General features: G+C 42.6%; 35 protein-coding genes (2 of these 35 cut by a window edge). 20 read left to right on the top strand and 15 right to left on the bottom strand.

Going from position 1 to position 57,671, the window contains the following annotated elements; all coding sequences use genetic code 11:
• From FPZ42_RS14515 to FPZ42_RS14475, 9 genes are all read right to left on the bottom strand, one after another.
• A protein-coding gene (locus tag FPZ42_RS14515) for a hypothetical protein (RefSeq protein WP_146272376.1) crosses the window boundary here: on the bottom strand, positions 1–989 show its 5' portion. Its footprint begins 1,192 nt before the window's first position; the window shows 989 of its 2,181 coding nt (coding positions 1–989); the start codon lies at positions 987–989; its stop codon lies beyond the left edge, outside the window.
• A gap of 62 nt (positions 990–1,051) precedes the next feature.
• A complete protein-coding gene (locus tag FPZ42_RS14510; protein ID WP_146272375.1) occupies positions 1,052–1,807 on the bottom strand; it encodes a DUF3823 domain-containing protein in 756 nt (251 codons plus the stop codon).
• 10 nt (positions 1,808–1,817) lie between these two features.
• Positions 1,818–3,725 carry a RagB/SusD family nutrient uptake outer membrane protein gene (locus tag FPZ42_RS14505; RefSeq protein ID WP_146272374.1) on the bottom strand — a complete coding sequence of 636 codons (1,908 nt, stop codon included), beginning with the start codon at positions 3,723–3,725 and terminating at the stop codon, positions 1,818–1,820.
• Positions 3,726–3,736: 11 nt separating this feature from the next.
• Positions 3,737–6,880 (bottom strand): SusC/RagA family TonB-linked outer membrane protein, encoded by a 3,144-nt coding sequence (locus FPZ42_RS14500; protein WP_146272373.1) that lies wholly within the window; start codon positions 6,878–6,880, stop codon positions 3,737–3,739.
• Positions 6,881–7,072: 192 nt separating this feature from the next.
• The gene (locus tag FPZ42_RS14495) at positions 7,073–9,505 is read right to left on the bottom strand and encodes a bacterial transcriptional activator domain-containing protein (protein ID WP_186458783.1); all 2,433 of its coding nucleotides are present in this window, start codon (positions 9,503–9,505) and stop codon (positions 7,073–7,075) included.
• Positions 9,506–10,087: 582 nt separating this feature from the next.
• Positions 10,088–11,383, bottom strand: coding sequence for an HlyD family secretion protein (locus FPZ42_RS14490; RefSeq protein ID WP_146272371.1), 1,296 nt, complete (start codon positions 11,381–11,383; stop codon positions 10,088–10,090).
• Positions 11,384–11,393: 10 nt separating this feature from the next.
• On the bottom strand, positions 11,394–13,571 hold the full coding sequence (locus tag FPZ42_RS14485; RefSeq protein WP_146272370.1) for a peptidase domain-containing ABC transporter: 2,178 nt from the start codon (positions 13,569–13,571) through the stop codon (positions 11,394–11,396).
• A 16-nt stretch (positions 13,572–13,587) separates the two neighbouring features.
• Positions 13,588–15,021, bottom strand: coding sequence for a TlpA family protein disulfide reductase (locus FPZ42_RS14480; RefSeq protein WP_146272369.1), 1,434 nt, complete (start codon positions 15,019–15,021; stop codon positions 13,588–13,590).
• Between the two features lie 390 nt (positions 15,022–15,411).
• Positions 15,412–17,004 carry a vitamin K epoxide reductase family protein gene (locus FPZ42_RS14475; protein WP_146272368.1) on the bottom strand — a complete coding sequence of 531 codons (1,593 nt, stop codon included), beginning with the start codon at positions 17,002–17,004 and terminating at the stop codon, positions 15,412–15,414.
• A 511-nt stretch (positions 17,005–17,515) separates the two neighbouring features.
• Here FPZ42_RS14475 and FPZ42_RS14470 point away from each other — a divergent pair.
• Positions 17,516–19,348 (top strand): glycoside hydrolase family 2 protein, encoded by a 1,833-nt coding sequence (locus FPZ42_RS14470; RefSeq protein ID WP_261382301.1) that lies wholly within the window; start codon positions 17,516–17,518, stop codon positions 19,346–19,348.
• 20 nt (positions 19,349–19,368) lie between these two features.
• On the opposite strand, the gene FPZ42_RS14465 is transcribed toward FPZ42_RS14470, so the two are convergent.
• A complete protein-coding gene (locus FPZ42_RS14465) occupies positions 19,369–23,373 on the bottom strand; it encodes a hybrid sensor histidine kinase/response regulator transcription factor (protein WP_186458782.1) in 4,005 nt (1,334 codons plus the stop codon).
• Between the two features lie 190 nt (positions 23,374–23,563).
• Between FPZ42_RS14465 and FPZ42_RS14460 the strand changes: the two genes are divergently transcribed.
• The 10 genes from FPZ42_RS14460 (at position 23,564) to FPZ42_RS14415 (ending at position 37,840) form a co-directional block, all read left to right on the top strand.
• Positions 23,564–26,833, top strand: coding sequence for a SusC/RagA family TonB-linked outer membrane protein (locus FPZ42_RS14460; RefSeq protein WP_261382300.1), 3,270 nt, complete (start codon positions 23,564–23,566; stop codon positions 26,831–26,833).
• Positions 26,834–26,856: 23 nt separating this feature from the next.
• Positions 26,857–28,746 (top strand): RagB/SusD family nutrient uptake outer membrane protein, encoded by a 1,890-nt coding sequence (locus tag FPZ42_RS14455; RefSeq protein WP_146272366.1) that lies wholly within the window; start codon positions 26,857–26,859, stop codon positions 28,744–28,746.
• 12 nt (positions 28,747–28,758) lie between these two features.
• Positions 28,759–29,463, top strand: a complete 705-nt coding sequence (locus FPZ42_RS14450; RefSeq protein ID WP_146272365.1) for a DUF3823 domain-containing protein — start codon at positions 28,759–28,761, stop codon at positions 29,461–29,463.
• 57 nt (positions 29,464–29,520) lie between these two features.
• The gene (locus FPZ42_RS14445) at positions 29,521–31,359 is read left to right on the top strand and encodes a glycoside hydrolase family 2 protein (RefSeq protein WP_146272364.1); all 1,839 of its coding nucleotides are present in this window, start codon (positions 29,521–29,523) and stop codon (positions 31,357–31,359) included.
• Positions 31,360–31,502: 143 nt separating this feature from the next.
• Positions 31,503–34,082, top strand: a complete 2,580-nt coding sequence (locus FPZ42_RS14440) for a M1 family metallopeptidase (protein ID WP_146272363.1) — start codon at positions 31,503–31,505, stop codon at positions 34,080–34,082.
• A gap of 211 nt (positions 34,083–34,293) precedes the next feature.
• Positions 34,294–34,731: a thioredoxin family protein gene (locus tag FPZ42_RS14435; protein WP_146272362.1), complete on the top strand. Its 438-nt coding sequence runs from the start codon at positions 34,294–34,296 to the stop codon at positions 34,729–34,731.
• Positions 34,721–35,668 carry an FAD:protein FMN transferase gene (locus FPZ42_RS14430; RefSeq protein WP_261382299.1) on the top strand — a complete coding sequence of 316 codons (948 nt, stop codon included), beginning with the start codon at positions 34,721–34,723 and terminating at the stop codon, positions 35,666–35,668. The genes FPZ42_RS14435 and FPZ42_RS14430 overlap by 11 nt, the downstream gene beginning before the upstream one ends.
• Positions 35,669–35,670: 2 nt before the next feature.
• Positions 35,671–35,898, top strand: coding sequence for a DUF4266 domain-containing protein (locus FPZ42_RS14425; RefSeq protein ID WP_146272361.1), 228 nt, complete (start codon positions 35,671–35,673; stop codon positions 35,896–35,898).
• A 14-nt stretch (positions 35,899–35,912) separates the two neighbouring features.
• Entirely contained in the window at positions 35,913–37,145 is a 1,233-nt protein-coding gene (locus FPZ42_RS14420; protein ID WP_146272360.1) for a DUF3570 domain-containing protein, read from the top strand.
• Between the two features lie 5 nt (positions 37,146–37,150).
• Positions 37,151–37,840 (top strand): VIT1/CCC1 transporter family protein, encoded by a 690-nt coding sequence (locus tag FPZ42_RS14415; RefSeq protein ID WP_146272359.1) that lies wholly within the window; start codon positions 37,151–37,153, stop codon positions 37,838–37,840.
• Here the strand turns inward: FPZ42_RS14415 and FPZ42_RS14410 are convergent.
• Positions 37,837–38,514 (bottom strand): cytochrome b/b6 domain-containing protein, encoded by a 678-nt coding sequence (locus FPZ42_RS14410; protein WP_146272358.1) that lies wholly within the window; start codon positions 38,512–38,514, stop codon positions 37,837–37,839. The genes FPZ42_RS14415 and FPZ42_RS14410 overlap by 4 nt on opposite strands.
• A gap of 104 nt (positions 38,515–38,618) precedes the next feature.
• Here FPZ42_RS14410 and FPZ42_RS14405 point away from each other — a divergent pair, with 104 nt between their 5' ends.
• The 4 genes from FPZ42_RS14405 (at position 38,619) to FPZ42_RS14390 (ending at position 42,085) form a co-directional block, all read left to right on the top strand.
• Positions 38,619–39,299 (top strand): response regulator transcription factor, encoded by a 681-nt coding sequence (locus FPZ42_RS14405; RefSeq protein WP_146272357.1) that lies wholly within the window; start codon positions 38,619–38,621, stop codon positions 39,297–39,299.
• Positions 39,296–40,543 carry a sensor histidine kinase gene (locus tag FPZ42_RS14400; protein WP_146272356.1) on the top strand — a complete coding sequence of 416 codons (1,248 nt, stop codon included), beginning with the start codon at positions 39,296–39,298 and terminating at the stop codon, positions 40,541–40,543. Before FPZ42_RS14405 ends, FPZ42_RS14400 begins: the two co-directional genes overlap by 4 nt.
• A gap of 71 nt (positions 40,544–40,614) precedes the next feature.
• Positions 40,615–41,376, top strand: coding sequence for a hypothetical protein (locus FPZ42_RS14395; RefSeq protein WP_146272355.1), 762 nt, complete (start codon positions 40,615–40,617; stop codon positions 41,374–41,376).
• A 199-nt stretch (positions 41,377–41,575) separates the two neighbouring features.
• Positions 41,576–42,085 (top strand): VIT family protein, encoded by a 510-nt coding sequence (locus tag FPZ42_RS14390; RefSeq protein WP_146272354.1) that lies wholly within the window; start codon positions 41,576–41,578, stop codon positions 42,083–42,085.
• A gap of 74 nt (positions 42,086–42,159) precedes the next feature.
• On the opposite strand, the gene FPZ42_RS14385 is transcribed toward FPZ42_RS14390, so the two are convergent.
• Complete coding sequence (locus tag FPZ42_RS14385) at positions 42,160–43,362, bottom strand: sialidase family protein (RefSeq protein ID WP_222431590.1); 1,203 nt, start codon at positions 43,360–43,362, stop codon at positions 42,160–42,162.
• 254 nt (positions 43,363–43,616) lie between these two features.
• Here FPZ42_RS14385 and FPZ42_RS14380 point away from each other — a divergent pair, with 254 nt between their 5' ends.
• Genes FPZ42_RS14380 through FPZ42_RS14365 form a run of 4 tightly spaced genes read left to right on the top strand, consistent with a single transcriptional unit; the run spans position 43,617 to position 50,383 of the window.
• Positions 43,617–46,634 carry a SusC/RagA family TonB-linked outer membrane protein gene (locus FPZ42_RS14380; protein WP_146272353.1) on the top strand — a complete coding sequence of 1,006 codons (3,018 nt, stop codon included), beginning with the start codon at positions 43,617–43,619 and terminating at the stop codon, positions 46,632–46,634.
• 22 nt (positions 46,635–46,656) lie between these two features.
• Positions 46,657–48,249, top strand: coding sequence for a RagB/SusD family nutrient uptake outer membrane protein (locus FPZ42_RS14375; RefSeq protein ID WP_146272352.1), 1,593 nt, complete (start codon positions 46,657–46,659; stop codon positions 48,247–48,249).
• Between the two features lie 50 nt (positions 48,250–48,299).
• A complete protein-coding gene (locus FPZ42_RS14370; RefSeq protein WP_146272351.1) occupies positions 48,300–49,376 on the top strand; it encodes a phosphatidylinositol-specific phospholipase C1-like protein in 1,077 nt (358 codons plus the stop codon).
• Between the two features lie 38 nt (positions 49,377–49,414).
• Positions 49,415–50,383, top strand: coding sequence for a metallophosphoesterase (locus FPZ42_RS14365; RefSeq protein WP_146272350.1), 969 nt, complete (start codon positions 49,415–49,417; stop codon positions 50,381–50,383).
• Positions 50,384–50,555: 172 nt separating this feature from the next.
• Here the strand turns inward: FPZ42_RS14365 and FPZ42_RS14360 are convergent, their stop codons facing one another.
• Complete coding sequence (locus FPZ42_RS14360) at positions 50,556–51,908, bottom strand: exopolysaccharide biosynthesis polyprenyl glycosylphosphotransferase (RefSeq protein WP_146272349.1); 1,353 nt, start codon at positions 51,906–51,908, stop codon at positions 50,556–50,558.
• Between the two features lie 217 nt (positions 51,909–52,125).
• Positions 52,126–52,986, bottom strand: coding sequence for an AraC family transcriptional regulator (locus tag FPZ42_RS14355; protein ID WP_146272348.1), 861 nt, complete (start codon positions 52,984–52,986; stop codon positions 52,126–52,128).
• A 225-nt stretch (positions 52,987–53,211) separates the two neighbouring features.
• Between FPZ42_RS14355 and FPZ42_RS14350 the strand changes: the two genes are divergently transcribed.
• Complete coding sequence (locus tag FPZ42_RS14350) at positions 53,212–55,413, top strand: glycoside hydrolase family 3 N-terminal domain-containing protein (RefSeq protein WP_146272347.1); 2,202 nt, start codon at positions 53,212–53,214, stop codon at positions 55,411–55,413.
• 83 nt (positions 55,414–55,496) lie between these two features.
• Here the strand turns inward: FPZ42_RS14350 and FPZ42_RS14345 are convergent, their stop codons facing one another.
• Positions 55,497–57,671 carry the 3' portion of a GH92 family glycosyl hydrolase gene (locus FPZ42_RS14345; protein ID WP_146272346.1) on the bottom strand. The gene runs 87 nt beyond the window's last position, so only the last 2,175 of its 2,262 coding nucleotides appear in the window; its start codon lies off the right edge, out of view; its stop codon occupies positions 55,497–55,499.

The following is a 57,671-nucleotide window of genomic DNA, read 5'->3' as shown; positions in this document are numbered from 1 at the left end:
TACAGCAGTTTAGCTGTGAAAGTTGCCTGATAGTTCTTCTTGTAATCGGCCCAGTCGCGCGGCCAGTCTTCTATCGGATCTGTTAAAAAATACATTTTGCGACCGGTTGGTGCTGTCATAGATACCATTGAGCCGTACTCCAGAAAAGCATTCTCAAACACCCGTTCTTTTTTCTCACCATTGAAATAAGTTGGTTCGCGGGAGGTACCCGTCCAAACCTGGGCGATGTAACCATCGATACCCGGCAGCGAGGCTAAACTTGCTTCCGGACTAACAATTTGCCACGACGAGTAATTGACCAACGAATGTGTGGCAATAAATACTTTGATAGCTTTGCCTTTACTTTTACCATACGCTTTCGCATAGTTAGAGACTTCCTTGATAGCCTCATAATACAAATAGTACTTCAACTTACTTGACAGATAAGTATTCTCCGCCGATTCATGCTGTGGCTTCCATGGGAAACCATAGTATTTTTGCCATTCTTCTTTAAAAGGTGCGCTGTAACCTGCACGGGCCCAAAATTCAGGCTCTTCTAAAAATATGGTTGTAATGCCTGCATCTATCACGCGTTTAACCACGGCGGTTTTCATATACTCGATGAATGATTTTACAGGCACCACGTAAGGCATATTTTTGCCGTGGAAGATGGTATCGCCCTTTTGCGTTACCTGGCCAACGCCGAGATGGTTGATGCCATCCCACCTGCCCAAAAAGTAATCTTCGTAACTGCCCCAGGCAATACCGGTCATAAATTGCGTTTGGTAGCCATGGTCTCGCCACGATTGTACACGTTGCTCAAAGGTCATTCCTTTTCTGTCGTTAACGCCGTAAACAATGGCAATATCAGACCGCACATCGATTTCCGGCATCCAGGGGCTGCTGGTTTGAAAAGCTGTTTTCTGTTTAGCAGCAACCGACTGTTTTGTTTGTGCCGAAACACCAACGACCATCGCCGCCAACGAACAGGTAAATAGTAGTTTTTTCATAGTTAAAGATAGTTGTAAACCAGCCTTGCGCGCACCGCGCAGGGCTGGTATTAACAGGCAGATTAAGGTACGGTTACCGTTTTTACATCAGAGTAGTTGTAGTATTTAAGGCCATAATCGATACGGGCACCTACGCGAATGAAATATTGGCGTGTTTTAGGCAGCGGGCCACCCTTTGTGGTGATGGTAACCGTTTGGCCTAAAGTTGCGTTAGCATCTGATCCATTGAAGTTTACCTGCGTAGAATAACGATCATCAAAGTTATTGTTACCAACATATTTATTTGAGTTAACAAATAACCGCAGATCAGTTACATTTTGCTGAAAGTTAGGATCGTTAGTACCACGGGTTATCTTATAGCTTGCCGTAATGGTTCCGTCTGAGTTTACGGTTGGTTCGCCCACCCACTCTATACGCAGAAAAGGCTCAACCTGAAAGTCTACGGTCTTCGTACCATTTATTTCAACCGTTTGGCTTTTATCAACAACCGTAGCGCCGGTATTGTCCGTTTGTACCAAAGGCACAAATGGCCCCTCCGCACTTATTTTATTGGTGCCTTTAAAAAGCTTGGTATAGTTGTATGTACCATCTTGCATCGAGGCAATATAAAATGGCGTAGGGTTATCGCTCCAGCTTATCTCAAGCAGTTTAATACGCGTACCACTGCCTTGTTCGGTCTGTACGGTTTTACCCGTACCGGCATCTATCACGCTGCCCTTTAAGGTCTCCTTAGGATCCTCGTAATTATCTAATTTACTACACGATGCAGCTAATAAAGCTATGGCGCATGCAGCTATGGAATATAATCTCTTTTTCATGGACTTTAAATTAATAACCTGGGTTTTGAACTAACTTCTGGCTTTTTTGTATCTCTCCGTTAGGGATTTGCTCATAGTACCAGCGCACATCGAAAGTGTATCTTACATTGCGCTCATCAGTACGGGCATCAAAGAAGTACTTCTTATCATTGGCAGAGTAAAACGGCATCAGCACACGGTACAATGTTGCATTTTGCTCTTTATCGGCAGTTCTCCATCTGCGCATATCCCACCATATTTTGTTTTCAAAACCAAGTTCTTTCCTTCTTTCTTTCCTTATAGTGTCAACAGTTAGCAGATCGCCCGCACCTGTAAGCGGTGTTGCGCCGGCGCGTTCACGTATCTGGTTAATGGCGTTCATCGCGTCAGATAAATAAGTGCCGCTTTGCCCAAGGCTGTTTAGCTCCCAAGCAGCTTCCGCATAGTTCAAAAGCACTTCGGCATAACGCATTTCTATCCAGGTTTGGTCAGAACGGTTCTCCAAAACTTCTGATGTAGGTTTATCCGGCACCAACCATTTGCGGATAGAAAAGCCCGAGATAGCACATGTACCATCGCCTGTGAATATACCGCTAAGGCCTGCAGGGTTCATGGTTGTGCCATCGGATAGTTTGTACGGCGTTTGGTTTGCGTTTGAAGATTGAACAATGTTAGTAGTTGGATAATTTGCTGTTGAACCGGCCGGTAATAATGGACTGATACCACCCGCAGAACTGCCGGTATAGATACCACGGCGGATCTCGATACTTTGACCCTTAAATTGGTCGCCGGGTAAAATAACGGTTGCCCTTAAACGCGGCTCAGCGTTCGCAAACAGGTCCATGGTGTTGGTGTACAGATCGTACTTACCGGCAGTGGTAGTTTTTAATGTACCGTCGCTGTTTTTAGGCAAGCCATCAAAAAGTTCAACATAATCAAGCGTTGGATTAACCTCTGCGGAGTAACCGTTTGCACCCATCAGCTGGCGCGGAACATTGTAGGCATCATAACCATGCACCGACTCAGGGTAGTGATATTGTTTTACAAAAACATTCTCCGGGCTGCTGGCATCAAAAAACAAGTTAACAAAGTTTTGATATTGTGCTTCTTTGTCGCCTGCTGCCCATGTTTTCTTATAAAGGCTGTATTTTCCATCAAGCAGTTTGGCAGCATCGTAAGCGGCTTTGAAGTAAGTAACCGCTTTTGATGATGAGATACCACATATGCGGGCGCCACCATCAATCAAAGTAATATTGTTGTACTTGGCAATAGAACCTGCAAACAACATTACCCTTGATTTAAAGCCTGCAGCAGTATATTTATTTGCCCGGCCGGCCTGATTGGTTTCGCTCATATTCTGATAAGCGTAATCCAAATCGGCAGCAATGAAATCATAAGTTGCTTCTTCGGAAGCGCGGGGCATGTTTAACCCTGCCAGATCGCTGGTTGGGTATTGCAAAACCTTATCAACCAAAGGCACACCACCGTAACGTTTAACCAGGGCGAAGTAAGTTGCGCCACGTATGAAGCGTGCCTCACCTTTCCATGAGTTAACTTGGGCCTCGCTAAAATTACTGCTGTACTGGTCTATATTCTCTAAGAAGTAATTTACATCTCGTACCAGCCTGTAGCAATCCGCCCATGGCGATTCGTTTACATTTTCCTGCATGGCACCACGCTGGTCGCGGCTAAGCGCCTCGCCGGTAACGGCAGGGAAAGGACTGATGATCCAAAAGAAATTTAAACCTCTCTCGGGTGAATATCTGAAGTCCTCAATGGGTAATTGTGCGTAAAGGCGGGCCATGTAAGCTTGCACGCCACCAGCGTTGCTTAATACGTCTTTATCCTGTATAATATTTATTGGCGGTACATCAAGCTTTTTACATGCCGTGGTCCAGCATATTAAAAAGCAAAGTACGGTGTATATCGTTTTTTTCATGTTGGTAAAGTTTAAAGCTTAACATTAACACCTAATGAGAAGGTCTTATTAAGCGGGTACAGGTAACCATAGGTTGATGATGGGTGCTCAGGGTCAAGGTACTTGACACCTGTAAACGTCAGCACGTTATAACCGTTAACAAAGATCCGCGCGCCTTTGATACCGATCTTTTTGATCGCGCCGGGAGATAGGCTGTAACCTATTTCAGCAGATTTTAACCTTACAAAAGATGCATCCTGGATGTTGAACATCGAATTAACATCGGCAGTGGTTCCTGTTAAAGCATAGTTGCCCGGCGTCCATACCGTGTTAGGGTTGTACGGATCGGCATTGGGGTCTGTGGGGTGATATCTGTCCATAAACATTGCTAATGCGCTGCCCCCTCCCCATAGTGGAATGTTTAATTGTTCCTGGTATGATACCGTAACACCGGTAGCACCCTGCCAAACCATGTTAAAATCGAACCCTTTATAAGAGCCACCAATGGTTAAACCGAAGTTTGTTAGTGGAGCGCTGTTGTAAGCTATTGGGTGTACGTCATCGCCGGTGATCTGTCCGTCGCCGTTCCAATCCTGGTAAATATAATCCCCTACCACCGCGTTGCGTGATACGAATTGATTGTTGTTCAAGATATCCTGGTAGTTGGTATAGCGGCCTCCCGCGCCGTAGCCCCAGTAAATATTGTTCCAACGGTTGTTCTGGTTATTGTGCCAATTAAGCTGTGAGTTGCCGAAACGCGCCTGTACAACGGTGCGATTTTGCGTGCGTGCATAGGCAACATTACCCCGGATGTTGTAATTGAATGCACCGATATGATTGCGGTGGCTCAACTCGATCTCAAAACCCTGGGTGCGGTCGCTGTTCAGGTTTTCCTGTGGCAGGGTTGCACCTACCACACTTGGCAAATTTAAGATCTGCGTACCTAACAAGCCTGACCTATCGCGCCTGAAAACGTTAAAGGTTGCACCTATTAATCCATTCCAGGCTTCGGCATCCAAACCGATGTTGTAGGTTTCGGCGTTGAACCAGGTAAGGTTTTGGTTAGCTATACCCAGGTTTTCAACGGCGTTCACAAACGTGCCATCAAACACGGAGCCTGGCGGCAGTTGGTTGTTAGAACCATTGGCGGGATAACGGTAGCCAGTAAGAAACTGGTAGGCCAACGCCGAGTCGTCGCCTACTTTACCGTAAGCCGCCCTTAGTTTCAGGTCATTGATAAACGAGAGACCACTATTTTTCCAGAAATCTTCCTGGGTTATACGCCAGCCTACGGATGCTGCCGGGAAAAAGCCCCAGCGTTTTGTTGGCGAGAAACGCGATGAGCCGTCCTGGCGAAAGCTGACCTCTGCAAGGTATTTGGATTTGTAGTTGTAATTGATACGCCCAACTACCGACTTGTTCACATAGTCGTAGATGTCGCCGATGTTGGCAGAACCTATCTGGTTTTGTGCATTACCGGCAAATATTTGGTCTACAGGCAGGGATAGCTCACGCTGTGCATAAAAGTTGTCCTGCTGGCGGTGGTTCTCTTCATACAGCAACAAACCAGTAAAGCTGTGATCGCCAAACGTATGATCATAATTTAAAGATAACTGCATTAGAGTGCCCGGGCGCTCAAACGACTCATTACGAATAGTTGCCGGCGACTGGTAGGTCGTAGGCCTGTATGTATCGCTGTTGGCGTCGTAGCTGTACTGATTATAAGTTTTTTGGTAAAGCTTATTGTTAGAGTGATAGTAATCATAAGCAAACAAACCTTTAGCACTTAAGCCCTGCACATAAGGTATTTGCCATGTTGCAGATACCTGCGATTGCAGCCAGCGGTTAGTGTACTTACGATAACCGTTCACATCTGCATCTGCAAGGGCCACCGGGTTACTGCCATCAACCTCGCCAATGTTCAAATAAGCCGGATTGTTGTTAGCGTAGATTGGCTGCGTTGGTACCTGGCGCCAAAACGAGCGGATGATCCACCATGCATCCTGATATGGCTGATTTTTCTCATCAAGCGTTCCATTAATGTTTACATCAACACTTAAGTTTTTGGTGATGCGGGTAGTTAAGTTAGAGCGCAGGTTGTAACGTTTGTAGTTAAGATCGTTGCTGCGCAAAAAACCATCCTGTTGGGTAATTCCCATACTTACAAAGTAGTTGGTATTGTCGCTGCCACCCATTGCATTTAAGTTGTGCTGCGATTGCGGTACACTGTTTTTGATAACCGGCGAGTACCAATCTGTACTTGTGCGGGTACCGTTACGGAAGGCATCAAAATCTGCCTGGGAATATTTTACCTGGCCGCCGTTAACGTTGTGCAATAGCTGTTCGTTAACCAGCGTCATAAAATCTAATGCGCCAACGGGTTTAGGCAAGCCGGATGGTACCTGTAAGCCGTAAGTACCGGAGTAATTAAGTTCAAGCGTTCCTTTTTTACCTCGTTTGGTAGTTACCAATATCACACCATTTGCCGCACGAACACCATAAATAGCCGCAGAGGCATCTTTCAACACTGATACACTTTCAATGTCATTCGGATCCAGGCGAGTAATGTTATCGCGGGGAACACCATCAATCACCACAAGCGGGTCGCCGAAACCACGTATACTGAAAGAGTTATCGAATGAGCCGGGTTCGGCTGAATTTTGTGTTACCCTTAAGCCTGCAACTTTACCGGTTAAAGAGTTTAATACGTTCTCGTTTTTAGTTGTGGTGATCTCGCTTCCGGTAACACTGGCTACCGACCCGGTAAGCGTGGCTTTGCGTTGCGTACCATAACCTACAACAACAACTTCATTTAGAGTTGAAGCATTTGTTGCAAGCTTTACATTCAATTGCTTTTGGCCACTGTAAACAATCTCTTGTGTAGCATAGCCCAAAAAACTGAATACAAGCTTTTGGCCGCCGGTTACATTGAGGGTATATTTGCCGTTAACATCCGTAACAGCACCTGTTGTAGTTCCTTTAATGGCAACAGACACACCGGGCAGAACACCCGACTGGTCTGACACTACACCTGTAACCGGTATAGTTTGTGCATTTACGTTAATGCACAGCAGCAAAAGCCAAAACGACAGCAGGCCACATGCCATACTCCCCTTCAGTTTTGCAACATAGCGTGCGCAATGGCGTACACCATAATTGGTAGAGTTTTCATCCATAGATTAATTGGTTAAAATTGGTTTATAAGTGCCGGCAGGCAAGCCCTGGTTACGGCCTGTAATTGGTTAACCGGTGAACAAGTATAAACTGTGGTGTATTAAGAGATGGGTTAACAAAAGGGTTAATAACCTATATTTTTTGTTAACCACAGTAATTTTAACCGGAAAATTAATCAGTAAAGCACGAAGACATTATTTACAGATCTTATCAAACGGGATGGCGTATAGGCCGCCTAATGATCGCTCGTAATCCGCCGCAAAATCATCGTAAGTTTTACGTGCCTGCTCCACCCCTTTTATTCTGCGTACCGCCTTTAATTTGTACTTAATGGCAACATCGTTGAATGGATCCATATTGAGCGCAATACGCGCAAGTTCAAGAGCCTGTTTGTAATGGCCGGTTTCATATATACGCTTCACTTCGGGAATGACAACGCTGAGCAACTGTTCCTCAAACTTTTGTTTAAAATCATCCAGCCAGTTCTCAGGAACATCACGCAATAAAGATCCGCGGGCAAATAACCCAAACTGTTCTTCAACTAACTGCTCTGCTGATATTTCGCCGCGTTGCAAACGATCAAGCTCACCTACTAACGTAAAATAGTCGCATCGGAAGCCGTTACTCAATAAAAAGCAGTAGGTATCATTAACAAATGTTAGGTCCAGGCCATTGATATCTGCAATAATATTGCGCAGGTGATTAATGGTTACACCGCGGATATTTTTGGTTTTGGTTATTTCCTTATCAGGCCAAAGTGTGGCTGATATCTTTTTAGAGACGACCCCTTGTCCATCCTTACTGTTCAATAGCAGTAAGATAAAAAGCTGTTTGATTTTAGGACTGAATAAATACGTAATATCTTTCCCAACTTTATCGTAAGCCGTAAACTCACCAAAAAGGTATACGCTATCAGGCCTTTTCTCAGCGTCTTTTGCATTAATTCTATAAGAAGGTAAAATATCATCTTCGCCTTTTAGCGGTACTTTACCATGCCTCCTTTTTCTGACTAAATAGATACCTGAAAAGCCTATCAGCAACAATAGTGCACCGAAGATGATGTATTTGTATTGGCTTCTCATGCCACTGTTTTCGGGCTTTAAAGATGCCAGATACACGCTCTGTTTTATTGGCGGGGCGGTTAGGGTATAAATTCGGATGGAGGATTGGTCGGGCGAGGTAAATTCCTGTGCAGTGCAAATAAACTCGTCCTGCTTGGCATCGTAGAACAAATTAAAATCACTCTCAATGCGCTCTGATGTTACCGGAATAACACCACTTACAACTTCGTACGCCCCATCCTTTATAGCAAATTTATATAAACGCAGTGCTGTCTTAGGTTTCTCGTGCGGATAGCAAAGGGCGTAAAAATACTTGCCATCTTTTGAAACGATAAGATTGTTGGCTGACACAAAGGACTCTCCTGAAGGATCGATCTCCCAAAGCTTTTTGATGGTTCGGTTATTGAGATCAACCTTGTAAAGGTCATAAAAGTGCCGCCCCCCAACAATCTGGTTTCCAGATTGGTTTCCATAGCCGCCAAAAATGTAAACCTCGTTTTTATTGTTAGCCTTGCTGCTGCCAGAGAAAAATCTTGGCAAAATGGTGTCGCCTTTAAAACTTAAGGTTTCCCATGTGTCGGCCGCTTTATTATACGCCAGAAAATCATTGTGGTAAGAGAAAGACCCATAACCGCCAAAAATGTAAAAATTGCTGCCCGTATTATCAAAGAACATATTATGATGGTGCCGTTGCTCTTTAGTGGTGGCTTTACCAATGCGTTCCCATGTAAGCGTATTTAAATTAAGCGATACAATACTACTGGCGGTATCTCGCGGCTGCACTTCATATTCGTACAACTTGCCTTGATCTGCATTTAAAAAACTTTTACCCAGGAACAGCTTTATCGGGTTGGGGTTGGCGTATGGTTTAGCATCTATGGCATCCAATTGTAGATTGTAGCGCACTACAGAATCGCTTTTGAACATTAGTAATTGTTGCGTGGCATCGTTAAAATTAAGCCCTGCTACTTCTTTAAAATTCCGCTTAAACTTTAATGCCCAAAAGAAAGATCCATTAATAAGCCAGTTAGGATGATCAACAAAACCCAAAGGGTCGCCTTCATCAGTATGTACAATATTTCCCTTCCACTCATCAAGCGGAAAATGATAAAGATCACCACCGCTGGTTACCGTAAGATCTTTGATTGCCATTTTAGGCACATCTGAGTAGTGTGAATTTAGCCCGAAAGTTATTTTGGGCGTAATACTTTTATCGAACCCGAAACCCTTTGCCTGATAAGATTTGCCGTTGATAATAATGCCGACGCTATTTTTCAGAAGATCAACAATCACCTTAACCTTCATCCACTTGCGCCGCTTAAGCAGATCGATATCAAGCGGTATCTCTATTTTATTGCTTTTGCTATCAATATTAAAATTCAGAGTGGGCGAACCATTATGATTATAGATGTAGGTTAAGCTATAGGAATTATTTTTTGTATCTGTAATGTTAAATACATACCCCAGGTGATCGTTATCCCAAAGGGACAGATCAAACGCCATTTCAAAGCTATCATGAAAGGTGGGAGCTTCCCTAAACACGGTATAGGAAGTACGCCTGCTCATGAGGCTATCGTTAGAATTGAATTGCAGGCCCTGTCCACGCCCTTTTAAGGCGCAAAAAATGACCGAGAACAAAATGACTAAAACAAGATTCGAACGAAGTGACATTGATAACGAAATCTAAGTAGTTTCGTAATAAACAATTTCAAATTTAAGCTTTTTACATTAGATGGGACGGCAAGTTCAAAACTTGAGATAATTTTTTAGGTTAAGGATCGCAGCACTTAGATCTAATTTCTTATAAGGCTTAGTCACAAGTTACAATCACTGTTTATTAAGCCAATCACAAACAAGATCGTTAGTAAACATCAAAAGTCGCTGAATGTAAAGATCAAAGTAAACGACATAATATGCTGCTGCAGTTAGTAAATACCGGAAAGTGATGTACCGTATTCATGGGTTCTTCGGTAAGCCAGTTCCCTAATCTAAAAGCCATTAAAATGACAACCTGGCCGGTTAGTGCTTATCGTAAAAAAGCTGCAGATGTACTCGCTGACGTGCTAAAACAACATGCCCAAGACTATTATATATCAAGAGCTAACCTCTACAACTGCGCATCTAATAATAATGTTGAAGCGCTGGCCTTTACTGAGAGTTCATTGCCCTTACAATATTTCTTGTAAGCCTTTGCAGAAGTGTGGCATCTTCTGTGATAATATCGGCATCGGCAACCATACCCTGTTTTAGCTGTATAGGCTTTTTCATATCGGAGCTTTTGGCTTCGAAGCTTACCTTCGAAATAAAAACGCTGTCTTTGTAAGGCACATCAGCAATATAACTTATACGCCCCCTAAGCATGCCGTATTCCTCAAAGCGGTAGCTGCGTAGTTTCACCAAAACCTGCTGTCCTTGCCTAACCTTCCCCAGGTTATCTTGCGGGATATTCATCTCACCGAAATATTTCTCGTTACCGGTATTAATGTAAAATACATCTGCAGATGGCGACACCATTTGATTTTGTTGGATATTGCCGGCGAAAGAGATCTTTCCTTGTTCAGAAGCGGTTAACACGTATTTATTTTTCCAGTCTTCGGCCTGGCTAATGAGGCTGTTCAGTGCCTGCGAAAATTTGGCCTTCTCCTCGGAAACCTGGTTATCCAGTTCTAATATCTCTTTTTGCTTGGCCAATAAATTGGTCTTGGCAGCTATGATAGCTGCATCAGTTTGTATCAAAGGCGATTTTCGGGCGAGATATTTGCTTTCCTGCTGCCTTAACTCTGAAGGTGTTTCAACCTTTTGATCAGCCAATTTGCGGTGTACTTTATAGTCTTCTTCAGCCAGCGCGAGATCGCGTTGTTGCAGAGTGCGTTCGCTGTTTAATTGCTCGGCCTGTTTATTAAGGCTGGTAATGTCGTTGAGCAGGTAATTCCGCTTTTTAAGCAGAAAGCCGCTTTGCACGGCAGTATTGTAAGACAACAAGGACTGACTGAAGGTTTGAAACGCGCCCTGTAATTCGCCAAGCTGATCGAAATGTTTAGCCGCATAAAGATCAGCAGCAATAATGTTTCCTGATGTAAACTGTTGCCGCAGCTGCGTTAATGAAGTTATGAGTTGCAATACCTGAGCATGATCTGCCGTGCTTTCAAGATAGGCAAGTGGTTGGCCGGCTTTTACAGTCTGGTTATTTTGTACAAGTAATTTACTTAACCTGCCGGTAATTTTGGGTATCACGGGTTTTGCCACATTCGGCGACGTGATGCTGAGCTTCGCTTTAACGATTTCCGGGTATCGGATAAGTGCAGATAGGCTTAAGATCAAAACTAAGGTGCAGAAAAACACGGTTGTACCCCATCGCAGTACCCATGATGGCACCGTTGTGATGATATCCTGCATATCGTCGCTATGACGCGCGGATGTTGCTATGTCGTTATTTAATGGCATATTAAACTTATCAGGCACCTAACTCCAATTGATTTTTTACCAGTTCATAATACTTGCCTTTAAGCGCAGTTAATTGCTTATGGCTACCTTGTTCTATAATGGCGCCTTGTTCCAGCACAATAATGTTGTCAGCATTATTAACTGTACTTAACCTGTGCGCCACAATCACCACCGTACGGCCGGTGAAAAAAGATTGCATATTGTTCATGATCACCTTCTCGTTGTTAGCATCCAGCGCGTTGGTGGCTTCATCGAAGAAAAGATATTCCGGGTCTTTGTAAACGGCCCGGGCAATCAGCAACCGCTGCCGCTGGCCCTGGCTTATGCCATTCCCCTCAGCGCCTATTTTTGTTTTGAGCCCCAGGGGCAAGCCTTCTATCAGATCCTGGATGTTGGCTACATTGATAGCGTGAGCAAGTTTAGCCTTATCAGGATGATCATCGCCTACAGCAATATTGCGCTCAATGGTGTCTGAGAAGATGAAGCCGTCCTGCATTACTACACCACATGCGTTACGCCAACGCTTAAAGCCAATATTACTCAATAGCTGTCCGCCAACTTTTATTTCTCCGGCGTTAGGTTCGTAAAAACGCAATAAAATCTTCAGGACGGTAGTTTTCCCACTACCGCTCATGCCAACAATTGCCGTGGTTTTGCCTTGCGGTATCTCCAGGCTTATATTTTGCAAAACGGGTTCATTACCCGCCCCCGGGTATCTGAAAGTAAGGTTATTAAGGCTGATACTTAAATTTTGCGGTAGGCTATGATTAAACTCCCGTTCGATTGGCTCTTCGTCGGCCATTTCATGTATCTCGTTAAGGCGTTCCAGGCTGATACGTGCATCCTGAAAGTTCTGGATAAATGTTAAAAATTGTTGTACCGGCGCATTAAGCTGACCGATGATATATTGTACAGCCATCATAGCACCTAAAGTAAGCTGGCCATCTATTACAGCTTTAGCACTTAGAAAGGTGATGGCCAGATTGGTAGCCTCATTGATAAATGTAGACCCGCCTTGCTGGTATTGGCTTAAAGCTAAACTTTTAACATTAAACTTAAAAAGGCGCGCTTGCAGATGTTCCCACTCCCAGCGCTTTTGCTGTTCGCAGTTATTTAATTTAATCTCCTGCATGCCGCTTACAAGCTGCACAACGCTGCTTTGATTTTTGGCGGATATCTCGAAACTTTTGTAATTAAGCTCCCTGCGGCGCTTTAAAAATGCCATTATCCAACCGATGTAAAGCGCACTGCTTACCAGGTAAACAAAAAATATTACAACGTTGTAATAGGCCAGCACCACGGAGAAAATGACCAGGTTGAACATGGAAAACAGCGTGGTAAGCGTTGAGCCGGTAAGAAAGCTTTCGATGCGCCGCTGATCGTTCATGCGCTGCATGATATCGCCCGTCATTTTGGTATCAAAAAAGCTGATGGGCAGTTTCATGAGTTTGATAAGGAAATCCGTAAGGATAGAGATATTAACCCGTGTGCTGATGTGCAGTAGTATCCACGAGCGGATAAACTCTACACTTACCCTGCCTATAATGAGCATCGCCTGGGCAATGATAACAATATATACAAAATTGAGGTTGCGTGTATTGATACCAACATCTACCACCGACTGTGTTAAGAATGGCGTTATCAGCTGCAGCAAACTGCCGATACCCAAGCCGAACAAAAGTTGTATGATCAATTGCCTGTAAGCAACCAGGTACCGTAGCAGGAAACTCCAGGTAACGGAAGTATTCTTTTCATCTTCCTGCTCGTAAAAATAAGGGGTTGGTGCCAGCAGCAGGGCGATACCTTCGTTAGCTTCAACATCTGAGATCCAGTTTTTGCTGAAACCTGCCTCGCTTAAGGTAACAAGGCCGCTTCCCGGGTCGGCTATGTAGTATTTGTTTTTCTTTATTTTATAAAGTACCACAAAATGGTTCTGCCGCCAGTGCAGTATGCAGGGTAATTCCGCTTCTTTTAAATCGCGCAGGTTTAGCTTTGCCCCCAAAGAGCGAAAACCTATCTTTTCTGCCGCATCACTAATGCCCAGAAGCGATACCCCCTCGCGGTTGATCTCGCAAAGCTGCCTGAGCGTTTGGATCTTAAAATTACGGCCGAAATGCTTTGCCACCATGCGCAGGCAGGTAGGGCCGCAATCCATTTGATCAGGTTGTTTGTAAAAGGGGAATGGCATAGCTGGTGATAAAGTATTAATGGTTGAAGTTTAAAAGCATAATTAATTCTTTTTCAAACGCCGGCTCAACCGGTTGGTAAAAATCAGCAGCTAATATTTGGGAGCCTTTCAACACGATATATCTTGGTATCAAGTTCATTTTTAATTTACTTACTAATTCTTTTTTTAGATGAGGTAGCAAATAAAAATTGTTTTCTGCGAGATAAAGGGCATCTTTTTTAGACGCTTCTTTCCAGGCCTCCGGTTTTTCGTCCAGGTTTACGGAAATAAATTTTATTGGATATTTGCCTAATTTCTGCTTTATTTTGTGTAAAAGGGGTAATTGCTGCCGGCAAGGTAAACACCAACTCGCCCAAAAATCAATAAAGGTATATCGTGCAGGTTCATCAATCACTTTTTTAAAGTCGATGATTACTCCATTCGATGAAAGTAGCTTGTTATTTAAAGGAAAATATTTAAGGGCGTTGTGTGCGAGGCTGTCTAACGCGCCAATGTAGGCTGTGTTTACATAGCGCTGCCGATAATCCTGCAAAATAGCGCTATATGCAGCTCCAGTTTTTACAGGACTTTTTTTAAGACACACATTTAAATAACCGGATTTATATTTACCGAGATCTTCGTTAGCTGCGGCGTTATAAATATTTATTCCGTTTGAAAAATCCTTGTTTTGCTTAATAAGCTTCAGCCTGACATAACCATCAATGACATCCAATAATTCGTTTGTAATAAATAGATTTTTATCGTTAATGATATCTTTTATTTCAGTTAATCGGCTTCCTAATAAAGTTGCTGCAGGTGGGAAAAACGTTCCGTCCCCTTGCCATAACCAGTCAAAAAGCTTTTTATAATAATGAATCCGACAGATCAATCGGCGATTTTCATCATTAGTTTCATTAAGCCCGCGTGAAATAACATCAGCACTAATTTCCTTGAGTTCTTCTTCATATTTTTCATTAAAATATTGAAGAAAAGAAAGCCAGGCATCATTTTTTGATTGATTGCCTGGTTTAGCAGCATGCGGCTTTACATTACTGTAATAAGATACCGGTTTTTCAGCAATTATGTTGTTAGGTTTACAACGACTGGTGTTTAAAAAGGGTTTGTTTTTATAAGACAGGTATAGGCTGTCGCCGGGCTGTGCAAGAAACACATAGTACATGATTTTCCAGTCGCCTTTTAAATCGTCGTTTAAAATACCATATGACCAAGAAATCGGATGAGCGGAATATATTTTTTTGGTTATTACACTATCTTTAGATGATTCATTATCAAATACAAGCGTATGAAAGTTGAACAAACTATCATAGTATTGAAATGAAATGGTTTCTTGTTTAGATAAACTAAATAGAATGGTAACATAATTGGAGTTTGCAGCAGTTTTAACGGGCTTACTCCACACGGATACTACTGTTAGCTGTAGTAAAAGGAATAATAAAAAGTATCTTTTCATTTAGAGTTGTTAAAAAGATTAAGGAGAGGGAAACTACACTCCCTCTCCTTTTAAAATTATGACGGATTGCCACCACCACAGCTGTAGCCACAGTGATAAACCCCATTACCAGGATCCATAATTAAAGCCACACAGCGATCATTTGCCTCACTTGAATTACTTGCGCTCGTAGCGATAGTTTGCGGATTACTGTAGTTTGGGCCAGAAACAGTTAAAGTACATTGTGCCACTCCACCCATAACATTTTTCATCTCTACTCTCGAGAGTTTCATAAATTTAGACATAAAACAAAAAATTATAATTTAGTTATCTTTGCCGAAACCACGCCCCGGCAACTTAGGCTGCATTCATTGAAAAGTGCATGCTTCTTTACTTTCGCGAGAAGTTTCTTTATTGCTGTGCCAGCAGATATTTGATATCCTGTATACGGTAAGCATCAGGTAAGCGGTGTCCGTTTACCAAAATGGTGGGCGTGGCTTTTATATCTGCCATATCGCACCAGGCACGCTGCTTTTCCAGTTTATAAAACAAGTCTTTATTAAGTGTTACCGGGTGGGCTTTTTCCCAAGAGGTATAATCTTTTTGCTTTTGCTCATACCAATCATGTAGTGCAAGTTTAACTGCCGCTTCGTCTTTTTGGTCGGCAAGCGCCATAAAGTGTCGTGTAACCGGCGTTTTTATATCGCCATCGTAATTACTGGCAGTAAAAACCAACCTCACTTGAAGACCCAAATTACTATCAAGCCATTTATCAAGCACGCTGTGTGTGTTAGCACAGGGTGGGCAATATGGATTGCTTACCATTGTGATGATGTTGTCCGCCTCCACATTGCCTAAAACAATACTCCAATCGGTATGCGGCAGCGCATATTTTGGTTGCTCTTTTAACAGGTTGCTAAAAACTTCCTGGTTGTATTTAAACTTTCGAAGCTGCTCTCTGATGATGGTTCCCTGCTGGTTTTGTAGCAGTAGCGGCTTAAGCAGTAGCCAGCCAATAACCGGGAACGCTAAACACAAAGCTATAATGACAAATCCGCTTGCAGCAGGCATATTAAAAGGCTGATTGAACAATGTTATAAACGAGCCGAACTCCAGCCACAACAAAGCTTGTGTAATGCAGCAAAACAGGCACCATTGTTTGGCAACCCTGGCCTGGTAGTATATAGAGTAAAAAGTATAAGGTAAGCTCAAAATATTCAATACGGCAAGCAACTGCAGATTAGCTAAGTTGTTACCTGAAAATAGCAACGCTAACCAGGTACCGGCAAAGTAAAAGAAGCCAACATCACTCCAGCTTAAACCCTTAACTACATTAGCCGCCTTCGACGATAAAATGGCGTTACAATTTGTTTTACCACCGCCCCCGCACAAGGTTTGTACGAGAGGGTTATTTTTATCGATGCTTTGTACCAATAGCAAAATTGAAACAGCCAAACCAGCCGTTTTTACAATAAGCAAAGCGCCTGACTGCCAGATGTTGATATTATTTACAAGTAGAAATATGCCTCCTGTTATTAGAACACAAATTAGCACCGCAATGACATTTCCGCTTATCTGGTTAAAATGGAATGCGCTTTTAGATTGCGTTTTGTGTGTTTCACCGGTATGTTCAGGTACCAGTACAACACCATCAAAAATGTCATTAAATTCCTTTAAGTTCATTTTATGGCTGCCATGGTTGTCACTTACTACAGTAAGCATGCCATCGACTACCTTTTTTACCAGCATAAACTCATAGCCCGGCTTTGTGGTGTGTGCTATAAATGGGCAAGGAACTTCAGGCAGATCATCAGGTTGTATTCTATACGCCCCGGCTTCAGCACCAAAATTATTAAGAACATCGTTTATAGCTAATAAATTAGGATAATCAGGGTGTATTTCCAGTTCTTCATTTACTTCCTCTGCTGATACCTTGGCGCCAAGTGCGGTTAGTAATTCATAAGAAACAAACTCTGGGTTATTGTATCGGGAGTTAAATTTCATGTAGGCGTATTAGGTTTTACTAAAACTAAGAAGTCAAATTTTAACACGCAAGAAATATTTTAAAAATGCGTGATTTTACGCGATCATAATTTAAAGCAGCGGCTCTTGTAAAGGATTGCCTGGATTGAATCCCCAAGACATCGAATTTTTGGATGAGTAATTCTTATACTGATAATTACTGCGGTCAGCAAATTTTAACAGTTAAAATAGTTGATAGCATGTATTGGTTTATTATTAGCTGGCCATTTTTTTCGGCCTAATTAAGCAAAATAGCCGTCGGCGATTATTAGTGATCGCTTGCTGGTCATTAAGTTTCAGCATTTAATTGCACGCATGGGATAGTGGGAGTTACCCGTAATTGCTGACAAACGTGAATGATTTTATGCGTTCTATCAGATAACAGTGGCAGCGCATCTTTGAAAACAAGTTTCCAACGGCACAGATGAGTGGTCCCTTAACATCTGTTTAGCTCATAATACAAAAGCTGTATATTGCCCATCTAACCGCCTATATGATGATCTCGAAAATCAAAAAAATCATATTATTTGCCATAGCTGCCTATTTTACTTCATACTCCTTTAACGTTTTTGCGCAGGAAGCACAATTACCAACACCCTGGACAAACGATGCAAAGACAGCAGCTGTACCTTTAAATGAATATCCGCGCCCGCAAATGCAACGGATTGAATGGATGAATCTCAATGGAAAATGGGATTATCAGGGCGGCAGGTCGGTACCAAATGCACTCAACCCGCAAAAGCCCGCGGAATTTAAAGATATTAAGCAAAACATCTTGGTGCCTTATTGCCCGGAGTCCTACTTATCCGGCATACAAAAGAAGCAGGAGATAAATATGTGGTACCGTCGTGCTTTTAAGGTGCCAGCTGCATGGAAAGGAAAAGATGTAATATTAAATTTCGGCGCGGTAGACCACGACGCTACCGTATTTATAAATGGTAAAAAAGCAAGAACCCACTCAGGGGGGTACGACGGTTTCAGCTTAAATATCACACCATACCTACAGAAAGGGAAAAATGTCATCGTTGTAGCTGCTCATGACGCTAATGATGGTAGAGCGCCTTCCGGCAAAAACGGTCCGAGAGGAGACTACACTTTCAGTTCCGGCATATGGCAAACCGTTTGGCTGGAGCCGGTTGCGCATAATCACATCAAAGCCATTAAGCTCTTACCCGATGTTGATGGCAAACGTTTAAAGGTGCTTGTAACTTCAGGTGCTGCAGGCAGTGTAACAGCTACTGCATTAAACGGAACAAAAGAAATAGCTCAAGTTAAAGCTGCTGCAGGAAGCTACTTTAATCTACCGATCGAAAAACCGGAACTATGGTCGCCTGATCACCCTTTTTTGTATGATCTTAAGATAACACTGCGCAACAGTGATGGCAGTATTGCTGATGAAGTAAGCAGTTATTTTGGTATGCGTGATATTAAACTGGCTAAGTTGAACGGCATTGTACGCCCGTTTATAAATGGTAAATTCATGATGCAGCTTGGCTTGCTTGATCAGGGTTACTGGCCAGATGGCGTGCTTACGGCACCAACCGAGGATGCTTTAAAGTTTGATATTGAATTTACCAAAAAAGCAGGTTACAATCTCATACGTAAGCATATGAAAACAGAGCCGCAGCGTTTCTATTATTGGGCCGACAAATTGGGGCTCCTGGTTTGGCAGGATATGCCTGCAATATGGTATCAAAACGAGGATACCATGGTTAACCGCAAGGTTTTCCGCAAAGAATGGAAAGCCATAATTGATGAACATTACAATTCGCCCTCTATCATTACCTGGGTGCCCTTTAATGAGAACTGGGGTGCTTTTGATGTGAAAAATATAACTGCATGGACAAAGCAGTACGACCCATCCAGGTTAGTGAACGGCAACTCAGGCTTTAACAATAATCCAGACTATCAGAAACCATACGGCGATCCGGGCAATGGCGATTACGTAGATACGCATATCTATGTTGGGCCATATGGCGCATCGGTACCAGATGCGAAACGCGCAGCATCTCTGGGAGAATTTGGTGGTGTGGGCTTATTTGTTCGTGAGCATATGTGGCCGGTGGAAAACAATGCGTATGACTATGAGCCAACTCAATCAGCGTTGACCGACCGCTATGTTTTCCTGCTAAATCGTGTAGAACAACTGCTGAAATATAAAGGGTTAAGCGTAGCTATTTACACACAAACCACAGATGTTGAGCATGAAGTAAACGGTGTTTTGACCTATGACCGTAAGGTTGAAAAAATGGACACCAAACGCATAAGGGAAATAAATCAATCAGTCATTAAATCAGGCGCCGAATTAAACAATGTGCCTAACTGATCGCCGGTGTGATATGTAATCTAACTGCTAATGACATTATTTTTAGCTACCACTCTTTTAGCTTGCTGATATTCGCTGGGGGTGGCGCCAAACTGTTTTAGAAAGTTACGCCCTAAGTGTGACTGCGAACTGTAACCAACCATTGTGGCAACTTCATATATTTTATAATCTGTTTCTTCCAGCAGGCGGGCAGCGGCCTTTAAACGGGTTATGTTTATTAGCTCATTAATAGTAAGGTTTGAAATAGCTTTTATTTTACGGTAAAGCGTTGGTTTGCTCATATTCATAATATTGGCAACTTGCTCCACATCCAGTTCTGGGTCTTGCAGATGGTTAACAATTACCGAGTTCAGCCTATCCAAAAAACTTTCATCAGGTGCAGAGTAAGCCATGGACTTAAGAAGGGCCTGGGGTGTGCTGGCAAAATAATCCTTTATCTTATTCCGGTTGATGAGCAAATTAGCTACCTGCACTTGCAAATGCGCCGGGGAAAAAGGCTTTTCAATGTAGGCATCAGCCCCAACCTCTAAACCTTCTATTTTACTTTGAAGGGTATTTTTAGCTGTAAGCAATATGATAGGTATATGACTATGATCGAAATTGGTTTTAACCAGCTTACATAATTCAAAACCATCCATCACAGGCATCATCACATCACTAATGATCAGTTGGATATTTTCTACACTGATCATCTCAAGCGCATCTTTACCATTAAGCGCCGTAACAATAGCGTACTGTTCACTCAGCTCATCTGAAATGAAATCAAGTATTTCGGGATTGTCGTCTACAATTAGAATCGTTGGTTTCATAAAATCTAAATTTCCTTTCCGTCCTGGCATCAATGTATGCTCGTACTCATCCTGATTGTTATGCAGATCAAATTCTTTTTCCTGGTGAATAGGCAATGTAAGTGTGAATATATTGAACCCATTTAAAGGTTTGTTCAAAAACAGCTTTCCATTATGCAAATCCGCCAATGATCGGGATAACGAAAGCCCTATACCCGTACCTACTTCATTGACCGATTCTTTCATCCTAAAAAATGGCTCAAATATCTTATCACAAAATTCATAGGGTATTAAACTGCCATTGTTACGTACAGTAATGTGAAACGAACAATCATTATCCTTGTATAGCAATAATTCGATCTCTACTTCCGATGTGCAGTATTTAAGTGCATTACTGATAAGATTACTTACAATTTTGGTAAAGGCTTCCGCATCAATATAAGCATACAAAGTTTTGGAAGGCTGCTTAAGTTTATAATTAACATTACGTTGCTCGGCCATGTGATTAAATCGCTGAAATATCCCCGTGAGCAAGCTGTTAACATCACACTTCACAAAACTCAGGCTAAAACCGCTGGTCTCCGTTTTCCTGAAATCAAGCAATTGGTTGGTAAGGTCAAGCAAGCGGTCAGTATTCCGCTCCATGGTCTTCAGGTTTTTGTGAAGCTCGGGCAGTAATTCAGCCTTCTTCATTACCTTTTCCATTGGTCCTTTTATTAAGGTAAGCGGGGTACGTATCTCATGCGCTACATTAGTAAAAAACTCAATTTTGGCGTTATAAAGTTCTTTTTCTTTATCGTTTTCCAGTTGCTTAATGAAGCGTTCGTTTCGCTCGCGTGTGCGACGATGATAAGCGCGTAACAGGTAAAATGTTCCTGCTAAACATACTAAAGCGTAGATTATATAAGCCCATATACTTGCCCAAAAGGGCGGGTCAATATCGATGCTGATCACCGTTTCCCTATCACTCCACACTCCGTTGTTATTTGCCGCCTTAACAACAAATTTATAGTGCCCCGGTGGTAGTTGAGTAAAGTAAACCTTGCGGTTAGTTTTAAGATAAGTCCAGCTTCGGTCAAGTCCCTGCATTATGTATTTGTACTGGCTCATTTCCGGCGCAGCAAAACTCAAAGCAGCAAAATCTATACTGAATGACGATTGACGATGGTTTAACCTGATGTGGTTTGTGCTAATGATCGATTGCTTTAGCAATGAATCGGGGCCGTTAACGGATATCTCGCTCTTATGCACCTGGAAACCCGTGATGTAAACCGGTGCTACGAAATTATTAAGCTTGAATTCTGCCGGATTAAAGCTGATCAATCCTTTTACGCATCCAAAGTACATGGTACCGTCATCATCCTTAAAAGCTGAATTATAATTGAATTGATCACTTAACAACCCATTAGCACGAGTGTAAATTTTAATGTTATCATTTCTCAGATCAAGAGACAACAAGCCGCGCGTAGTACTCACCCAAATATGCTTTTGTTCGTCTTCCAGAATTTTGAAAACATAATTACTTGGCAAGCCCGTATTTACACTGTAATATTTAAAACGCTTGCTTAGGGGGTTATACTTCCATAGCCCCAGTCCCTCTGTAGCAAACCAGATATTGCTGTCGCTGTCTTCAAAAATGCCATTCACTGTTGTAGATTGTAGCGCATCCTTAACCGGGTAATCATAAGCAAGCTTTGTAGCAGTATCGTTCTGAGGGTCATAAACGTAGATCCCATCCCTTACAGTCCCTATCCAAATCAATCCATTATGATCTTCCGCGACCGAATAAATAAAATTATCCCGGGGGATTTTATCTACTTGTTTAAAAATATTGCTTACAGTATTATACTGATACAAGCCTTTGGTGGTGGCAACAAGTATAATGCCTGTGCTTGTTCTGCAGAAGCCAATAACGAAATTGCTTTTAAGCATGTTAGCGCCATTACCCGCCACAAATATTTGTTTAACCTTGCCCGTTGGGATATCAAAAATGTTTAAGCCTCGTTCAAAGGTGCCTACCAGCAAGTTATTACCACTTGCTAATAACCCATGTATGTTGCTGTTAGATAACCCGTTTGCAGCACCCGGAAAATAATGTGTCCATGTGTTTTTGTCGGCGCTTAGTTTGTTTAGGCCATTATCTTCGGTACCCAGCCAGAAGTTGCCAAACTTATCTTTGCAAATCTCACGCACTACGTTGCCTTTCAAACTATTGTTATCAGCCCCAGGATAATACTTATTAAAAGTGGAGTATTGCTTAGGATAATAATTTACGCCACCGAAATAAGTACCGGCCCACATCCCTCCTTCCCTGTCGCGACACAAACTGTAAACCGCGTTATCTGATAGCGAGTAGTGATCGTTGTAGTTCTTTTTAAGATTAGTGAATTTATGGCTTAAGGCATCATAAATAAAAACACCCGACTCGGTAGCTATCCAGTATTCGTTCTCGCTGCTTTTAAAAAAATCGCGCACATATATCTCAGTATGATCTGCATTGTACGTAAGGATATCGGTATAACTGCCGTTTAGGCAATCAAATTCTTTAACACCCTGGTTGGCAGTTCCTACCAATAATTTATCATAACCTGCTGCATATATCTTTTCAATAAAATTTGATGCTACTGCCGAAGAATGATCAAAAAGATCATAACTTTTGAATGTTCCATTACTTACGTTAAATTTTTCAAGGGTTCCGCGGGATGTGGCAACCCATATATCATCATGATTTACAGCAATTGATGTGGCCTCAAATTGCTTCTGTGTCAGGAAATTGGTTGATACACCTGTACTTTTATTAAACCTGATTAGTGCTTCACCTGTAACAAACCAGCAGTTGTTGTGAGTATCCTGAACGATTTTTCTTACACTTTTTCGGGAGTCACGATAGATGTGCTCAAAGCCTTCTGTTTTAAAATCAAATTTATCAAGGCCATTATCAGTACCTACCCATAGGTTGCCTTCAGCATCCGTACTTAAAGCATGTACGATGTTGTTAGAAAGGCTTTTTTTATCTCGAGGATCATGTCTGAAGGTTTTATAGGCATAACCATCAAAACGGTTAAGGCCGTCTTTAGTACCAAACCATATAAACCCGCGGTTATCCTGCGCAATACAATAAACGGTATTGTGCGATAGGCCTTGCTCAACCTGGTAATGCTTAAAGTAGTGTTTTTGAGCACTACTACTGCCAACAAAGCTGAGGCACAAAAGAATGCTGAGTAAAAGTTGTTTCAAATTGGTGTATATAAACAAATGTAATTATTTCAATCCATTATTTCTTAAGAACTAAAAATGATACGTTTTAACCAACTATTGAGAAGATTTGGTTAATTATTGGTAAATAAAATCATCTCCTTTACATAAAAATGTTTACCCGTCTCCGGGACATTTATTGTTACGATAACCAATTTAATTATTTAACCATATGAGCAAACTTTTACTTCTCAGGCGACTGGGTTACCCCCTGTTGCCATTGTCTCTCGGCAAATGGTATCATAAAACGCTTTTATTAACTACCCTACTGGGCTGTTTAATGGTAGCGCAAAAGGCAAGTGCCCAAACTAAGGTTACGGGCATTGTTACTGATACTACCGGCCTTGCGCTTCCGGGCGTAGCCGTAAGGATACAGGGTTCACAAGCCGGAACCAGTACCGATGTAAACGGCGGCTTTACCTTAAACGTTCCATCTAATAACTCGGTATTGGTGTTCACCTATGTGGGCTTTGTAACCCAGCAAATACCGCTTAACGGCCAAACAAATTTAAAGGTAAGCCTTAAAGTAAGTAACTCTTCCCTGCAGGAAGTGGTGGTAACGGGCTTTGGCACACAGAAAAAGGAAACCGTAACCGGATCCATAGCCTCCGTAACCAACCGCGACATAGAGCGGGTACATGGCGGGGCTACGGTGAGTACAACGCTTGCGGGTAAGCTTCCCGGCGTTACTTTCCGGCAGCCGGATGGGCGGCCGGGGTCAAGCGCCAATATCCAGATCCGTAACATGGGCGCACCCTTGTATGTTATCGACGGTATACAGCAGGATGCCGGTCAGTTTAACAACCTGGCACCAAATGACATCGAAAATATATCGGTATTGAAAGATGCAAGTGCCGCAATTTATGGTGTGCTTGCAGCAAACGGTGTTGTGGTAGTAACAACCAAAAAAGGATCAGGAGAAACCCGCATTGGCTTGGATGCCAACTACGGTTTACAAAACTGGACCCGCTTCCCAATAGTTACTAATAATTCTTATGATTACGCAAGGTACCTGGCAGAAGCGCAAATTAACAGCAATGGCAGCACAACCATTACACCGGCAGAATTAGAGAAATACAAAGCCGGCACCGAACGCGGTTACCAAAGTTTTGACTGGCGCGACTACGTGCTGAAAAGCAACAACAATGCCCCGCTCTCTAATATCAACCTGAACCTTAACGGCGGGAACGAGAGGGTAACCTATTATGTATCGGCAACCAACCTGTACCAAAATTCCCAAATAGGTAAAGAGTATGAGTTTAAACGTACAAACATACAGTCGAACATAAGCGCTAATGTTGCAAGCGGCTTAAAAGTTGGTGTAAACATTAACGGCCGTATAGAGACCCGCGAGAATCCGGGTGTACCGGGTTATGACGATTATTTCTTAGCCCGCTTTGCTGTATTAAGAAACAAACCTACAGAAAGACCTTTTGCTAACGATAATCCGTTATACTTAAATAACATCTCTAACAACGAATCTAACTACGCATTTCTTAACAAAGCAAGGTCTGGTGTTTACCATAGCGACTGGCGTATCTTACAAACAAACTTTAATGCAGAATACCAGATCCCTGGTGTTAAGGGTTTATCGGTAAAAGGTGTTTACTCTTATTATTATGCAGATTACCTGCTGAATAACCACGAGTACACTTACGACACATACTCGTATGACCCTGCCTCCAATACCTATAACAGAGCCGGTGGAAGTACCAACCCGTATCGTGAGCGCGAACAAACCAAAAATATCAATACAACTGCTCAACTGCAATTGCTTTACAACAACACCTTTGGTAAACATACTATCAGTGGTTTACTTGTAGCCGAAAGGTTGGAGTTTAGAAACCTGCGGAACTATGTACACTCGGTACCAACATCTAATAATCTGCCGCTGATCTACTTCCCTACCATGGACACCTATGATGATAGCGAAAATACTGACAGAAGGTTGGGCTACATCGCGCGTATTAACTATAATTATGCAAACAAGTATTTTGTAGAATTATCTGGCCGTAGAGATGCGTCGTACCTTTTCGCACCTGATAAAAGGGTTGGTTATTTCCCGGGAGGCTCCGTTGGATGGAGAATTACCGAAGAGCAGTTCGCTAAAAATTTATTGGGCGATAACAGTGTGTTGAACGACTTGAAGTTCAGGGCATCATACGGTGTACTTGGCGATTACCGAAATCCTAATGATCCTAACCAATCAATTGTTGCCCCATACGCTTATTTACCGGGCTACAACTATAACTCTGGTGCAGCTGTGATAAGTGGCAATGGCAACATTGGTCAGCCGGGAAATTACATCATTGGTTCCAGTGATAAAGGTATCTTGATAACCCAGGTATCATGGCTAAAAAGCAAAACCTTTGATATTGGTGCCGATTTCTCCCTGTTTAACAACCATTTAACAGGTAGCGTCGATTATTTCTACCGTAAACGTACCGGCCTGCTTGCCGCCAGGATAGATCAACTGATCCCGTCAGAAGCAGGTTACAGTTTGCCGCAAGAGAACCTGAACAGCGATGCACAATACGGGCAGGAAATCGCACTTAATTACAATACCATTATTGGAAAAGTGAGAGTCAACATTGGTGGTAACATCGGTTATACAAGGGCAAAAAACGTAGATATATACAACCCGTTGTTTGCTAACTCATGGGACCAATACAGAAATTCCCAGGTGAACCGATATAAAAATATCGACTGGGGTTACCAGGTAACAGGTCAGTTTAGCTCACAGGAGCAGATAAACAATTACCCAGTTAATATTGATGGCAAAGGTAACCGCACCTTGCTGCCCGGCGACCTGATCTACAAAGATCAAAACAACGACGGAAAAATTGATCAATATGACCAGCGACCAATTGGTTTTGGTTATGGCACGCAACCTAACATCAACTTTGGTTTTACCATTGGAGCTACTTATAAAAGCTTTGATATAAGGGCTGATTTCTCCGGTGCATCAGGATACACCTGGTTCCAGAACTATGAAAATAAGTGGGCCTTCCAGAACGATGGTAACTTTAACACCATATTCTCAGACCGTTGGCACCATAGCGATCCATATGATGTGAACAGCCCGTGGATTCCCGGCAAATATCCTGCAACCCGTTTTAACCCCGGTAATGAAGGCCACTCCGATTATGGCGTAATTTATAACGATGAGAACGGTAACAGGCAGGTAGTAACCAATTCAACTTTCTGGTTGCATAACCTCACTTACCTAAGAGCCAGGACTATTGAGGTAGGTTATACCTTACCAACAGCATGGTTAAAGAAAGTGCGCATGAAAAGGGCCCGCGTTTATGTTAACGGCTACAACATGTTCTCGTTTGATAACATGAAGCAATTTAATCTCGATCCTGAGACCATCGATGATAACGGCTTGCAATTCCCGCAAAGCAGAGTGCTCAACTTTGGTGTTAACCTCACCTTTTAATGGCATCCTAAAGATAAATTCAAATGAAAACAAGATATAAAGCAATAATGGTTGCAGCGCTACTCGCTACTGGCGCCTGCAAAAAGGATAGTGAATTTTTAGATGTACCACCAAAACAGGTGATCCCAACGGAAACATTATTCTCAGATCCTGTCCTGGTACTCTCTGCCTTGGCGAACTTATATAGCCGTCAGCTTGATTTTTCAAGCCTTGACGATGGCTGGGCTACGTTTGTAGACTTCAGTGAGGCTTTCCCGTCTGAAAACGGCAGCAGCTTTTTTGTGCAGCGGAATGGCTGGGGGTATGGTGAGTGGGGTAATTGGGACTACACCTACATCCGCGAATTAAACCTGTTTATTCAAAGAGCTTCGGCATCCACCAAGTTGAGCGATGCAGATAAATCAAGATTTCTGGCAGAAGCCCGTTTCCTGAGAGCTAATTTCTATTTTGAGCTGGTAAAGAGGATGGGCGGCGTTCCGTTGGTAACAGAAGCCTCTGAAGAGATACAGGATCCGCTTACCCTCCAAAAACCGAGGGCTAAGGAATCTGAAGTATATGATTTCATTATCAGCGAAGCAGAAGCAATTAAAAATGTGCTACCTACCAATGCTGATGAAAAAGGAAGAGCAACCAAAGGCGCTGCCCTGGCAATGGAAACAAGGGCAGCTTTGTATGCAGGCAGTATTGCAAAATATGGCACCACAACACCACAGGTTACACTACCCGGCAACGAGGTTGGCATACCTAATACGTTAGCTAACGGCTATTACACAAAAGCGCTTGCTGCAGCCCAACAGATCATAAGCGGAAGCGCCGGTGCTTATGCCCTTTACCAGGGACAAACCGATCTTTCTGAGAATTTTGCCGCTATTTTCTACGACAAAAGCACAAAGAACAAAGAATCTATTTTCATAGAAGACTTCAAGATAGGCACCCAAAAGAAACATTCATTTACTGTGAATGATCAGCCTTATTCTTCGAGAGAAGAAGGAAGCGATGCAGGTCGGCTAAACCCTTCTTTGAACCTGGTAGAAGCTTTTGAAAAACTTGATAACACTTATGCCCCATTGGCTACAACTGACGGTAGCGGCAACCCGATCTACTATACCGATCAAAAGGATATTTTTGCGGGCCGCGATGCCCGTCTTGCAGGCACTGTAATTACACCTGGAAGCACCTTTAAAGCCCAGCCCCTTGATATTTGGGCAGGGTATCAATTAGCAGATGGGAGCGTGTTCAGCAGCAACGATGCATCTATTCTAAGAGCGCTGCCCGGTACCACTGCAAGTGTACAGGTAATTGGTAACGATGGCCCTGCTAACAGCAAGGAATTACGTACGCAAACAGGCTTCTACATCCGTAAGTATCTTGATCCGTCAACCGGTTCTGGCAGGCGCGGTACAGGCAGCGATGTTCCCTTTATTCGATATCGTTATGCTGAGGTGTTGTTAAACGCTTGTGAGGCGGCTTTTGAGTTAGGAAACAACGGCCTGGCGCTTACCTACATCAATCAGGTACGTTCTCGCGCAGGATTGACAACTCCATTGACCGAACTTTCATTTGACCGCATAGTGCATGAAAGAAGGGTTGAATTGGTATTTGAAGGCCATACTTTGTACGATATGAAAAGGTGGCGCTTAGCACACATAGTTTGGGACGGAACACAAATGACGGTTGCTGATCTGAAGTCTAACATCGGTTCGGCGAAAAAAAGAAACACACAGCCTTATGGTCTATGGCCATATAAGTACTACAATCCGGGCAACACCAATAACGGCAAATGGCTATTTAAAGAGGTACGCCCGAGTTTGGTTACCGGTGCAAATACCTTTAGGCTGGGTAACTACTACTCTCAGATCAGTAACGATATCTTATCAGCAAATCCAAAACTTGTGAAGCAACCAAATCAATAACTTGAAAAGATCATGAAATATAAATACAGTTTTATAATATTGTTCGCTATAATGTGGGCAATAACAGCATGCAAAAAGGATACCTATGATGCACCGTCTGTTACTTTAAAAGGGCGGTTGGTTTATAACGGTGAACCTATCAATGTTGAATTTAACCAAGTGCCATTTCAGCTGTACCAACCGGGTTTTGGTAAAACAGGCGCTATAGTTGGCACATTTGGCCAGGACGGATCCTACTCTACCTTGCTATTCAGCGGTAATTACAAAATGATAATTCCTAACGGACAGGGACCTTTCCGTTGGAATGAGAACCAAACCACCAGCCAACGCGATACACTGGCAGTTAATGTGAGCGGCGACCAAACTTTGGATATCAACGTAACACCATATTACCTTATCAATAACAGCCAGATAACTGCAGCTAATAACATTGTTACGGCAAAGTTTGATATAAGCAAGGTAATTACTGATGCTAATGCCCGTGATATTGAGCGCGTAACCCTCTTCATTAACAAAACTCAGTTTGTGTCTGGTGGCGATAACGTTGTGCAAACCTCCATTGAAGGATCGGCTATAACCGGTTTGCAAAACCTTAGCATCACTACGGCAATACCTGCACTTACACCAACACAAAACTATGTTTTTGCACGGGTGGGATTAAAAATTGCAGGCCTTGAAGATCTTATCTTCTCTCCGTTAGTAAAAGTTACTTTTTAAATTTAAGGGGCGTAAACACACTACGCCCCTTAATTGAATAATTCAAGATACCGACAAATGAATAAGTTTACGTTAACCTTTGCATTGCTTTGTTCTGCCTTTTGCGCATTTGCTCAGCAAAGCAGCTGGCATCCTATTAAAGACCGCATTACCACGCCCTGGGCCGATAAGGTAGACCCTAAAAAACCGCTTCCGGAATATCCCCGACCGCAATTAGTGAGAGACAATAACTGGCAAAATCTTAACGGCCTTTGGGACTACAGCATTGTGGCAAAAGCCAACACTCCCTCAAAATATGATGGTAAGATTTTAGTGCCATTTGCAGTAGAATCTGCATTATCAGGAGTGGGCAAAACCGTTGGCAAGGATAGCATGCTTTGGTACAAAACAACATTCAAACTTAACAACCAGGTAAAGGGCAAGCAGGTATTGCTGCATTTTGGTGCGGTAGATTGGCGTACCGAAGTATTTGTTAACGGCAAAAGTGTAGGAAAGCATGAAGGGGGGTTTGACCCTTTCACGTTTGATATCACTGCCGCTCTTAAGGGCAGTGGCGATCAACAAATTATAGTGAGTGTTTGGGACCCTACCGATGACGGCCCGCAGCCACGTGGCAAACAAGTAAAAAAACCCGAAGGTATCTGGTACACCCCGGTAACCGGTATATGGCAAACCGTTTGGTTGGAGGGTGTTGCAAGAACGCATATCCAGTCAACCAAGCAAACCCCGGATATAGATCAGAAAACTTTATCATTATCTGCAGCTATTGCCGGCGTACAACCAGGCGACAAACTGCGTATAACTGCTTACGACGGCAAAACCCGCGTTGATGAGCAGACGGTTGACGCAGGCGCTACGGCCATGTTAAATATCGCCAACCCTAAATTGTGGTCGCCGGAAAGCCCTTTCCTGTATGATCTGCAGGTTGCTGTTATCCGCAACAACAAAGCGGTTGACCAGGTAAAGAGTTACTTCGCTATGCGTAAGATTTCGCTTGGTGCTGATGCAAATGGCGTGCAACGTATGTTACTGAATAACAAGTTTGTATTCCAATATGGCCCGCTTGACCAGGGCTGGTGGCCCGATGGTTTATACACCCCGCCAACTTACGAGGCTATGGTGTACGATATTGACAAGCTTAAAGAGATGGGCTTTAACATGATACGTAAACACATCAAGGTAGAACCAGCTCGTTACTACACCTATTGCGACCAGCATGGTATGCTGCTTTGGCAGGATATGCCGAGCGGAGACCTGGGCAATGGCTGGGAGAACCGCCCCGGAGTAATTGACCGCGCAACCGACCAAAATCGCACTCCCGAATCTGAAGGTTACTATCGCAAAGAATGGAATGCGATCATGGACGAATTGCACAACTACCCGTCTATTGTTGTATGGACTCCTTTTAATGAAGCCTGGGGACAATTTAAAACAGTTGAGATAAGTGAGTGGACAATGAAAAAAGACCCATCGAGATTGGTGAACAGCGCCAGCGGTGGTAATTTTTATACAACCGGCCATATTGTAGACCTGCACAATTATCCGCAGCCTGCAATGCCGAGGCCTGATATTTTTGGCAAAACAACTGCCGTGGTTTTAGGTGAGTTTGGCGGCTTGGGCTGGCCGGTTGAAGGCCATAACTGGCAGGCAAATAAAAACTGGGGCTACCAGACATTTAAAAACGGTGAAGACCTGTTAAAGCGTTATGTAACATTTACTGATCGCTTGCAGGAACTTATTAAGCTTGGATTATCCGCAGCGGTGTATACGCAAACCACTGATGTTGAGGGTGAAGTTAATGGTTTCCTTACCTATGACCGTAAGGTTATCAAGATGCCGGTTGAAAGCCTTCGCAAAGAGAACGTAAAACTTTACAACCCGGCTTTAGTAAAGTAATTTTTGGTTTATTGGTTTATAAAAGTGCAGCCCTGCTATGATATCATAGCAGGGCTTGCTTATTCAATAGAATTAGGATAATCACAACTATTTATAATTAAAATAAAAAAGGCATCTTCACGTCCGGATATTCATGATTGCACATGAGAAGATTGCTTACTTTTCTTATCCTGATCGCTTTACCTTGCATTATTTATGCTCAACAACTACCTGTTGAGGCAGGGGTCCCTTTGAGATTAGCACAATACCGAAAGGCGGTAATTGACAGCATAACTTACCAAATAACTTTTCGCATCCCCGAAAAAAAGACAGACCCAATTAAGGCGCTGGTACTTATAAATTTTAATCTGAAAACTGCAGACCAGCCATTGCAGCTTGATTTTAAGCAGAGAGCCGACCATGTTAACGAGATAAGTGTAAATTTCATCCGTGATCTTCACAAGCCCGATACCTTGGAGCCTATTAATCTACGGAATGAGCACCTGATCATCAGCACTAAACGCTTAAAGAAAGGCCGAAATCAAATAGAAATTATCTTCACACCCGGCGATGCTTCGCTTAATCGCAACGATGATTATTTATACGCGCTTTTTGTACCCGACCATGCCCGCACCGTTTTCCCATGTTTTGATCAGCCCGATTTGAAAGCAAGGTATACGTTAGGGCTTAATGTTCCACCCGGATGGAAAGTATTAGCAAATAGCAATATAAAAGATTCCAGCGCTTATCAGGACCATGTTGAATATCGTTTCAAACAATCTGATAAACTACCAACCTATCTTTTCTCTTTTACTGCTGGCAAATACACTTCAGTAAAAAAAATGCTGGACGGCCGCGAAGCCGAGTTTCTTTATCGGGAAACTGATGAGCAAAAAATTAAACTAAGCGTCGATTCTGTTTTTGAGCAACACCGCCAGGCTATCAGGTTTCTGGAGGATTGGACCACAATTAAATATCCTTTTCAAAAAGTGGGCTTTGTTGCCATTCCCGATTTCCAGTTTGGAGGCATGGAGCATCCTGGTGAGATACAATATAAAGCATCAGGTCTTTTCCTGGATGATGCCGCCACTAAGGATGCCCATATTGCACGAGCGAACGTGATATCGCATGAAACTGCGCACATGTGGTTTGGCGACCTGGTAACCATGCGCTGGTTTAACGATGTGTGGACGAAAGAGGTATTTGCCAATTTTATGGCCGATAAGGTAACAGAAAAACTGATGGGTACTGCCACCTTTAACCTTAAATTTTTACAGGATCACTATCCCGCAGCCTACGCCGTTGACCGAACGGCAGGCGCAAACCCTATTCGCCAGCAATTAGATAACCTGCAAGATGCCGGATCAATGTACGGCAATATCATCTATCACAAGGCTCCTATCATGATGCGCCAGTTGGAATTGCTGATGGGTAAATCCAATTTCCAGGCGGGCGTTAGGGAATATTTAAAGACGTATGCTTACAGCAATGCAACCTGGCCAAACCTGATAGAGATTTTAGGCAAACATACCGAAGCCGACCTGAGCAAATGGAACAAAGTGTGGGTATATGATACCGACCGGCCGGTCATCCAGGCTGATGTTAGGTATTCAAACGGAAAAATAAGTAAGCTAACACTTGCCCAGCATCCAGAGAGCGGCCCGAACCGCATTTGGCCCCAGGCTTTTGATATCACTTTAGTTTATCCCAACGGTCAACAAACCATTCCGGTGAATTTAAATGCACAAAAAATCCAGGTGTCTCTTGCAAATGGCAAACCCAAACCGCTATATATTATCTATAATTCTAATGGCATGGGCTACGGCGTATTTCCTGTGGAAAAGGCATTGGATCCCACTCAATTATTTGATTTACAAAGCCCGGTACAGCGCGCCTCTGTCTACATCAATTTGTATGAGAACATGTTGAACGGCCGGGGCTACCCTCCTGCGCAACTGATGGATTTTTTTGGGCACGGTTTACAAACCGAGAAAGAAGAGACCAACCTGCGCATGCTGACGGGTTACATTAATAATATTTATTGGGAATTTATAAACACAACAGAGCGAACCAACAGCGTTGTTGGTTTAGAAAAAGCTTTTTGGTCAGCAATGCAAAGTCAATCCGTTTCTAATAACAAAAAGATATTGTTTGGCACCTTTCAAAACATTTACACCAGCAAGGCCGCTGCAAAGGAAATCTATAACATCTGGAAAACGCAAACCCCGCCTAAAGGTGTAAAGCTAACCGAAGATGATTATACAGGATTAGCTTTTACTATTGCTTTAAAAAGCGATACCGTTACCAATGTATTAAAACAACAGGAAGAAAGAATAACAAACACCGACCGTAAAAAACGAATCGAGTTCCTGATGCCGGCCCTGTCACTGAATGTAAAGGAACGAGACAGCTTTTTTCACTCTTTAAAGGACAGAAAAAACAGGGCCAAAGAAGCATGGGTGCTCTCGGCGTTAGGCTATTTACATCATCCGTTAAGGCAAAAAACTTCCATCAAATACATCCCTGAAAGCTTGAACATGTTAGCGGAAATACAAGCAACCGGTGATATCTTTTTTCCGCAGGGTTTTATCAACGCCACCTTTGGCAATTATCAAAGTAAGGAAGCGGCAATTATGGTAAGAGATTTTATAAAAACTCATCCCGATCTTAATCCTAAGCTTATGGGAAAACTATTACAAGGAGTAGATAATTTGGTACGGACACAGCGCTTAATGCGTAACTGATAACACTGATTTTTTAATGAGTTTATTCCATCAGGTAGTGTTATGAATGTATTATCGCTAATACAGTGAGCGTCTGACGCTTAAGCTGGATTTTGTCATTTATTTCTCAAATACCAGAATTTCATCTCAACTACAGAATCACCTTGTACCATTGTATCGACAAGTCTTGATTATGCGTACAAGCATAAACCAAGGTTTTTAAATACAATATATGAAGTTCATTTTCATTACGCTGATAGCGCTTGGATTACAGCCCGTAACTTGGTTAGGTAATTTTAAAACAGCTACTGAAGAAGCAGCAAAAACGCATAAATTAATTATAGTCAATTTTTCGGGATCTGATTGGTGCGGCCCTTGTATACGTTTACGCAAGGAGATATTAGAATCTGAAAACTTCACCAATTACGCAGCAGCTAACCTGATATTGGTGCGTGCCGATTTCCCAAGACAAAAGAAAAATCAGCTGGGTAAAGAACAGGTGAAGCTTAACGAGGCGCTTGCCGACCGTTACAACGCCGATGGGAAATTCCCTTATACCTTATTGGTCGATGAAAATGGTAAGGTTTTAAAAAGCTGGGATGGCTACCCCGATGAAAGCCCTGAGCAATTTGTAAACGAAATTAAAGCTTACGCCAACAATGGTAGGTGATATTATGCAACCACCCGTTGTTCATAAGCGGATTTTAAAGCTGATGGGTAACCGCTTTGAAATAAGCGTTGTAAGCGATAATGAAGAATGGGCACACAGCCGTATTGATATGGCGGTTGCCGAAATAGCAAGAATTGAGCGGTTACTGACTACTTATAATGAAAAAAGCCAAACCAACCAGATTAACGCGATGGCCGGTATTGCGCCGTTAATGGTTGATAAAGAAGTATTTGATCTTATTTCGCGCTCTATTCGTATCTCAGCGCTTACACAAGGTGCCTTCGATATCACCTATGGTTCGATTGACAAAAGTCTATGGAACTTTGATGTGAACATGACTGCACTACCGGATAAGGAAACGGCTCTCAATTCCGTAAAGTTAATAAACTACCAAAACATAGAACTTGATGCTGAAAACACAACCGTTTTCCTCAAGGAAAAAGGGATGCGCATAGGGTTCGGGGGTATTGGCAAAGGTTACGCTGCCGACCGTGCTAAGTTAATATTACAACAAGCGGGCGTAACCAACGGGATCGTAAATGCAGCCGGTGATCTTATCACCTGGGGCAATCAGCCCAACGGGCGCCCGTGGACCATCGCCATTGCCGATCCAGATAAAGCCGACAAGCCATTTTCCTCGGTCAATATCAGCAACATGGCAGTTGCCACCTCAGGCAATTATGCTAAATACGCGGTAATAGACGGCAAGCGGTATTCGCATACCATTGACCCTAAAACCGGCTTACCCGTAAGCGGGATAAAAAGCGTAACCATTATTTGCCCCAGTGCAGAGTTTGCCGATGCTATGGCTACCCCGGTAACCGTAATGGGCGCGCAGGTAGGCCTCCACCTTATTAATCAGCTACAGCATGTAGCCTGCATCATCGTTACAGATAATAACAAAGTTTTCACCTCTAAAAACATCAATATTAAATAAAGATGAATAAATATCCCCTGCTTAAATTAATGTTGGTTGGCCTGGGCCTCGTGGCCTGCCTGCCATCTTGCGTTTCCGTTAAAGGTTACCAGAAAAATCGTCTCAACGATTCCGAGATGGAGTTATCTGCCCGTAAATCTCAAAAGTTTGAACAAAGCTTCCAGCTTTACCGCGAGGCTGGCTCGGGTGCAAACGGTGGTAAAAGCGGCGGCGGCTGTGGTTGTAACTAAATAAACAGGCAGCCATGAAAAAAATATATCTATGTATTGCCGCCCTTTACCTGGGCATTGCAACCTCGCACGCGCAAACCAAACCGGAAACTGTTAAAGACACATCCAACTATGAGGCGCGTAAGCTTCAACTGGATGAGATCAATATCATTTCGGCATACTATCACCAGGATGGTAATAACTCTGCTGTAACCGGTGGTATAGGTACAGAAAAACTTACCGATTTTGCCAATACCATTGACCTTCACATGTTCAAGTATGGCAACGGCAATACAAAGCATTCGTTCTTATTTGAGTTGGGGGTAGATCATTACACTTCTGCATCATCAGATAAGATTGATCCCAATACCATATCTTCTGCATCCATGCAGGATACCCGTATTTACCCGTCTCTAAACTGGACGGTCTCTAACGAAAAAACGGGCCGGGCATTCGGTCTTACTGCTTCATATTCACACGAGTATGATTACCAGTCATTTGGTGGCGGCGTCAATTATACCTGGCTTTCTAAAAACAAGAATACTCAATTTGATTTTAAGGGTATGGCCTTCCTGGATAGATGGAAAGTTATCCTACCCGTTGAACTGCGGCCACCCGGTTACGGATCAGGTTCAGAAAGAGATGAGCGAAATGGTGGCGGTTCGGTAGATTATCGCCCACGAAACTCTTTTAGCATGGCGCTCTCCATATCGCAGGTTATCAACACCAGGTTACAGGCTTTGCTAATTGTAGAACCGTCATACCAGCATGGCCTATTGGCTACCAAGTATCAGCGCGACTACTTCACCGATGGCTCGGAACGTGCAGAAAATCTTCCCGATGACCGTTACAAGTTACCGATAGGTATCCGCTTTAATTACTTCCTTGACGACCATTTTATCATCCGTACATTTTACCGGTATTACATGGATAGCTGGGGTATAAGGGCACATACCGCCGAACTGGAGGTACCCATTAAACTAACTTCTTTTGTTTCGGTAAGTCCGTACTACCGTTATAACAACCAGGTAGGTACGCGTTATTTTGCGCCGTATGGGCAGCATGACCCTAATGCAGCATTTTACACCAGTGATTATGACCTTTCTACACTAAACAGTAGCTTTATCGGGGCTAATATTCGCCTTGCCCCGCCAAAGGGTGTGTTTGGCTGGCAGCACTTTAGCGCCCTGGAGATAAGGGCAGGCCATTACACAAGGTCAACCGGCCTTACTTCAAACATAGTAACCTTAGCCATGAAGTTTAAATAGGCATTATGCACAAAGAAAAACATGTAACCAGTTCTGAAACCATCAGGGATATTGTTATCGGTATGTCTGATGGTTTAACCGTACCCTTTGCTTTGGCCGCGGGCCTAAGCGGTGCTGTAAGTGCTTCGGCGTTGGTAGTAACTGCCGGTATTGCCGAAATTGTGGCAGGCTCAATAGCGATGGGCCTTGGCGGTTATCTGGCTGGTAAAACTGATGTAGACCATTACCGCTCTGAGCTTAAACGCGAATACGAAGAGGTAGACCGTGTGCCACACCAGGAAAACCAGGAGGTTAAAGATGTTTTTGCAGAGTTTGGCCTATCGGAAAAATTGCAACAGCAAATTGCCGATGAAATGGCAAAGGATAAAAAGAAATGGGTGGACTTTATGATGCGCTATGAGTTGGGGCTGGAAGAACCAAACGCTAACCGTGCTACCAAAAGCGCGTTAACAATTGGCGCATCGTACATCATCGGCGGCATTATACCGTTATCACCATACTTTTTTGTGCACCAGGCTCATATAGCCTTGCAATACTCATGCATGGTTACGCTGGTTTGCCTGTTTGTTTTTGGCTGGTTTAAAAGCAAAATGACAGGGCAACCGCCATTGGCAGGGGCCTTAAAAGTTGTGGTGATAGGCACTTTGGCCGCGGGGGCCGCGTTCGCTATGTCGAAATTGATATCGGGGCATTAAGACAAGCTTTTGCCCCCGTTTATCATGTCTGACACTATGCCGCTGCTATCCTTACGTTCCGCCAGGAAAACGCCTACCAGGTGCACCACAATAAAGGCAAGCACCAGGTACATGCAAAAACCATGTACCTCTTTTACGGTATGGCGTATAGCTTTAAATGGTGACAACAGATCTTCAAACGCCAGGAACAAGCCCGTTATCACCATAATGAACAAAACGAAGTAGAACCCTGCGTAGATGATCTTCACTGTTAGCTCATGCAAGGTCCGCTCTCGTTTAAGCTTGGTATTTGTATAAGCTTTATATGCTTCACGCAGTTTGGGTATAAACTTTTGATCGGCCAGTTGAAAATATTCGAGCAGTATCCTAAACAAGAACAATGCTGCCAAAGCATAACCAAACCAAATATGTATGCCCCAAACTTTGTCTTCTAAATTATGGCTTATAGCACCGGCCTGGTCATCAGTAATTATAACAACTTTACCTTGCAGGGAATTCTTAACCAAAGTGGTGATGCCTTTCCGGTCAGTCAGTGTGGAATTAATTAATACCGTTATGAGCGATCCGCTGATGATCAACGTATTTCCCCAATGCCAAAATCTAATGGCTGCCGAATGCTTTTTAACTTCACCAGGATGATTCCGCTCCGCTCTAACAGGTTCGATGATGCTCATAACATAAAATTATGGATGAATTCTGTGGTAATCCTGAAGAGGTGCTACCAACTTCAGAATTTCTACAAAATAATAACTTATCTTAATCGCACATTGTTAATACGTTGAAAATACTGGTTATAGAAGACGAACCCGGTCTGCGGGATGATATTAGTGCTTATCTTAACGCTGATGGTAACCTTTGCGAAAGCTGTGAAGACCTGACCACAGCTACCCAAAAACTCGCCATTTACACATATGATTTTGTATTGCTGGATATCGGCCTGCCGGATGGTGAAGGCTTTGCTATACTCGATTACTTGCGTACCAATAACAGAAGTGAGGCCGTTTTAGTAATATCAGCCCGTAACTCGTTAGATGATAAGCTTAAAGGCCTTAACATAGGTGCCGACGATTACCTTACCAAACCATTTCACCTGGCAGAACTTAAGGCAAGGTTAATGGCAGTTTACAGGCGCAAATCATTAAATACCAATAATCGTACACTGGTTTTTAATGAGATCAACATCGATCTGCATTCGAGAGAGGTAATTATCAACGACGAGCCGGTCATCCTTACAAAAAAGGAATATGATATGCTGCTTTACTTTCTTGCTAACAAGAACAAGGTTATAGCTAAAACGGCCATAGCAGAACACCTTTGGGGCGATGAAATGGATATGCACGATAATTTCGATTTCATTTATACGCACATTAAAAACCTTCGCAAGAAAATGGTTGATACCGGCTGCAATGATTACATCAAGTCTGTTTACGGTATAGGCTACAAATTCACTGTTTCATGAAATTAGCTGCACATTATACAAAAACCAGTATAATTACCAGTTTACTGGTATTGGTAGCAGGGGCTGTTGTATACTTTATCGCCATTAATTACGTAGCCGAAAAACAGCTTGATAAAGGCCTGACACAGGAACTTTACGAAGCTAAGGAATATGTCAGCAACAGTACCCTGCCGCCACAACGCTATGATGCCGACCAGGACCACGCTGTATTTACGCCAACAGATCAATCAGCTATTAAGCGGCGTTTTTTTGATACTACTTATCATAATTCCTGGGACCGCACAGTAGAACCCGGCCGTGCAGTTGAGGATCTGGTTAAGGTTAACAGTAAAAATTATAAGGTAACGATCACCATGTCGCGCGAGGGTACCGAGTTTTTGGTGGAGATCATCACTATTATCACCTTAGCGCTCATAGCCGGGCTGTTGGCAGTTTTATTCATCACTAATAAGTATTTACTGAAGGGATTATGGCAACCCTTTTTTAATACGCTGGGTCAAATAAAGGGCTTCGACATCGAAAAAAAGAACCTGAAATTGAAAAGCAGTGTTGTAGATGAATTTTCTGAACTGAACGAAGCGATAAACGGAATGGCGGCCAGAATAAGCACCGACTATCAGAACCTGAAACAATTTTCTGAGAATGCATCGCATGAGTTGATGACGCCCCTTGCCGTGGTGACCACTAAGCTTGATACGCTGATACAAGATGAACAGCTAACGGCAGATCAGTTGCAGCGGATACAGGATGTTTACACGTCTATCAATAAATCCGTAAAGCTTAACCAAACCTTATTATTGTTGGTAAAGCTGGATAATGAGTTGATCGCGGATAAAGAGCCGATTGATCTTAAGGCCTGCATTGCCGAAAAGATCCAGCAGTTCAATGAATTAGCCGCAGGAAAAGGTGTAGTGATCCATCAACAACTTGAAAACAAAACGCTTGAAGCAAGCAGGTATTTGTTAGATATATTACTTAACAATTTACTAAGTAACGCTATAAGACATAATTCCACAGGTGGTGAGGTCAAAGTAGATCTGACCAGCAACGAATTGATCGTCAGTAACACGGGCCCGGATAATCCTATTCCACCGGATAAGGTATTTGAGCGTTTCCATAAAGGAACAGCATCAAACGGTACAGGTTTAGGCCTTGCGCTTGTAAAAAATATAGCACAACAATTTGGCCTGCCTATAAGCTATTCCTTCTCCCGGGGATGGCACACCTTCACTGTAAAGTTTTAAAGGCATGCTGCCTTCTTCAAGATAAAATCAGATTTACCTGATAGGTTCGCCTCAGTAAAGCGGTCTTAAAAATGAAGAAGATATTTTTCCTGCTTATCCTGGCTTGCCATTGCTTCCCTTTATTGGCACAGGATAATTACGAAATACAGGTTTATGGGTCTGAAACTGTGGAAAAAGGCCGAACCATGGTTGAGCTGCACTCAAATAACACTTTAAAAGGCAGTAAAACCATTAACGAGTATGGGATGCTGCCTACCAACCACGTAGAACACGAAACAATAGAAATTACCCATGGCTGGACGCCGTGGTTTGAAACCGGCTTTTACTTTTTCAATTCCGTTGGCAATGATGGGCGATCGGCCTATGTTGGTTCTCATATACGCCCACGAGTTGCTGCGCCAACTGATTGGAAGTGGCCTGTTGGTGTTAGCTTGTCGCTTGAGTTTGGCTTTCAACGCTCGGCTTTTGACCCTAATACCGAAACATTGGAGATAAGACCTATAGTCGACAAAAAATTAGACAAGGTCTATCTATCCTTCAACCCTACCATGGAAAAAAGCTTCAGAGGACCAGACCGCAATGCGGGCCTCATTTTCTCGCCCAACTTAAAAGGCAGCTATGATTTAACTAAGGTAATAGCCCTCGGCCTGGAATATTATGGCAGCACGGGCCCATTATTCCACTTTAATCGGCTTGGCCAGCAGGACCATCAAATATTCATTGCAAGCGACCTCGATTTTAGTGCCAATTGGGAGGTGAATTTTGGCTATGGCATCGGTTCGCAACAGGCAGACAGGTCAATTATTAAATTAATATTGGGCAGACGGTTTTAAACGCTTATGCCAAATGGTACTCGAACTACAGATCAGAAGCTTCAAGATCGGGGCGTGAAAGCCTTTCGGTTTGGATACGCACTTAGTTAGAAGAAGGCACGATTAAAAAGCGAATTCGCAATGCTGTATCGTTTATAATTTGTCTAATTATCAGTATGTTGTATTTAAAACAATAGTATATTTTCTTAGTCTTGGATATATGTCAAATAAAAAAAATGGAAAAAGGGAAAGTGATGCGCAATACGTATTACAAAAAGTTCAGCCAGCACTATTAGGCCTGATGGACGGGTCTGTGTCAACGCTGGCGCCGCTATTTGCCGCTGCAGGATTGACACATCAAGCCCACAAAGCATTTTTTGTTGGGCTTGCTGCATCTCTTGGCGCTGGCATTAGCATGGGGTTAGCTGAAGCGTTGTCTGACGATGGAAAAGTTACCGGCCGGGGCAGCCCCATTTCAAGAGGTGTAATTACCGGTGTTGCTACGGCTATTGGAGGGATGTTACATACTTTGCCGTTTCTGATTCAAAATATTAATACTGCATTACACTTTGCTTACGGAGTTGTAGCTTTTGAATTGGTTGCAATTGCAATGATCAGGTACAAGTTCATGAAGTCGCCGCTTTGGTCAACCATATTGCAAGTAATTGTTGGCGGTGGTATCGTGTTCTTCTTGGGGATTTGGTTAGGTAAATTAGGTGTCAGCGATTAGCTGAACTAACTTTGTAATATTTTTTAATTGAAATTAATATGGCGACAACTAAACATTGCCGCCATATCACTTTCTTATTTCGAAAGCGACCAGTTGATCGATTTAAAAACAATTTCCCTGTAATTATCCTTTTCGTAAATAACACCCAGGTATTTATCCGATAACTTGACAAGATCACTGTACGCACTGTAGTCACCTTTGTAGCCTTGGGGTGCCTTTGCGATGGTGTAAGCAATTGGCCACGTCCCACCGCTATCTTTGCTGATACGCAAAGTAAGGTTATCCCTATTAACAATATCTCTTGCATTGCAGAAAGCTAATATAGCTTTGTCTCCTGTGAGACCTATATTGATGATGCTCCCCTGGCAAACGGGATCTGGCAGTTGTTTATCAAAATAAGTTTTGTTCCAGGTCTTACCGCCGTCGTTACTCAATGCTACTATTCGTTGTTTAATATCACCTAACTGGTTCCGGGCATTGATCATTAATCTGCTAACGGTTAGTTCAACAGCCATAGATTCGTTTCCACCCGAAATATTTACATCATTGCTTAGCTTAAAACTTCCACCGTGATCATCTGTGTAAAAGCCATGGATGCGGCCATCTGCATAATTTTTTTGCGGCTTACCGCTCGAATGATTTGCCGCGACATATATGCGTCCCTTAAAACGGCCTTGGGTTAGCTGGATTGCGTGGCCAGGGCCATTTGCATAGCTCCGCCAGTCCTCAGGATAATTGTAGGCGCTGTTTATCTGCGGTTGATTAGGCTTATGCACTTGACTTGTTATGTTTACCGGAGCTGACCATGTTAAACCGTTATCAACCGGGGTAATATACCATACCTCGCGCAAACCCTGCCCTTTCCTTATTTCATTCTCCGGTTTGTCGCCGGTATTATAGAACAAAAATACCCGTCCGCTGGGATAGCGAGGATCGTTTTTATCTACAACCGGGCCGGGATTATTAGCTTGCAGTGCATCATTAGATACTACAACATTAAGCGCTCCCCAATGCAACCCATTATCCTTACTTATCTTACTAACTATCTTTACATTGCCAAAGTCGCCTGCGTTGTTAACCCTGCCTTCACAAAAACCAATAAGATCATTATTAGGAAGTTTTATAATTGCAGGTATCCTAAAGCTTTTAAAGCCATCATTCCCTGATACAAATACAGGCACATCTTGTCCTACCGAGACTCGTCCACCAAAAACAGCATCAACACCCAGCTGACATAAAAAAACCTCATTAAAGTCATTTTCAAAATTGTATTTCACGTTGTTCCTGGGTCGCAACCTCATCATCCTAACAGTAAATCCAAGTTAAGGATCGTTAAATCTACCAGGCTCACTACCGCATTGTAATTAATTGTTACCTAACCATTATTATTCTGTTTACAAAACCGGGCAAAAATGACTGCATATGCTTCAACCGCAAACATAAGCTAATATTCAATTCACATTACGGCAACAGAACCGCCGTTACTTTGCACCAATTAAAAACACAACTCCCAAACTTCAAACAAATTATTATGAAACAAATTTACCAGCATTTTTTTGATGATGGCAAAATATACCAAAAGCGTTTTTTGCTTTTGCTATGTGCCTTCATTATCAGCGTGTTGCCGGCAATGTCGCAAACCGGCAGAACGATAAGAGGTACTGTAACAGACGAAACCCGCGAGCCGCTTCCCGGCGTATCTGTCGTTGTTGTTGGCACCAACACAGGTGTCATTACCGATGCAAAAGGTAATTACGCACTTAATGTATCGGGCGCTAACGCAACCATCAGATTCAGCTTTATAGGGTATTTGCCTAAAGATGTGATTGTAGGCGCAAGCACAACCATCAATGCTAACCTTGTTCCGGATGCTAAACAACTTAAAGATGTTGTAGTAATTGGTTACGGTACAGCGAGCAAGAAAGATGTTACCGGTGCTATCACTACTTTAAAATCAGAAGAGTTTAACGTAGGTGCCACCACCACGCCTGCCGAACTTCTGCAGGGTAAGGTAGCAGGTTTAAATATCACAAAAAGCGGCGACCCTAATGCTGCTCCATCAGTGGTATTAAGGGGCCCTTCAACCATCCGCTCAACCGGTGGTGCACAGGAGCCGTTCTACGTTATTGACGGCGTGCCTGGTGCTTCTATCGATGTACTTGCCCCATCAGACATTGAAACAATCGATGTGTTAAAGGACGCATCCTCGACAGCAATTTACGGTTCACGTGCGGCCAATGGTGTTATCATTATCACCACAAAAAAATCTAAATCGGGTCAAAGCCATTTAAACTACAGTGGATATGCTACTGTGCAGGAAGTATCTAAGAAGATAAATATGCTTACCGGAGATGAGTTGCGTAAATATCTTGCGGATAACGGCGTTGCTCCTTTAGCAAAACCACTTGATGATGATGGCTCTAACACTAACTGGCAAAACCTGGTTGAGCGCAACGGCTATTCGCAAAACCACAACTTAAGCTACAACGGTGCAAGCAACAGTGCTGATTATGGCGCCAGCGTTAACTACTTTAAAAATGAAGGTGTGCTTAAACGCACCGCTCTTGAAAGAACGATTTACAGAGGTTACGTAAATCAGCGCTTTTTTGATAACCGCCTGCGTTTAAACTTAAACCTTACAAACAGTAACACAAATAGCGATGATATTTATCAGGTCAACGTATTGCCTGCTATGCTGTTCTATCTACCTACTGTAGGCCCTTTTAATCCCGATGGCAGCTATAAGGAAAACTACACCCGTACCGGTAGCGGAACCTTAAACCCGCTATCGTTATTGGATAACAATACCATAAAGATAAATGATAACAAAACATTGATAAACGGTATCGTTTCGGTTGACATTATCAGGGGTTTAAAATTCACCCTTAGTGGTTCACAGCAGCGCGACCAGTATAACTATAATAGTTACCTGAATAGTAAATCAGGTTTAGCGGTAAACCTTAACGGTGTTGCCCGTCGTTCGGCTATTTTAAACACAAATAATATAATCGAGTCGTATTTTAACTACGATAGAGAATTTGGCCGTCACTCATTAAAGTTATTGGCAGGTTACTCTTACCAGCAAAACAAAACCAATAACGGCTTTGGTGTGCAAACCCAAAACTTTAGCAACGACAACCTTACTTACAACAACTTGTTCTTATCAAACCCGGCATCAGTATCACAGATTGCTTTTGATAACGCGCCGATATCAACGCTTCGTTTAATATCATACTATGGCCGTGCGCAATACCAGTTTGATGATAAATACCTTGTACAGGCATCACTACGTGATGACGGGTCTTCAGCATTTGGTGCTAACCACCGCTATGGTCTGTTCCCTGCGGCATCTGTTGGTTGGAGGATCATCAATGAAGACTTTATGCAAAAACTACCTGCGTTCAGCGACTTAAAACTTCGTGCGGGTTATGGTAAATCCGGTAACAGTGTTGGTTTTGATGCATTCTCGTCAATCCTTATTTACGGTACACAAACCGTTAACGGTGCCAGCAGCAAATTCCTTTCAAACGGAAACATCACCAACGCCATTGGCCCTGTGCGTAACGAGAACCCCGACCTTAAATGGGAAAGTACCGCTACCACCAACATCGGTTTAGACTTCGGCTTATTTAAAAACCGCATTACCGGTTCGGTAGATTACTACATTAAGAAAACATCTGACCTTATCTACGATCAATATCCGGTGTCGTTGACCCAGTATTTCACCAATACTATCACCGCAAACGCAGGTAAGATAAGCAACAAAGGTATCGAGGTGGTTTTAAGCGCAACCGCAGTTAAAACAAACTCTTTCAGTTGGAGAACATCTATCAACGCGTCACACAACAAAAACGTAGTTGAAAGTTTATCAAAAGGCCAGTTCAACCTGCCATCATTCTACACCGCTCAGTTGGGTGGTAAAGGCCAGTCAGGTAACTTCAGCCAGATTGTACAGCCTGGTCAGCCTATCGGTACATTCTATTTATGGCACTATGTAGGTAAAAATAAAAACGGTGTAAGTACTTATCAAAATGCTGCTGGCAACACCATAGCTACGCAACCGTTAACCACAGACCAACGTATTGCAGGTAATGCACAGCCAACCTTAATCTACGGTTGGACCAACACCTTTACCTACAAAGCCTTTGACCTAAACTTCCTTATAAGAGGCGTAACCGGTAACAAAATATTAAATGCAACCTTAGCTAATCTAAACAATCCGGCAGATGCTAAATTGCAAAACATACCAAGATTTACTTTAGGAGAATCATTCAAGGATATCAATGCCTATCTGATATCAGACCGTTTCCTTGAAAGCGGCTCATACCTGCGTTTAGATAACGCCACCTTAGGTTACACCATTAAGCCAAAAATTCCGGCTATCAAATCTGTTCGTTTATACCTATCAGGTAACAACCTGTTTGTGATCACCAAATACAGAGGCATTGATCCGGAGATCAATATTGGTGGTTTAACACCGGGTATTGATAACAACAACTATTATCCAAAAACGCGTACGTTCTTATTTGGCTTAAACGCGTCATTTTAACTAATCCCAACGATAAATTATCATGAAAAAGATATATTCATTATTAGCAGGATGCGCGGTTATAGCTGCCGTTAGCTCTTGTACCAAGTTAGATGTACCTGTAGAATCGCAGTATGTGAAATCTAACTTCCCTTCTACTACCGCCGATTATAATGCCTTAACAGGTACTATGTACTCAAACCTGTCATCAAACTTTGCAGTAAACTACTGGAGATTGCAGGAACTTTCTACCGACGAGGCTATCCTTCCTGCACGTGATGGTAACTTTGATGATGGTGGCCAATACCGCCAGCTACACTACCACACCTGGACAGCAGACCACCCTACCGTTACAGCCATATGGCAATGGGGTTTCAGTGGTATTAACACCTGTAACCGTCTGTTAACCGTAATTGATGCAGCTAATTCGCCGGCTTCTGTAAAAACTGCTTACACCGCAGAGATAAAGGCAATGCGTGCTTTGTACTACTACTTTATGATGGATACTTACGGTAACGTACCTATCATCACTTCTTTCCCGGTTGCTAACCCGCCTGCTAACCAGCCGAGAGCTAAAGTTTTTGACTTTATAGAAAGCGAATTAAAAGCGGTGTTACCGTTACTACCTGCAAAAAGCAACAGCCTTGCAACCAATACCATGCAATATGGCCGCCCAACTAAAGGGATGGTATTTGCATTGCTTGCTAAAATGTATTTGAACGCACCGGTTTATAATGGTACCAACCGCAACCAGGATGTTGTAACCATGGCAGACAGCGTACAGCGTAATACTAACTACTCGTTAGATGCAAGGTTTCGTGATATCTTCCTGCCTAACAATGGCCCTCAGATAAACGAAACAATTTTTGCAATCCCTTATGATCAGCAAATACCGGGTAACCAGTTCACCCGCTTTGGTTTCTTTTTCTACCTGGCGCAGGCATATGGCTTTAATGTAAACCTAAGTATCGCTATGAGCACTACGCCGGAGTTTTACAATCGCTTTAATATACCAAACGACTTCCGTACCAAGACCTGGTTAGCAGGGCCGCAATACTACCCAGATGGCAACGGCGGTTTTACCAGTCAACCGGTTTATTATCCTAATACCACCACCCAGATCAATATCAATCCGGTGCTAACATTGGTTCCGGGCAAGCCAATGGATTTAGGTAATACCATCGCAAGCCAATCTGAAGGTGTGCGTTCTATTAAATACTACCCAGATCCGCAGATCATCCAATCAACCCGTTTAAATGGTAACGACGTTCCTGTTTTCAGGTTAGGTGATGTTTACCTGATGAAAGCTGAAGCCATTTTACGTGGTGCTACCCCAACCGTTATCAATGGTGATGCACAAACACCGCTTACTTTGGTAAACAAACTGCGCGCCCGCGCCGGTGCCCAAACAGCGCAAAGCATAGACCTGAACAGCTTGCTTGACGAACGCGCACGTGAATTATCATGGGAAGCATGGCGCAGGAACGACCTGATCAGGTACGGTATTTTTGAGAAAGAGTATCCGCTGCCTAACGATAACCTGAAGATGAATACAGACCCTACCCGCAGGTTGTATCCAATACCTTCAACAGAATTGAAAACTAACCCTAACTTAGTTCAAAACCAGGGTTACTAAAATACCAGAAGCACAGCCGGTTTAAACCGGCTGTGCTATTTTATAATATTATGAAAAATCTACTAAGCATATTTCTAATCACTCTTTTACCGGGTATTGCTAACGATGCTCCTGGCGATAACACACCCATAAACCATTTGCAAATAATAGGGTCGCACAATAGCTATAAAAGAGCCATTGATCCCAAGCTATTTAAACTATTGCAAAAGGCCGACTCTATATCCATGTCTAAAATAGATTACGAGCATATTAGCCTTTCGGAACAGCTTGGCCTGGGTTTGCGTAACCTGGAAATTGATGTTTATGCAGATACCGCCGGTGGTAAGTATGCCCATCCTAAAGGGCTTGATATGGCTCCAGGGCAACCTGCCTATGATACGGAAGGCCTGATGAATAAGCCGGGTTTTAAGGTTTTTCATATACAGGATATAGACTATCGTACTAATTGTGCAACGTTTGCACTTTGCCTGCAGGAATTAAAAAAATGGTCAGAAGCGCATCCTAACCACTCGCCCGTTTTCATAACCATGAATGCTAAAGATGAACCTATGAAAAGGCCGGGCTTTACTATCCCAGATAAGTTTACGCCTGCTATTTACGATAAGCTGGATAAGGAGATATTAGATAATTTAGGACCAAAGCATCTGATAACCCCTGACGACGTCCGAGGCAAATACCAAACACTGGAACAAGCGGTATTAAAAAATAATTGGCCAACATTGAAACAAGCCAGAGGCAGATTCATATTCCTTTTGGATGAAACTGCGCCAAAAAACCTGGAATATGTAAAAGGCCATCCATCATTAAAAGGCCGCGTATTGTTTATCAACGCGGAGCCGGGCATGCCAGAAGCGGCCATCTGCGTATTAAACAACGCCAAAAAGCAGCTAAGTGAAATAACGTCTCTTGTTAAAAAAGGCTACATCGTTCGTACCCGCGCAGATAGCGATACCGAAGAAGCTCGTACTAATGATAAAAGCAGTTTTGAAGCCGCAATGCGTTCAGGTGCGCAGCTAATCTCAACAGATTACTATAAAAAAAGCACTCATTTTAAATCAGATTATGTTGTGAGTTTCCCTGATGGCGGATACTTTCGCATGGATCCTGTTTTCAGCAAAAAGAATTAATCTCATCATATTAGCTTAGCAATAACAACAGATACGACATGAAACGCAGAAACTTCATTAAAAACACTGCCTTAACAACTTTAAGTGCATCGCTGGTTAGTCCGCTTGTGGCCTTGGCCGAAAACCGGGAAGTTACTCATTTTGAAAGTGAAGACCTTTCGGCAACTTCGCTGAAAGATGAGTATGATGTGCATTTTATCGCCCTTGGCGATTGGGGACGTAACGGCGAGTACGACCAAAATGAAGTAGCCAAACAAATGGGCTTGTGGGCTAAGAATAACCCACATGATTTTGTGGTATCTGTTGGCGATAACTTTTATCCAAAAGGTGTTGTAAGCGAGCATGATCCGCTTTGGAATTATTCTTTTGAAAATATTTACACCGCACATTCTCTCCAGTGCGATTGGTACCCGGTATTAGGCAATCACGATTACCACGCCGAACCCGAAGCGCAGATAACCTATAGTAAGGTTAGCCGCCGCTGGTATATGCCGGCATTATATTATACCAAACAATACAAACTGGGTAATAATGATAAGCTTTTAATGCTTTTTATAGATACAGACCCCATGCTGCATGCTGATAAAAAAGAATATGTTGATAAGCAAATGGCGTGGATAGATGAACAGTTAAAAAAAGCCGGCGATGTTAAGTGGAAAATGATCATTGGTCATCATCCGTATTATACCGTTGGTCCGCGTATCAAGAACTATGATACCTTAACCGTTCGCGAAAAGCTAAGCCCGGTTTTTAAAAAGTACAATGTGGATGTATACCTCTCGGGCCATGATCATTCCTTGCAGCACCTGAAGCCTGAGGGTGTTACTCACCAATTCATCTCAGGCGCCGGATCGGAGCTTACCCCTGTTTCAGAAGGTATCGCTTACAGCCGTTTCCAGGCTTCAGACCATGGCTTCATGTGTTTCGCCATTAACAACAGCAAGATCAGCGTAAAGGCGATCAATGCGACAGGTAAAATCCTTTATCAAACGGAGCTAACTAAGTAAGGTTATCAGCAACTAATTTCGCCGAATTGAGCCGTTATAGATTAATGCGATTAGAATATTACCGCTAAGTTTTGAGCAAAAGTTTGATATGGAAGTTATGTCGAGATGTCAGTAAATAACAAAGGGAATCGATTTATAAATCGATTCCCTTTTATTTTGAAGCCTTAAGCTATTACTTTCCTTTTAGCTGGGCCATTACTTTTATTGTCTTCAAAATAACAGACATCTCGTTATTGAAATTCATATTATTTAAGTAAACAAGGTCATGGTCTACACGATCGCACATCTGATCAAGGTTTTCTGCATAGCCATAATTAACTTGCCCCATTGAGGTAAGTCCTGGTTTTAGCTTCATCAACTTTTTGTAGTTTGGAGACCGCTGAATTAGCTGATCGATAAAGTACTGACGTTCGGGACGTGGACCAACCACAGACATGTCACCTTTAAGTACATTCCAAAACTGTGGTAGCTCATCTAAACGAGATTTGCGTATAACTCGTCCCCATTTCGTAATTCGTGGATCGTTATCTTTTGACAACTGAGGGCCTGCAGCTTCCGCGTTTACACGCATGCTCCTGAATTTATAAATTTTAAAAGGCTTACCGTTTTTACCTATCCGTTCCTGTGAGTAAAAAACAGGACCTTTTGATGTAAATTTGGTTACAATTGCCAGCATTATAAATACCGGACAGCCTGGTATCATTACAAATAATGAAAACAACACATCAAAAGATCTTTTAAAAGCTTTCACTTTAAAAGACATCTCCGGGTTATGCGATAACTGAATCACAGGCAGATTACCATAATTAACAACCTTCGCTGTATTGTTTTCTAACACAAGGTCTGAAACAAACTTGATGGCAACGTTGTGATGGTCCCCAAAATCAACAATTTGTTCAACAAATGATGGCTCTAAAGCTTTATAACAAACAAACACCTCTCTAATTTTGCCATCTATAATTCGTTCAAATAATCTTGGCAGATCAATGTCATTTGAAATGTCCTCAAATAATGCCTGGTTTATTTCGTAACCGTATTCGGGATGATTATAAAATGTATTCTTCAGCTTTACAGTAGCATCAGGTGTACCAATTATCAGGATTTGCTTGTTATTAAATCCACGCATCCTGATGCTGTCTAACACCGCAAATATCAACGAACGTTCAACAACCATTAACGGGACAAAAACAAGGTAAGTAAATATGATCTGGGTTCTGCTTATATCGAAAAACTTAAAGAAATAAATGATACTTAACACTAACATCAAGTGGTAAGCCACCGAAGTGAAAAAAGAGCTCAGATTTTGCCTTAATACAAGCGGGCGATCAATGTAATAATTCTTCGTTAGAGAAGATATTGTGATCCATGTGAGGTTTGCCAGCAAAAAGAAATTGTCCATCTGTATTTCCGATGAATAATACCGGAATACAAAGTAGCTTGATATTGTTATAGCAAGATTTAGCATAACAAGATCGCTAACAAAGGTGAAAGGCTTAAGTAGTTTAGAGTACCGTATTGGTGCCATAATTTGTCTGTAAAGTTAAACAAAACTTTCTGAAGTTCGAAATAATCAACTGTCAGATGTAATTGTTACTAACTTTACAACGATTGTTGCCTTTTGTTTGATTTTTTTTAAAAAACTCTAAAAAAAAGTATTCCCCAAGGTTTTAAATTGAAAATCTGCCTTTTAGCTATCAAATAAAGGGATGTAATGAGTTATACTACAGATCGGCTATTACGTTTTAACTTGTAATTTTTTGTTGAAATAATAAAGGCGTAGTACCTTTAATTTTTTTGAAAGCTTTGTGAAAACTTGTCAAATTTCTAAAGCCTGCCTCATGAGCGATCTGTTTCATGCTCATATCTTCTTTGTGGATCAGTTTACAGGCGTAACCTATCCGCATCTTCCATATAAAAGAAGATAGATTATCATTCATCCTCGCTTTAAAGTAACGGCATAACGATGTGGGGTTCATTGCCGCTACTTCTGACAGATCGTTAAGCGATATACTTTTTTGAAGGTTCTTAGAGATATAATCTACAATAAGGTCTATTCTCTTGTCATCGTATACCGTAGTTTGCCCAAATCCGCTTGTTACCAAACTTTTTGTAGTTTGGTCGTATGCTATGAGTCCTAAAGCTTTAATAAGCAACGCAAGTCGCTCATAACTCCTGGCATTGGTCATTTGTATAAGACACTCCGCCACCTGCCCAGCCGAAGCGCCGACTTTGACTCCTTGTTTAGAGCTTTCCAGTAATTTGAAAACCTCATGGCACTCGGGTAAATTAAAAAATGTGTTACCGCAAAAGTTACGCTCAAAATGTATCACGTACACTTCAACCGGTTTGCTGTTGTCGGTTAAAAAGTACTTTTCTTTAAATCGCCAGTAATGTTCTAAATGGGGGCCGATTAGCAGGATGTCGCCATCTGAAAACTCAGTGATACTGTCACCTATATATTGGGTACCACTTCCCTTTTTGAAATAGATGAGTTCAAATTCCTGATGGTAATGCCAACGGTTATTAATGCAGGGTAAATGATCAACCCTAAAGCTGAAAGATGCGTCAGTTTCGCTACCAGATTTTATTAAATTTGGTTTCATATTAATCGGGGCATTAAAACACCCTTAAATTATGATAAAATTCGTAAATAAAAAGGCAATTAGATTGAATTTTAACATTTAGGATATTGCTAAACCGATTTATTTTAACGAAATGGCGTATAAATCTTTTTAATTTTTTTATAAAGTACCCTGTTCATTTCATTTTTATCAGTTAGATTATCCAATAAAATGCATCTTTATCAATACTTTTTAAAATTCAACATTATGTTTCGGATTGTTTTGAAGCTTCGGTCGATATTTTTTTCAAAATCAGGTGCACTATCTTTATCGTTTTACATCTTGTTTCTCCTGCCAGCAATAACATTCAATGCAGCAGCACAAACCGGTTACAAAGACCCATCTTTGCCCATTGACAGCAGGGTTCAGTTACTGATAAAGGAATTAACACTTGAGGAAAAGGTCTCCCTTTTAGGCTATAGAAGCAAAGCTGTTCCAAGGTTAAATATCCCGGCTTATAACTGGTGGAACGAGGGTTTGCACGGTGTTGCCAGGGCTGGTAATGCTACGGCATTCCCTCAATCTATCGGCATGGCAGCTACGTTTGATGAGGACCTTATACAATCCGTAGGAAATACTATTTCTACAGAGGCAAGGGCTAAGTACAATCTCTCCACCGCTAAAAACAGGCATTTACAATACATGGGCTTAACCTTTTGGACACCCAACATCAATATTTTCAGAGACCCAAGATGGGGCCGCGGCCAGGAAACCTTCGGCGAGGACCCTTTTCTGACCTCAAAAATAGGTGTTGCCTTTGTTAAGGGTATACAGGGTAATGATCCTTTGCACCTAAAGGCTGCAGCTACAGCCAAACACTTTGTGGCTCATAGCGGCCCCGAGGCTACAAGAGATTATTTCAATGCCATTGTAGATGAGAAAGACCTGCGCGAAACTTACTTATACGCCTTTCATAAATTGGTTGATAATAATGTTGAATCGGTAATGACGGCTTACAACCGTGTAAACGGTGTACCTAATTCTATTAACAAAGTTCTGATTGGTGACATACTTAGAAAGGAATGGGGCTTTCAAGGGCACGTAGTTACCGATTGCGGGGCTTTAGATGATGTGTTCACTACCCACAAAACTCTTCCTAACGGTGTTGAGGCAGCGGCCGCTGCTATAAAAGCGGGCGTTGACCTGGATTGTTCAAGCGTTTTACAAAACGACATTGTAGAAGCTGTAAAACAAAAGCTACTAACTGAAAAAGAAATTGATACCGCTTTAGGACGGATACTTAGAACGCAGTTTAAACTTGGTTTCTACGATGACCCTGAAAAAAGTCCGTTCTACGGTTACCGCGCGGATAGCATCCATAACAACAACCATGTAGAGCTTTCCCTTAAGGCAGCCGAAAAAAGTTTTGTACTGCTAAAAAACGATAAGAATATACTACCGCTAAACCGCGACAATTACAGCAGTATTATGGTACTTGGGCCAAATGCCGCCAATCTTGATGCCATGCTTGGAAGCTATCACGGTGTAAGCAGTAAAGTTGTAAACTTTGTTGAAGGTATAACAGCTGCCGTTGACCCGGCAACGCGTGTTGAGTACGACTTGGGTTGCGACTACCGAGATACCGTGCACTTCGGTGGTATTTGGGGTGCAGGTAACGCAGAACTGACTGTTGCTGTGTTAGGCCTCTCACCAGTTTTGGAAGGCGAGGCCGGAGATGCTTTCTTATCAGATAATGGCGGCGACCGCAAAAATTTAGACCTGCCCGCAAGTGAAATTGCTTTTATGAAAGCTTTGCGCAAAGGGGTTAAAACCCCAATAGTAGCTGTAATAACCGCAGGCAGCGCAGTGGATGTTTCTAAAATTGCTGCTTATGCCGATGCTATTATATATGCATGGTACCCAGGAGAACAAGGCGGTACCGCTTTGGCGAACATCCTGTTCGGAAAGGTTAACCCTTCTGGTCACTTACCGGTTACTTTCTACAAATCAATAACAGATCTTCCGGCGTATGATGATTACCACATGAAGGGCCGCACCTACCGCTATTTTGATAAGCCTGTTGAGTATCCATTTGGTTTTGGTTTAAGCTATACCACCTTTGCTTATAGCACAACAAAAGCACCGGCAACATCCTTTAAGGCAAATCAAACCATTAGCATGGCGGCCAACGTTAAAAATACAGGCCCGGTTGATGGCGATGAAGTGTTACAAGCATACATTGTTTACCCGCAAACCAACGGCATGCCGCGCAAAGAGTTAAAGTTCTTTAAACGCATATCAACCAAAGGCGGCGAAACCCAATCTATAAACGTTGAGATACCTGTTAGCGAATTACAGAAATGGGATACCAAAGCACACAAATTCAAATTGTTCCCTGGTAATTATCAGTTGGTTTTAGGCAGCAACTCTGCCGATAAAAAACTGAAATACAATTTCAGCATCAAATAAAACTGATGATAGGTAAAAGCAAAAGCCGTACGTTGATAGCGTACGGCTTTTATTTTTTATGAGCGAATTATTTTGAGTCAAATTTAGTTCACAATCGATTTAGGCCGATCCGAAACAGCTGTTCCAAACGCTCCGGGTTTATCAGTCATCGTGATCACCATATCCCCGCCGGCAACCAGATCGGCGTGTTTGAAATAGCTTTTAGTGTAAGCTTTACCATTAAGCTGCACACTGCTGATGTATTTATTTTTAGCGCTGTTATTTTTAACAGTTATTGTAAACTGCTTGCCCGATGGCAAATTGATCACCGCACTATTAACATTAGGACTGCCAAACACGTAAGTACCGTTCACCGGGTTCACCGGATAAAAGCCCAGCGTTGACAACACGTACCAGGCCGACATTTGGCCAACATCTTCGTTACCAATGATACCGTCTGCTTTGGTTGTATAGAAGTTGTTGAGAATGTAGCGCACCTTATCTGCCGTTTTCCAGGGCTGACCAACGTAGGCATACAAATAGGTGATATGGTGGCTCGGCTCGTTGCCATGAGCGTATTGGCCAATCAGTCCGGATATATCAGGTGAGTGCTCTGCACCAAGGTCACCGCTAACTGTGAACAGCGAATCAAGCTTTTTAGTGAAAGATTTTTCTCCTCCTAAAAGTTTGATCAGGCCTTCAACATCATGCGGTACCAGCCAGGTATATTGCCAGGCGTTCCCTTCCGTGTAGTCATCCTTCTCGTGCCTTGATTCAAACGGACTAAAAGGTGTGCGCCAGGTATCGGCTGTTACCTTGCCGCGCATAAATCGGGTTTGCTGGTCAAAATACTTCTGGTAATTTTTAGCCCTGCCGCTAAAGTATTTGTAGTCGTCGGTCTTGCCCAGCTTTTTTGCCATTTGGGCAATGCACCAATCGTTAATGGAATATTCGAGCCCCATAGCAACAGATTCGCGTGAGCTATCCGCCGGGATAAAACCTTCGCGTTTGACATATTTAAGTCCGCGCAGGTCCAGCATTTGGGTAGCTTTCACAGCCTCGTATGCAAGATTTACATCAAAACCCTTAAAGCCTTTAAGGTAAGCATCAACAATTACCGGCACTGCGCTATTGCCCACCATTGTGTTGGTTTCATTAGCCATTAAATGCCAAACCGGTAAACGGCCTTGCTGCTTGTAGATATTAAGCATGGTATTTACCATGTCTGGCACCCTATCAGGCTGCATTATAGTGTAAAGCGGGTTTGCAGAACGGTAAGTGTCCCAAAGGGAAAAAGTAGTCAGGTTTTTAAATGACGCATCTTTATGCACCTTTTTATCCGTGCCCCAATATTCGCCGTTAACATCGTTGAATGTTGATGGCGCTATCATGGTATGGTAAAGTGCTGTATAGAATTTTTTAAGTTGTGCCAACGAATCGGCCTTTATGGTAACCCTACCTAATTCCTTATTCCAGGCCATATCAGCATCCGCCGCAACTTTGTTAAAATCCCAATCTGGTATCTCCGTTTTGATGTTTTGTGATGCATTTGCACAGCTCACCGGCGATATGCCCACTTTTATCTGAAGCTTTTGCGATGCATTACTATTAGCAAAAGTTACAGCACACCTGCTGTTCTTACCGGTAATGGTTACACCCTGCTTAAGTGCGGTACTGTCGTAAACGGCAAATTTTGCTATCGGCTTTGAAAACACAGCGGTAAAATAAATACGCTGTGCCGGCGCCCATCCTCTTGAGAAACGGTAACCTTCAATAGTGTATTTATCTACTTGCTTTATATAGGCATCGGTGGTCCGGTCGGCTATGCCTTCGGTAAGATCGATAATTACGTTAGCCTGCTTACCTGCCGGGAAGGTATATTGATGGAAGCCAACCCTTGTTGATGCCGTAAGTTCTGCTTTGATGTCATAGCGCTTTAATTTAACGCTGTAATAGCCGGGTTTAACTACTTCGTCTTTATGGCTAAATAATGAGAAATAGCCATTAGCAGGATCAACCAGGGTACCTTTATTAACGATGACTGGACCAGTAGTGGGCATAATTGATACATCACCCAGATCACCTATTCCCGTGCCGCTCAGGTGTGTGTGTTGAAAGCCGATTATGGTGGAGTCTGAAATATGATAACCGGAACACCAATCCCAACCTTTTGAAATATTAGTTGGCCCCAATTGTACCGCGCCGAATGGCACATTGGCACCAACAAATACGTGGCCGTGAAAACCGGTACCAATGTATTGGTCTACATACTTTGTTAA

The organism is Mucilaginibacter achroorhodeus (assembly GCF_007846095.1).
In the GTDB taxonomy this organism is placed as follows: Bacteria; Bacteroidota; Bacteroidia; order Sphingobacteriales; family Sphingobacteriaceae; genus Mucilaginibacter; species Mucilaginibacter achroorhodeus.
Note: the sequence above shows the minus strand (reverse complement) of the source record. Positions and strands in the feature narration are given on the sequence as shown.

What these genes read in the sequence shown, in the direction of transcription:
- FPZ42_RS14450 (WP_146272365.1), top strand. Translation starts at nt 28,759, where the DNA reads ATGAAATATAAATACAGTTTTATAATATTGTTCGCTATAATGTGGGCA.
- FPZ42_RS14365 (WP_146272350.1), top strand. Translation starts at nt 49,415, where the DNA reads ATGAAACGCAGAAACTTCATTAAAAACACTGCCTTAACAACTTTAAGT.
- FPZ42_RS14420 (WP_146272360.1), top strand. Translation starts at nt 35,913, where the DNA reads ATGAAAAAAATATATCTATGTATTGCCGCCCTTTACCTGGGCATTGCA.
- FPZ42_RS14480 (WP_146272369.1), bottom strand. Translation starts at nt 15,021, where the DNA reads ATGAAAAGATACTTTTTATTATTCCTTTTACTACAGCTAACAGTAGTA.
- FPZ42_RS14475 (WP_146272368.1), bottom strand. Translation starts at nt 17,004, where the DNA reads ATGAAATTTAACTCCCGATACAATAACCCAGAGTTTGTTTCTTATGAA.
- FPZ42_RS14370 (WP_146272351.1), top strand. Translation starts at nt 48,300, where the DNA reads ATGAAAAATCTACTAAGCATATTTCTAATCACTCTTTTACCGGGTATT.
- FPZ42_RS14440 (WP_146272363.1), top strand. Translation starts at nt 31,503, where the DNA reads ATGAGAAGATTGCTTACTTTTCTTATCCTGATCGCTTTACCTTGCATT.
- FPZ42_RS14400 (WP_146272356.1), top strand. Translation starts at nt 39,296, where the DNA reads ATGAAATTAGCTGCACATTATACAAAAACCAGTATAATTACCAGTTTA.
- FPZ42_RS14410 (WP_146272358.1), bottom strand. Translation starts at nt 38,514, where the DNA reads ATGAGCATCATCGAACCTGTTAGAGCGGAGCGGAATCATCCTGGTGAA.
- FPZ42_RS14380 (WP_146272353.1), top strand. Translation starts at nt 43,617, where the DNA reads ATGAAACAAATTTACCAGCATTTTTTTGATGATGGCAAAATATACCAA.
- FPZ42_RS14425 (WP_146272361.1), top strand. Translation starts at nt 35,671, where the DNA reads ATGAATAAATATCCCCTGCTTAAATTAATGTTGGTTGGCCTGGGCCTC.
- FPZ42_RS14415 (WP_146272359.1), top strand. Translation starts at nt 37,151, where the DNA reads ATGCACAAAGAAAAACATGTAACCAGTTCTGAAACCATCAGGGATATT.
- FPZ42_RS14470 (WP_261382301.1), top strand. Translation starts at nt 17,516, where the DNA reads ATGATGATCTCGAAAATCAAAAAAATCATATTATTTGCCATAGCTGCC.
- FPZ42_RS14460 (WP_261382300.1), top strand. Translation starts at nt 23,564, where the DNA reads ATGAGCAAACTTTTACTTCTCAGGCGACTGGGTTACCCCCTGTTGCCA.
- FPZ42_RS14500 (WP_146272373.1), bottom strand. Translation starts at nt 6,880, where the DNA reads ATGGATGAAAACTCTACCAATTATGGTGTACGCCATTGCGCACGCTAT.
- FPZ42_RS14430 (WP_261382299.1), top strand. Translation starts at nt 34,721, where the DNA reads ATGGTAGGTGATATTATGCAACCACCCGTTGTTCATAAGCGGATTTTA.
- FPZ42_RS14495 (WP_186458783.1), bottom strand. Translation starts at nt 9,505, where the DNA reads ATGAGCAGGCGTACTTCCTATACCGTGTTTAGGGAAGCTCCCACCTTT.
- FPZ42_RS14350 (WP_146272347.1), top strand. Translation starts at nt 53,212, where the DNA reads ATGTTTCGGATTGTTTTGAAGCTTCGGTCGATATTTTTTTCAAAATCA.
- FPZ42_RS14510 (WP_146272375.1), bottom strand. Translation starts at nt 1,807, where the DNA reads ATGAAAAAGAGATTATATTCCATAGCTGCATGCGCCATAGCTTTATTA.
- FPZ42_RS14390 (WP_146272354.1), top strand. Translation starts at nt 41,576, where the DNA reads ATGTCAAATAAAAAAAATGGAAAAAGGGAAAGTGATGCGCAATACGTA.
- FPZ42_RS14505 (WP_146272374.1), bottom strand. Translation starts at nt 3,725, where the DNA reads ATGAAAAAAACGATATACACCGTACTTTGCTTTTTAATATGCTGGACC.
- FPZ42_RS14445 (WP_146272364.1), top strand. Translation starts at nt 29,521, where the DNA reads ATGAATAAGTTTACGTTAACCTTTGCATTGCTTTGTTCTGCCTTTTGC.
- FPZ42_RS14455 (WP_146272366.1), top strand. Translation starts at nt 26,857, where the DNA reads ATGAAAACAAGATATAAAGCAATAATGGTTGCAGCGCTACTCGCTACT.
- FPZ42_RS14355 (WP_146272348.1), bottom strand. Translation starts at nt 52,986, where the DNA reads ATGAAACCAAATTTAATAAAATCTGGTAGCGAAACTGACGCATCTTTC.
- FPZ42_RS14485 (WP_146272370.1), bottom strand. Translation starts at nt 13,571, where the DNA reads ATGCCATTCCCCTTTTACAAACAACCTGATCAAATGGATTGCGGCCCT.
- FPZ42_RS14375 (WP_146272352.1), top strand. Translation starts at nt 46,657, where the DNA reads ATGAAAAAGATATATTCATTATTAGCAGGATGCGCGGTTATAGCTGCC.
- FPZ42_RS14490 (WP_146272371.1), bottom strand. Translation starts at nt 11,383, where the DNA reads ATGCCATTAAATAACGACATAGCAACATCCGCGCGTCATAGCGACGAT.
- FPZ42_RS14395 (WP_146272355.1), top strand. Translation starts at nt 40,615, where the DNA reads ATGAAGAAGATATTTTTCCTGCTTATCCTGGCTTGCCATTGCTTCCCT.
- FPZ42_RS14435 (WP_146272362.1), top strand. Translation starts at nt 34,294, where the DNA reads ATGAAGTTCATTTTCATTACGCTGATAGCGCTTGGATTACAGCCCGTA.
- FPZ42_RS14360 (WP_146272349.1), bottom strand. Translation starts at nt 51,908, where the DNA reads ATGGCACCAATACGGTACTCTAAACTACTTAAGCCTTTCACCTTTGTT.